Genomic DNA, 53,865 nt, shown 5'->3' on the forward strand with positions numbered 1-53,865 from the left:
GTCGACAACGCATACGGCGACCGAAACCTCGTCTGCACATGCCCCCCAATGGACGCATACCAAGACGCCGCGGAATAACATCAAAAAACCCCGCCGAATTTCGGCGGGGTTTTTCGCCAATCGGAAACTCCTGTTCTGATTTGAGCCCTTTTTGGATGTCGTTTTCACTCAACGAAGCGTCTTTTCCGCTTGCTGCGGGCGCGAAGGACCCATAGCCCTGTGCGTGGGACACCCCTCCCCAACGAGGGGCGTGTATCTGGAAGGGTAATACACATGACGATCGAACAACCGGCGACGCGGCCGGCAAATCCGCGTTTTTCTTCGGGCCCCTGCGCCAAACCCCCCACATTTGATCTGACCAAACTGGCCGATGCCGCCCTGGGGCGTTCGCACCGTGCCGCTGTTGGCAAGGACAAGCTGAAGGCGGCGATCGAGGGCACGCGCGAGATCTTGGGTATTCCAGCTGATTACAGGATCGGCATTGTTCCTGCGTCTGACACGGGCGCGGTCGAAATGGCGCTGTGGTCGTTGCTGGGCGAACGCAAGGTCGAGATGCTGGCGTGGGAGAGCTTTGGGTCCGGTTGGGTGACCGACGTAGTCAAGCAGCTGAAGATCGACGCCGAGGTGAAGACCGCCGACTACGGACAGATCGTGGATCTGACATCGGTCGATTTCGCCAATGACGTCGTCTTCACTTGGAATGGCACCACCTCGGGCGTGCGCGTGCCGAACGGTGACTGGATTGCCGATGATCGTCAGGGTCTGACGATCTGTGATGCGACCTCGGCTGCCTTTGCGATGGACCTGCCCTGGGACAAGCTGGATGTGACCACTTTCAGCTGGCAGAAAGTTCTGGGGGGTGAGGCTGCGCATGGGATGCTGATCCTGTCGCCCCGTGCTGTTGAGCGCCTGGAGAGCTACACGCCGGCGTGGCCGTTGCCCAAGATTTTCCGCCTGACCAAGGGTGGCAAGCTGATCGAAGGCATCTTCACGGGGGCGACGATCAACACGCCGTCAATGCTGGCGGTTGAGGATTATCTGTTTGCACTGGATTGGGCCCGCTCGGTCGGTGGTCTGAAGGGCCTTGTTGCCCGTGCGAACGCCAATGCCGGTGCCGTGCATGCGTTCTGCGACCAGAACGACTGGATCGAAAACCTGGCCGAAGACGCTGCGACGCGGTCGAACACATCCGTCTGTCTGAAATTCACAGATGCCCGTATTCAGGACGGCGCAAGCTTTGCCAAGGCCGTGGCCAAACGGCTGGAAGCCGAAAATGTCGCGCTGGATATCGGGGCCTATCGTGACGCGCCTGCGGGCTTGCGGATCTGGTGCGGCGGTACGGTCGAAACCTCGGATATCGAAGCGATGCTGCCTTGGCTGGCATGGGCCTTTGCGGCCGAAATCGCGGCGCAAACAGAAGCCGCCTGATCGCATCCCATCTTCACCGGGCCGCATCGGCCCGGACTTCTCATTGCATTCAAGGACCACAGACATGGCTCCCAAAGTACTCGTTTCTGACAAACTCAGCGAAACTGCCGTTCAGATTTTCCGTGATCGCGGCATCGACGTGGATTTCATGCCCGATCTGGGCAAGGACAAGGACAAATTGGCCGAGGTGATCGGCCAGTATGACGGTCTTGCCATCCGCTCGGCCACCAAGGTCACGCCGACCATTCTGGAAAAAGCCGACAAGCTGAAGGTGATCGGCCGGGCCGGAATCGGCACTGACAACATCGACAAGGAAGCGGCGTCGAAAAAAGGTGTGATCGTGATGAACACGCCATTCGGCAACATGATCACCACCGCCGAACACGCCATTGCGATGATGTTTGCCGTGGCGCGACAGATCCCCGAGGCCTCGACTTCGACCCATGCGGGCAAGTGGGAAAAGTCCAAGTTCATGGGGATCGAGCTGACGAACAAGACGCTCGGTGTCATTGGTGCGGGTAACATCGGCGGCATCGTGTGCGAGCGCGCGCTTGGCCTGAAGATGAAAGTCATCGCCTATGATCCCTATCTGGGCGAAGAAAAAGCCGCCAAGATGGGCGTCGAAAAGGTTGAACTGGACGAGTTGCTGTCCCGCGCCGACTTCATCACCCTGCACGTACCGCTGACGGATCAGACCCGCAATATTCTGAGCCGCGAGAACCTCGCCAAAACCAAGAAGGGCGTGCGCATCATCAACTGCGCTCGTGGTGGTCTGGTTGATGAGGAGGCTTTGGCAGAGGCGTTGCAATCCGGTCACGTTGCCGGTGCCGCGTTCGACGTGTTCAGTGAAGAACCCGCCAAGGACAACCCCTTGTTCAACCTGCCCAACGTGGTCTGCACGCCACATCTTGGTGCAGCAACAACTGAAGCGCAGGAGAACGTGGCGCTGCAAGTGGCCGAGCAGATCTCGAACTATCTGCTGACAGGTGCGGTCGAGAACGCTTTGAACATGCCCAGTGTGACGGCGGAAGAAGCCAAGGTGATGGGGCCGTGGATCAAGCTGGCCGGCCATCTCGGCAGCTTCATCGGCCAGATGACCGATGAGCCGGTCAAGGCGATCAATATCCTGTACGATGGTGTTGCCGCTGAAATGAACCTGGCGGCGTTGAACTGCGCCGTGGTCGCCGGGATCATGAAAAAGTTCAACCCCGAGGTGAACATGGTGTCGGCCCCGGTTGTCGCCAAAGAGCGTGGGATCAAGATATCGACCACCAATCAGGACAAATCGGGTGCCTTCGAAGGCTATATCAAAGTCACCGTTGTGACCGACAAGCGCGAACGTTCCATTGGCGGCACCGTGTTCAGCGACGGCAAACCGCGTTTCATCCAGATCAAGGGTATCAATATCGATGCCGAGGTCGGTGCCCATATGCTCTACACCACCAACGAAGACGTGCCGGGCATCATCGGTGCTCTGGGGCGGACCATGGGTGAGAACAACGTCAACATCGCGAACTTTACCCTGGGTCGTTCCGAGGCTGGCGGTGAAGCGATTGCGTTGCTCTATGTTGACGAACCGGTTCCGGCTGAGGCACGCGCCAAGCTGGCGGAAACGGGTCTGTTCACACAGATCAAGCCGTTGGAGTTTGATGTCACCTGACATGGTCTGTTGAGTTTGAGAAACAGTGCAGGACCCGGATGATCGAATACCCGGGTCCTGTGTTTTCTCAGGCCGTAATATGCGGCACAAGCGAGCTGACCCTACCGTCGGAGGATCTATGACACAGCCTGTCTACGTTATTGGTGATCTGCACGGGCAGGTGGCCGAGCTGGAACGCGCGCTGTCTCTGATCAAGGGCGATGGCGGCCCGGATGCCCAGATCGTGTTTCTGGGGGATTACGTGGATCGCGGACCGGACAGTCGCGGGCTGGTCGAGCGGCTGATTGCCGGGCGCGATGCGGGCCTGAACTGGATCACTCTGCTGGGCAATCACGATCGCATGTTCGCCTGGTTCATGGAGGATACGCCGCGTCACGATCCACATTTGCTTGTAGGATATCACTGGCTGCATGAAAGGCTGGGTGGGGTCGAGACCCTGCGCAGCTATGGTGTTGAATTCGAAGGCCAGATTCGTCTGGAAGACCTGCATCGGATGGCGCAGGCGGCGGTGCCGAAATCGCACCGGACCTTTCTGCGCGATCTGGTTCTGATGCATCAGACGCCCGAGCTTGCCTTTGTTCACGCAGGCATTCGCCCGGGCGTGCCGCTCAACGAGCAGCGCGCCAACGATCTGGTCTGGATCAGGCAGGATTTCCATGCCCATCCGGGCCCGCATCCCAAGCTGATCGTGCATGGCCATACCCCGGTGGAGCAGGCAACGCATTATGGCAATCGCGTCAATCTGGACACAGGTGCAGGATACGGACGCCCGGTGGGTGTTGCGGTGTTCGAAGGGCAGACCTGCTGGGAATTGACCGATCAGGGCCGCTTACCGTTGACCCCCTAGATCACCTCGCCCGGCCGAGAAATTTGGAGATTGAAGATGTATGTCGCCACTTTGCTGACCAATCCGGCAGCGCCTTCGCTGGACAGCGCATTGACTGAGTCCTTGCGCAATGCGTGGGGTGGCGGGGACATCCTCTGGCTCAACCCGGATGAGGCGGCAGAGTTCGAGTTGAACGCCATCCCCGACAATCGCTGGGACGTTTGGGCAGACCTGCAAGGGATGGGGGTGGACCTGATCGTGCAACCTGCGCAAGGACGGCGCAAACAGATGCTGCTGGCCGATATGGACAGCACGATGATCCAGCAGGAATGCATCGACGAGTTGGCGGATGAGGCCGGCGTTGGCGACCGGGTCAAGGACATAACGGCCCGCGCCATGAACGGAGAGCTTGATTTCGAAGGTGCCCTGATCGAGCGGGTTGGTTTGCTGAAGCATCTGGATGAAAGCGTCATCGGCAAAGTTTTGCGGGAACGGATCACCCTGATGCCCGGAGGCAGGGAATTGCTGGCGACGATGCGGGCCAACGGGGCCTATACAGCGTTGGTATCCGGTGGCTTTACGGCCTTTACCGCGCGGGTGGCAGAGCTGTTGGGATTCGATGAAAACCGTGCCAACACTTTGCTGGCGGAAGATGGCAAGCTGACCGGAGACGTCGCGCGTCCTATTCTGGGGCGTCAGGCCAAGATCGAAGCGCTCGAGCAGATTACGGCCCGGCTTGGCCTGTCGGAAAGTGACGCGATCGCCGTGGGTGACGGGGCCAACGACCTTGGAATGCTTGGTCGCGCCGGAACCGGGGTTGCCCTTCACGCCAAGCCGTCGGTGGCCGCGAAATGCGACGTGCGGGTGAATCACGGCGACCTGACGGCGCTGCTTTACCTGCAAGGCTATTGCAGCGCCGATTTTGTAGGCGGCTGATCAGGACTATCCATTATTTAACATTTATGTTAAATAATGGATATGAGCACACTTCTGACCACGTTTTCCGCTTTGTCCGATGCCACCCGGTTCTCGATTGTCGAGCAATTGATGGAGCAGGGTGAGCTGCCTGCCGGTGATCTGATCGAAGGGCGCGGCATGTCCGGCGCCGCGATTTCACGCCACCTCAAGGTGCTGCGCGAGGCCGGGTTGGTGCAGCAGCGTGTGCAAGGCACACAGCGGATGTATTCCATCCGATCCGAAGGGTTGCGGGCGATTGCCGACTGGACGATTTCCAAGCGGCAATTCTGGGAAGGCAGCCTCGACCGTCTGAGCGATATTATCGAAAGGGAGAATTCATGGCCGACCTGAAACTGGAACGGGAATTCCCCGTCAGTCCCGAAGAACTGTTTGCGTGGATCAGTGATGGTTCCAAGCTGTTGCAATGGTGGGGCCCCGAGGGGATGCACGTGCCGGACCACAACCTGGATTTCTCACGCACCGGCCCTTGGTATTCGGTGATGGAGAATGGCGAGGGCCAGCAATACAAGGTCTCGGGCCACGTCACGCATGTCGACCCGCCGAATTCGGTGGGTTTTACATGGGGTTGGCATGACGATCGGGATCAACGCGGTGCCGAAAGCCATGTGACCCTTTCCGTTGCCGCAACCGAAAACGGCGCCCGCCTTGTGCTGGACCACCGGGAACTGGCCGATGCCGAAGCAGCCGCGAACCACAATCAGGGTTGGACGTCTTCGCTGCGCAAACTCGAAGCACTTTGCAAATAGATATTCATCAGGGAGGAGTGATATGCCCCAATTTTTGTTTGTCTATCATGGGGGTCACACCCCGACCGACCCCGCCGAGATCGAGGCGACCATGGCCGCCTGGGGGGCTTGGTTTCAAAACATGGGCGACGCCCTCGATATCCCCGGAAACCCGGTTGGGCAGTCTTACACCGTCAGCAACAATGGCGTGGTCGATAACGGCGGCGCGAACCCGGCCTCGGGCTTCACGGTGATCAAGGCTGACAATATCGACGCTGCGACCGAGATGGCCAAGGGCTGCCCGATGGTCGTCAACGGCACAGGCTCGGTTGAAGTGGCCGAAATCCACGAAATCGAGATGTGAGGACCTTAGTCGGGGAAACCCGTCGCAGGTTTGATCACGCCGCATTCCAGCCCGCGACGGCTGTATTGCGTGGCGTTCATGAATTTGCGGGTGGCCGGGTGATCGGCCTCCAGCACGCCAAGGCTTACCAGTATCGCGGCAATTGCGCATTCACTGGCGCGGGTGGTGCCATCGGTGATCTTCAGCGCAACGCCCATGCGTTTTTCCGGGATGATGGCCACGAACACGGCCTCGGCCCCGGTCTTGATGGCCACACGTCCGTTCATCGCGCGCATCAGTTCGGTGCAGGCCCGGGTCTCACCGGCAACAAGTTCCGGGTGTTTCACCATCGCGGCCACCAGCTGAGCTGCCGCGTCACTGGAGCGATCAGACCTGTCCGAGGCGCTGGCAAACCATGCCATCGACCGCGCCAGACCCGCCAGAGATGTGGCGAAATTCGGGGCCGAACAACCATCGATGCCATATGCCGGGCTGGTCTCGCCCGTCGTTTCTTCGATGGCAGACAGACAGGCCTGTTGTACCGGGTGATCAATCTCAAGATACTCCGGACCTGCGCCCATATGCTGGCCCAGAGTCAGAAAGCCACAATGCTTGCCGGAACAATTGTTGTGGATCTGGCAAGGCGTATCGTCCGCCAGGATCAGCCGGTCCCGTGCGGCCGTGTCGGCGGGCTCTTGTGGGCCGCACCTCAGATCGTGCTCGTTCAACCCCAGATGGTCCAGCCACGCCGTCACGCGATCCGTGTGGATCGCCGCACCGTTATGCGAGGCGCAGGCCAATGCCAGGTGTTCGCTGGTCAGCCCGTATTTCGCCGCCGCCCCTGATGTGACCAACGGAAGTGCTTGGATCATCTTGGCGGATGACCGCGGGTATATGACGGATTGCGGGTCACCCCAACTGCGCACGATCTGGCCCGTGTCATCGCAAACAACCGCATGACCCAGATGCAGACTTTCCAGCAGTGCACCGCGCCAAAGTTCTGTCATGGGTACGGGCTGCGTCATCTGGACCTCCGAAATTTATGCGCAAAATTCTGCCAATCGCCCTTTCGCCTGTGGCGAAACCTGCGTTAGTGTGTGTATGTCGGCAAACATCGGAAGACGCAAACGAATAGACGAACCGGCAGGGTTCGCAGACGTGTCCGATGGGTATGAGGTAAGGGTCGAGCTAGGAGGCTGGACAAATGGGATCAATGCTCGTTCGCACGATAGCGGGCCTGTGTGTGGCAGGCATCGCCGCAACTTCTGCAATCGCCCAACAGGCGACAAGCACAAACCGTGTTGCTGCAAAAACGGATTGGAGCGTTTTTGTCGAAGACGATCCCACCGAATGCTGGAGCGTCTCGGCACCCAAGGAAACCGTGAACACCCGTGGTGGGCGCGTGGTTTCCGTACGGCGCAGCGACATCCTTCTGTTTGTGTTCTTTCGTCCGAATGCCGAGGTGAAAGGCCAATTGACCTTTACCGGCGGCTACCCGTTTGCCGCGGGTTCGACGGTGAACCTGAACGTGGACGGGACCGAGTTCGAACTGTTCACGGAAGGCGAATGGGCCTGGGCCGCATCGGATGCGGATGATGCCAAGATCATCACCGCCCTGAAGCGCGGAACCGAGGCTGTTCTGACCGCCCGGTCCGAGCGCGGGACGCAGACGAAAGACACCTTTTCGCTGCTGGGTTTTACCGCAGCGATTGAAGACGCTGAGAAGCGCTGCACCAACTGATCTTATCGCGCCGATTGTTCAAAAGGCCCCGCCTGGTTGCGGGGCTTTTGACGTATGGTCATCTGCCAGTTTTGATCCGTGTCAAAGTTTCTCATCCGGCAATGTGAACTAAGTGGTTCAGCCACTGAGAGAGGACATCGTGATGAAACAGAAAACTTGGATCACTCTGGTTCTGGCCGCATCGGTCGCAGTACTGAGCGCTTGCGAAAAGACCGCGGATTCCTATCCGATATCGGGCGAGCAATGTGGCCCGGAAGATCCGGTCAAGGAGCTGGATGCCGAGGATTGCTTCATTCCGCCGGCAGGGGTGTAAACGCCGCACGCCCAAAACCTGCCCGGGCCTTGCCTTTGCGCCAAGGTTCGCTTCAACTGCGTGAGCAGACAGGTGAGGGGTGAGCCATGCGTTGGGTTTGGGCAGTATTTCTTCTTCCGGTACCGGGACTCGCAGACCCTGCGTTGGAATGTTCCGGTGCCGGATCACAGGTTGAAATCGGTGCCTGTGTCGGGCAGGCCGAGGCCAATGTCGCGGCCGCAATGACCGAGGCCTTAGGATTTGCAGCAGATGCGGCCAGAGATCTGGACGACGTCACCGGACGGGCCTTGGCCCTGCCGGCGCTCGAGGCATCCCAAGAGGCTTGGAAAGCCTACCGCGACGCACAATGCGAGGCGGTTGGTGCGTCCTATGGCGGCGGATCGGGCACGGGCATAGCGGTCTCCTCGTGCCGGGTCGAGCTGGGCCGGGCCCGGGTGGCCGAGCTGCTTCGGTTCGTGAACTGACACCTGGGCTGCACGAATCCTTTTGATCTTTGGCGGCGTTCCTATATAGAGGCGCATCCCAAGCCCGATTCCTTTGAGATACGCCAATGTCGCCCAAAGCGCCGATCACCCAAGACGTCATGACCATCCCGCGCAAACTGCCCGACGGGAAGGTAAACCTTGTCGGTCTTTCGCGCGACAGGTTGCGCGAGACCTTGATTGAACACGGCACGCCCGAGAAACAGGCCAAGATGCGCACAGGCCAGATCTGGCAATGGATCTATCAATGGGGTGTGCGCGACTTTGCCCAGATGACAAATCTCGCCAAAGCCTATCGTGCACAACTGGCCGAGCATTTCGTGATCGAAATCCCCGAGGTGGTGACGCGTCAGGTGTCCGAGGATGGCACCCGCAAATACCTGTGCCGCATCGCCGGCGGGCATGAGGTCGAGGTGGTCTATATCCCCGAGGAAGATCGCGGAACCCTGTGCATCTCGTCTCAGGTGGGCTGCACGCTGACCTGTTCGTTCTGCCATACCGGAACCCAAAAACTTGTACGAAACCTGACATCCGCCGAAATCGTCGGCCAGATCATGATGGCGCGCGACGATCTTGAGGAATGGCCAACCCCCGGCGCACCCAAGGACGAAACCCGCCTGCTGTCGAACATCGTTCTGATGGGCATGGGTGAGCCACTTTACAACTTCGAAAACGTCCGCGACGCGATGAAGATCGCCATGGACCCCGAGGGGATTTCCCTGTCGCGCCGGCGGATTACCCTGTCGACCTCGGGCGTGGTGCCCGAAATCGCGCGCACGGCCGAGGAAATCGGGTGCTTGCTGGCGATCTCGTTCCACGCCACCACTGACGAGGTGCGCGACATTCTGGTGCCAATCAACAAACGTTGGAACATCGAGGAACTGCTGACAGCTTTGGCCAGCTATCCCAATGCTTCGAACTCTGAACGGATCACGTTTGAATATGTGATGCTGGATGGTGTGAATGACAGTGACGAAGATGCGCATCGTCTGATCGATCACATCAAGCGCCACAACATTCCGGCCAAGATCAACCTGATCCCGTTCAACGAATGGCCCGGTGCACCGTACAAGCGCAGCTCGAACAACCGTATCCGCGCTTTCGCCAACATCATCTATCAGGCCGGCTATGCCTCGCCGATCCGCAAGACGCGCGGTGAGGACATCATGGCAGCTTGTGGTCAGTTGAAGTCGGCAACCGAGCGGGCGCGCAAATCACGCAAACAAATCGAGGCCGAAACGGGCCTGAACCAATAGGGTTCGGTCGATCTCGGCTTGGCTTGATCGGATCGCGCCTTAAGTGTTTTCTGGCTCTGTCTGCACGTCACAAGTGTTTTGTGCAAACTTAATGTTTCAGATGCTGAAACCACATGCATAATTTGCTATATTTCCAGTGCCCGTCTCTGAATTTGCCACTTCAATTCGACACACAAGGCGGTGAGGTGTTCGGGTCAGAGATGGCAAGTTTTTGCGATTCCGCTAGACTGTTCCAAGTGGTGCAGAATGCGCTCGGGTGAACTGATTTTCAGGTGGGCCACGATTATGAATGCAGGTTCTTTTTCGATCATCCGTTTTGGTGCCGCTGCGCTTGCTATCCTCTCGGGTTCAGGCTTGGCCTTCGCTGACGGCCAGAACGCTCATATCGCGATCGAAAACCCTGCCGAGCTGAGCAAACAAGAGGCTTTGGAACACTACCGATCGCTCAATCGCCGCATGGCGCGTGGCTACGCCGTGGCACAATTGAACCTGATCCTAAACTACCAAAGCTGGCCGCTTTTCAATGATGCGCCCTATATTTCGGCAACCCATGGGCAGCGGTATGTGAACAGCTATGCCAATCGCATGGCGCATAACTACGGGACGTTGCAGGAAGGTGAAGAACTTCCCATGGGGTCGGTTCTTGCCAAGGACAGCATGACCGTGACGGATGAAGGTCACGTACATCCCGGTGCCATGTTCATAATGGAGAAACTGACAGAAGGTGCCAGCCCGGACACGGCGGATTGGCGTTACATCATGGTCTTGCCGGACGGCTCGGTGTTTGGGGACACTATGGGCGACCGCGCCGGCGCCGTGGCGTATTGCCATGTCTGTCACGAACAGGTGGCAGATCGGGACTATACGTTTTACGTGCCGGAAGACTATCGGACGCGCGATTGAGCCAAATCAGGCATTTTCGCCCGGCAGCTTCAATTCCGTCGCCTCGCGGCGGCTGAGCTGCTCGCCTTGTTTGCGCTTTGACAGAACTTCACGGGCCAGCGCGTATTTGTCGTCCTGCCAGAAGATCAGGCAGCCGTTGCAGCCCTTGCCGCAGCAGCCTTCGGTGCCGATGCGGTTGGTCTTGAACCGGCGTTCGTTGCCGTCTTCGCCGATCTTCTCGACCAGTTCGTCGCGGCGGCGCGCATAGGCCGCGGGATTGTCGCGGCCCGAGGTTTCCAATCCCTGCACCAGCTTGTCGAACCGAATGCGGCTCCAGTGTTCGTCGGTCAGGGCGCGTTCCTTGCGCAGAACGGAATAGGCGGGGAACCGGGTGCGCAGGTCGTCGGTATCCTCGTGGTCGAACAGGGTGAAGGGCAGGCGGATCACTGTTTTGGTGCTGCCATGCACCACGTCCATCCGCGCACCATCGGATGCGCGTTCGAAATCATAAACCCGCAGCAGAACCGTCTCACGCGAGATCGGCGAGACGAAATCCAGCACATCGCCCGGTTCCAGCTTGTTCTTTACCTCGACCAGAAACGCATCCTCGGTCACTTCGGTGACGATCCCGGCATATTCCCACTGCGCGATGGACGCCGTGTGCTCGTAATCATGGGCGTAGTTGGTCAGACGCCCCTCGTGGAAGGCCAGCGTATAGCCGCGGTTTCCCACGGTCTCCAGCTCGCGCATATAGGGTTTCGGGTCCCAGTTCTCGGGGTCGGCATAGTAATCGTCGATGGCCATGCGATAAGCACGCGCGACGATGGCGGCATAATATTCCGACTTGCCGCGCCCCTCGACCTTGAGGCTGTCCACGCCGATCTTCAGGTATTCGTCCAGCTTGGGCATGATGCACAGATCGCGCGAATTGAGGATGTACGAGCCACGATCGTCCTCTTCGATGGGCATCAGATCACCGGGGCGGCAGCCTTCTTCCAGCAGGAATTCGAACAGGTCGGCGTTTTCCTCGGTGATCCGCAATTCCTGATGGGTGCCATCCTTCAGGCGCAGCTTCAGCGCATAGTTCCAGCGGCAGGAATTGGCGCAATTGCCCTGGTTGGCGCCGCGCTCGGCCATGAAGTTCGACAGCAGGCAGCGGCCCGAATAGGTCATGCACATGGCACCATGGACGAAGGCCTCGAGCTTGATGTCGGGGCATTTTTCACGGATTTCCACCAGTTCGGGGTAGGAAACCTCGCGCGCCAGCACCACCAGTTCGGCGCCCTGGTCCTGCCAGAACTTCACCGACAGCCACGAACAGATATTGGCCTGGGTCGAGATATGCAGCGGCAGGTCCGGCGCGCGGTCGCGGACGTACTGGAACACGCCGGGGTCGGCGATGATCAACCCGTCCGGCTGCACTTTGCGGACCGTGTCGATATATTCGTCCAGCTTCGGGATGTCCTTGTTGTGCGAAAACAGGTTCAGCGTCAGATAGGCGCGCCGGCCATGGCTGTGGCAGAACTCGACCCCTTCGATCACCTCTTCCAGCGAGAACTCGGATTTTGTGCGCAGCGACATATCGGGCGTGCCCAGATACACCGCATCCGCCCCGTAGAGGACAGCGAGTTTCAGCTTGCGCAGATTGCCCGCAGGCATCAGCAATTCAGATCTGGACTGGGTCATGGCGCCACCTGTCAAAGGATCAAGCCGGCCTTCTAATCCAAATGTTCCGAGTCCAAAACCCCGTTATCTGCGACGGAATCGCGCTGTACCGATGACCTTGACCAGTTGCTGCCGCACAGGTTCGGGTTGCGCCTCGATCGCGTTCAGAACTTCGCGCAGTTCGGCCCGCAGCCCGTGCAACTGGTCGATCAGTGAGATCATCATCGACAGTGCATCGGCCTCCATGTCGTACTGTTCGTGCAACTCGCAGGCCAGTTCCAGACGGGCGACGTCGATATTTTGATAAACCAGCCCTTGATCCGACTGTTCCGGAATCACGATTTCCGCCGCGAGGTATTCGGTCAGGCGGTCCGAGGTCAGGCGGGTGACCGTTTCGATCAGTTCCTTTTCGGTCAGGGTCATAGCTGCATTCCTTTCCGCGGATCATAGCGGTGCTTTTGACGCCAGGTTTCCATGAACTGCTTCAGTTCATCATCGATCTTGTCCGGTGTCGCAATGGTCAGCTCAATCAGCTGGTCCCCACGGGCGGACGAGCCGCGCTTTTTCACGCCTTTGCCGCGCAACCGGAGCGTTTTGCCGCTGCTGGTGCCCGCTGGTACGTTGACATTCACACCGCCGTCAATGGTGGGGGCCGGGACTTTTCCGCCCAGAATGGCCTCGTCGATTGTGATCGGCAGCGTGATATGGATGTCGTCGCCCTGACGTTCAAAAACCGGGTGCTTGGCGACCGAAACCGTCACCAGAGCGTCACCCGGAGGGCCTTCGCCATATCCCGGCGCGCCTTTGCCGCGCAACCGGATGGTCTGGCCGTCGGTGATACCGGCCGGGATTTTGACCTCGATCCGGTCCCCATCCGGCAAGGTCAATTTCTGACTGGCGCCGAACACGGAGTCCAGAAAGCTGATTTGCAGGGTGTAGTTCAGATTGTGACCCGGAGCGTGAAACTCGTGGCTGCGCTGACCGCCAAAACCGCCGCGACCGCGCATGAACTCGGCGAAGATGTCTGACATGTCGTCGGGATCCGCCTGACGCCCCCGATAGGGGTTTCCAGCGGCCTCGGCATACTCTCGGTAATACTGCTGTTGCGGGCGCTCTTGACCCGAGGCGTCTATTTCCCCGTTGTCAAAACGCGCACGTGTTTCAGGGTCTTTCAATAGATCATAGGCTGCGGCAGCGGCCTTGAACTTGGCCTCGGCCGCGTCATCGCCCGGTTTCAGATCCGGATGGCAATCCTTGGCAATGCGCCGGTAGGCTTTCTTGATCTCGGCTGCGCTGGCGTCCTTCGAGACACCAAGAACGGTGTAGGGGTCGTCGCTCATATCACTCTCTCAGGTCAGGGACAGGTTTGATCAGGATGAAGGTGTTCTACCATGCGATTTCAACGGGTAAAACGAAAGAGGCGATTGAATTGTTTCGTAAAATCCCGCAGACCTGATAATATCTGCATGTTTGTACCTATTGATTGACGGAGATCGCCGCATGACGCGCAGAATAAAATCCGCCCTGGCTTTGCTGGCCGGGAATGCCATTGGGTTGTTGCTTGCCTCTCTGATCTTGTCTGGATTTGCGATCAAGCCGATCTCGTTCATCGTAGTGGTGATTGTCTTCACCGTTGTGCAGGTTGTGGCCGAACCCCTGATCCTGAAACTGGGCGAAAAGAAAGCGCCCGCCCTGAAGGGCGGTATCGCCTTGATCGTGACTTTCGTGGGCCTTTTCGTGACCGACCTGATTGCCGCCGGGCTGACCGTTGGCGGGGTTTCGAACCTGCTGGCTGCGACGCTGCTGGTCTGGCTGGGGGCGTTGATCGCCAGCGTGGTACTGCCGATCTACGTGTTCAAAGAGCTGCGTGAACCCAAAAAGTAATCACACAGCGTTCAGGCTGGTTTCGATAGCGTGCCACAGTTCGTCCACTGGTTCGCATCCGACGGACAGGCGGATGAAGGCCGGATCAACGTCGTCGCCCCAGCGCGCGCGCCGCTCGGCCGAGCTGTGGACGCCTCCGAATGACGTGGCCGGGCGCAGAAGCGGGCAATTGTTGATGAAGGCTTCGGCTTTGTCTTCGCTGTCCAGCGTCAGGGATAACAGAAATCCGAACCGCGTGGCCTGTTCTTGCGCCAGTTTGTGCGACGGGTCATCGGCCAGCCCGGGATAGCGCACCCGTTTCACTGCGGGATGTGCTGCCAGGTGTTCGGCCAATACTTCAGCCGAGCTGCACATCCGGTCGAACCGAACGTCCAGCGTTTCAAGGCCGCGATGCAGCAGCCATGCTTCATGTGGCCCCGGAATCGAGCCAGAGACTTTCCGCCATTCCTCGACCCGTTCCATGATGTCGCTGTCGCGGCTGGCCACATGACCCATCAGCATGTCGGAATGCCCGCCCATCGCCTTGGTATCGGACGAGACAACCACATCGATGCCCAGATCCAGAGGGCGCTGACCCAGCGGCGTCATCGTCGTATTGTCGGCAATGGTTACGCCCCCGGCAGCACGCACCTGATCCGCGACCGTTGTCAGATCGATCATGTCCAGCCCGGGATTCGAGGGGCTTTCTACAAAGACCACATCGAACCCGTCAAAACCGCCGTCGTTAAAAGCGGTGGTGGGGCGTTCTTCAACGATCACACCCAGCCGCGACAGGAAACGATCGGCCAAAAGGCGCGTCACGTAATAGCCGTCGGAGGGGATCAGCAGGCGTGACCCGGCCTTTACGGTGGCAAACAGCGCCGCGGAAATCGCCGCCATGCCCGAGGGAAAGCTGAGGCACGGTGCGTCTTCCAAATGCGACAGAACATGTTCCAGATGCACCCAGGTCGGGTTGTCCACCCGGCCGTAACTCGCCTGTCCGTCCGGGGCGCCCGGCAGGTGGTACATGCTGCTTTGGGTCAGCGGCAGCGCCACAGCTTCGCCTTTGCTCAGGGCATTTCCGCGCAGATGCAGCATCTCTCCGGTCTTGGGGGCCATGGTTCAGCGCCCCGGAATTTCGTCGCGGGGCGGGGCGGGCTCCCAGTTTTCGATGATCTCGACCGCTTCCTGCGCCGTGTTCACAAAGCGGAACAGGTCAAGATCCTCGTCCGAGATGGTGCCGGCATCGGCCAGTGCTTTCCAGTTTATGACTTTTTCCCAGAATTCGTGACCAAACAGCAGGAAAGGCACGCGCTCCATCCGGCCGGTCTGAATCAGGGTCAGGGATTCGAACAACTCATCCATTGTCCCGAAGCCGCCGGGGAAGATTGTGATGGCGCGGGCCCGCATCAGGAAATGCATCTTGCGGATAGCAAAATAGTGAAAGTTGAAACTGAGATCCGGTGTCACATAAAGGTTCGGGGCCTGCTCGTGCGGCAGAACGATATTCAACCCGATAGAGCATCCGCCCGCGTCCTGTGCACCACGGTTACCTGCCTCCATCACACCGGGGCCACCGCCCGTCACGATCACGTTTTCGCGGCAGCCGGTCTCGTTCGATTTCACGGTCATCAGCCGCGCGAACTCGCGCGCCTCGTCATAATAGGCCGACAGACCAGCCAGCGTTTCCGTTCGTGCGGTGTGTTTCTGCGATGGTTCAGGGATGCGCGCGCCGCCGAACATCACGATGGTCGAGGTGATCTCGCGCTCGCTCATGATCATCTCGGGTTTCAACAGTTCCAGTTGCAGACGCACCGGGCGCAGTTCGTCCCGGCACAGGAATTCGTCATCGGCAAAGGCAAGGCGATAGGCGGACGATCGCGTTTGCGGCGTGTCCGGCACTTCGCTCGCTGTCGAGCGATCTGTCTGCGCATCGCGAAACGGATTGTGGCGGTCTTCTCTCATGGGTGATCGATCCCTGCTTGCGTGTTTTCCAAACAGCTATAGGGTTCGCGGGCAGAGTGCCAGTCACGGAAAGACAAGAATGAATTGGAAGAACGAAATATCAGCGGCGCAGGATCGTATCGACGGACATACGCAGGTGACGCCGGTGATCGAGAGCCGAATACCGGGCTATCCCGTTGAGCTGAAGCTGGAGCACATGCAGCACACGGGCAGTTTCAAGGCGCGCGGCGCGTTCAATACGTTGCTGAGCCTCGACGTACCCGATGCAGGGGTCGTGGCTGCATCCGGCGGCAATCATGGTGCAGCGGCGGCCTTTGCGGCGCAGGCGCTTGGTTATCCGGCCAAGATTTTCGTGCCTGAACTGGCGGGTCCGTCCAAGATCGCATTGATCCGGCAGACCGGCGCGGATCTGAGCGTTGTGTCCGGCGAATACGCCAATGCGCTGACACTGGCGCAGGCGCATGAAGCTGAAACCGGAGCGATGCAGATACACGCCTATGATGCGCCGGCGACTGTGGCGGGGCAGGGGACCTGCTTTGCGGAATGGGATGCGCAGGGCTTGCAGGCAGACACGGTTCTGGTCGCTGTGGGCGGCGGTGGGCTGATCGCCGGGGCGTTGGCGTGGTTCGACGGCGCGCGCAAAGTCGTCGCGGTGGAGCCCGAAACCTCGTGCGCGCTGAATGCGGCGTTGCAGGCCGGTGAGCCGGTGGATGTCTCGGTATCCGGGATTGCAGCGAACGCCCTGGGCGCGCGCCGGATCGGGCAGATCTGTTTTGATCTCGCGCAGGGGATGACTTCGGTCCTTGTGTCGGATGACGCCATCGCGGCAGCTCAGAAGATGTTGTGGCAGGCGCATCGTATTCTGGTGGAACCGGCGGGTGCTACGGCGTTGGCAGCCTTGACCTCGGGCGTGTATCGGCCCGAACCGGGCGAGCGTGTGGCCGTTCTGGTGTGCGGTGCGAATATTGCGCCGGACCCGCTTGCGGGGTGAATTATCTGGTTGTGGATGGGCGTTGCGGATTTTATCTATAATTCATGACGGCCACGATTTCCGACACGATTTACCAGAACCTCAGCCAGCAGATCATCACCGGAGAGCTGAGCGCCGGGGAAAAGCTGCGGCAGGATCATATTGCCCGCGCCTTCGACACCAGCCATGTTCCTGTGCGGGAAGCCCTGTTGCGGCTTGAGGCGCATGGATTGGCCCGGCATGAACCGCGCCGGGGCATGCGGGTCACGGCACTGGACCCGGCAGAGGTGCGAGAGGTCATCGAAATGCGCGTGGCGCTGGAAACACTGGCGTTGCAGCAATCGGTGCAGAACATGTCTCCGGTCGCATTGGAAAAGATCGATCGCGCACGCATCGCCTGTGACGAGGCGCAGACGATGCCCCAATGGGAGGCTCTGAACAGAGCGTTCCATCGCTGCATTCTGACGCCTTGCGGGTTGCCCCGGCTTTTGCATGCAATTGACGACCTGCATATCGCCAGCGCACGCCATTTGTTTGCGCACTGGCGGTCGAAATGGGTGCAGCAGACAGACAAGGACCACGCGGCGCTTGTTCAGGCGCTCAGGCGGAAGGACCTGAGCACGGCAAAAGGTATTCTGACCCGACATATACGCCGCGCCAGCTGATTACGGGCCTGTCAGCCGCAAAACGGCCCGTGTTCGTCGCATTGCGCCATGGGCCTGGCTTGCGTATAGGCCAAACCAACATGAACAGATTCTGTAGGGAGACGCCCCATGTCCAACGCGCAACTGGAAGCCGCCATCGAAGCCGCCTGGGAGGCGCGCGACACGATCACACCCGCCACGGCAGGTGAACAACGCGAAGCGATCGAAGACACGCTGAACGCGCTGGACAGCGGGTCGCTGCGTGTTGCTGAAAAGCTGGAAAACGGTGACTGGCATGTGAACCAGTGGGCGAAGAAAGCGGTTCTGCTGGGCTTTCGCATCAAGGACATGGAAATCCAGACTGGCGGTCCGCAAGACGGCGGCTGGTGGGACAAGGTGGACAGCAAGTTCGCCGGTTGGGGTGAAGAACAATGGCGCTCGGCCGGGTTCCGCGCGGTTCCCAACTGCGTTGTGCGCAAGTCGGCCTATATCGCGCCGGGCGTGGTGCTGATGCCATCGTTCGTCAACCTTGGCGCCTATGTGGATGAAGGCACCATGGTCGATACCTGGGCGACCGTTGGTTCATGCGCGCAGATCGGCAAAAACGTCCACCTGTCGGGCGGTGTTGGCATCGGCGGCGTGCTGGAGCCGATGCAGGCCGGCCCGACCATCATCGAGGACAACTGCTTTATCGGCGCGCGCTCCGAGGTGGTCGAGGGCTGCATCGTCCGCGAAGGCTCGGTTCTGGGGATGGGCGTGTTCATTGGCAAATCCACCAAGATCGTGGATCGCGAAACCGGCGAAGTGACATATGGCGAAGTCCCACCCTATTCCGTGGTCGTCGCGGGTTCGATGCCGTCAAAGAACAATATCAACCTGTATTGTGCGGTGATCGTGAAGCGGGTGGATGAAAAGACCCGGTCGAAAACCGGCATCAACGAATTGCTGCGGGACTGATTTTCCCGGTTGTACAGAAAGGCCGGAGCAGACCCGCTCCGGCCTTTCGATTATTTTGGGGTGTCGTTCAAGGTGAGGCCGAACCCCGACCAAAACCTGTCCTGAGCATGAGGCTCATCTCAGAGGATCACCCTTTGTGGGTCAGCGGTTTTCACCCTGCATAGCGTCAACTTCTGAGTTTTCAGCGTTGGTTTCCGCGCCTTCGTTGTCGCCACCGCCTTCGCTGTCGCCTTCGCTTTCGTTATCGCCGCCGCTTTCGCTGTCGCCTTCGCTTTCGTTATCGCCACCGCCTTCGCTGTCGCCGCCGCCTTCGTTATCGCCTTCGCTTTCGCTGTCGCCGCCGCTTTCGCTGTCGCCTTCGCTTTCGTTATCGCCGCCGCCTTCGCTGTCGCCGCCGCCGTCCTGAGCGTACGCCGCACCCGGCGTCACAAACGACAGCACAGCGACAGCAGGTGCTCCGGAAAGCGCAATCACACTTGCAGTCGTCATCATTAACTTGGACAGAACACTCATTTTAATTCTCCTGTAAAAAATGACTTTCGCAGTGGCTCCAGCGTAGAGATGGCCTGTCTTCATCGTTGCAAAAGGCGGGAAGCGCGTCGAACTCAGCAGAAAATGGCTAGAATCACGACTCAAATGTGGCAAAAATGTGCCCGATTCAACTTGGGGAATCGAATTCGAGCACTGCTCAATTTTTGGGCGAAAACGGGAAAAGGGTTTTGCTGAGTCGCATTCCTGCAAGTCCTCAGGGCCTAAAGGCCAGGCAGCGGGCTGCGGAAGATCCTAGCCTCAAAGCCTGGATCGATGGAAGCAGTTGACCCTTCAAAACACCGCGCGTAATGCATGGCCCATGGAAAAGCAAAAGAAGCCCTCGCGTCAGCAAGTCTATACCCTTCTGGTCCAGATCGGCCGCAAGGATGGAGACGGGCTACCGGACGGTGCGACCGGGGCGGCACTGATCTGTTATGCCAGTGGCGTGGACGAAGCCGAGGCCGTGCGCGAGACGGTGGCTATTCTGAAGCAGGCCGACACCGCGCCTTTGGATGTCACCGGCTACGGGACCCTGGCCGAGCGTGAGGCACAGGGACATGAGATCGAACCTGACGAACGTGCCCTGATGCAGCGCGCGCTGGATGAAAACGCCGTGATCGTCGCGCAGATGACACCGTTCTTCGGAGACGAGCCGCAGACCTAGTTCCGCGTACCGAACCACTTGCGATAGATTTCGTCATAAGTTCCGTCTTCACGCAACGAAAGCAGGGCCTGGTTGACATCCTCGACCAGAGGCGACCCTGTCGGGAAAGCGATACCGTAGTTTTCGCGCAGGAAGACGCCGCCTGTCATCGATGCAATCCGCCGGCCTTCATGGGCCGCATAGTAGGACAGGATCGGTGCATCGAAGACCACAGCGTCAAGTTGCTTGGCCTCGAACGCATCCAGCATCTGCTCCAGCCCGGGATAGCCGGTGAATTCAATCTCACGCCGGTTCAGAAAGCTTGCCGCGGTCGAGTCCGTGATTGTCCCGACACTCTTGCCATACAGGTCGTTCACCGAATTCACGCTGCCCGTGATCGCCTCCACGGTCATGACCGACGTGATGCGGGCCGTGAAAACGGACACGATGAACAGTGACGAAACAACCAGAACGACACCCAGAAGCCGGCCGAATGGCGTGCGCGGCATCCTCTCTTCGAAACCGCCGTTCACGACAAGGTTCAGCGCCCACCAGAACGAGGGAAACCAGGCTTCGTTCAGCTTGCGGTCGAAATAGGGTTGGGCGCGGCGCTCAAAGCTCCACATCAGCATGCCGCCGCCCAACAGAATGGCGAAGGCCAGGCCGATGGCGATGAACAACTCTTTTGAGAGCAACGCATGCAGCAGCGACGGCTGGCGCGCGGCTTCCGATGGCACCATGATTTGCAGGCCCGCCTCAAAGATCGGCTGGGTGAAGTCCATTTGCGTTTCCCGCTGCGCGGTGATCGAGATATTGGCAACTGCAAGATCCGCAGATCCATCCCGGACCGCGCCCAGCATCTCCGAAAAGGAATCGACCCGATTGACGGAATAGTCCCAGTTCAGCGCCTCTGCCAGCGCCGCGAGCAGATCCATCGAAAAGCCGGTTTCCGCACCGTCCTCGACATAGGAAAACGGGGGGCGGGTCACTGTCGTAACCGTGAGAGACTGCGCCATGCTCTGCTGCGCGAGGACGGCGAAAGTCAGGCAGATCAGTGCGAAGAATGCGCGCTTCATATTCATTCACCTGTTTCGCGGCCCTGTAGCGCGATTGTGCGGCGGGCGGCAAGATGGTCGCCGGGTAAACCGTCATGATTTGTCTGGGTGTCGCTTTGATACCAGCTCGGTTGGGTGAAAGGATATTTTTGCGAATTGGGGTTGGAAAACCGGCCAATTCGTTGAATCTGTGCGCGAACCCGCGAAAGACACTGTTCCAGAGGCCATTGCATGACCGACCCCGTCCAATTGACAGCCGATCTGATCCGTTGCCCATCGGTCACACCTGCCGAGGGCGGCGCGCTGGTTCTGCTGGGGTCGGTGCTGGCGGATGCGGGGTTTGAATGCACGCGTGTCGACCGTGGTGGCGTCAGCAACCTGTTCGCACGGTGGGGCCAGAAAGGCCATCCGCGCAGTTTCGGGTTCAACGGCCATACGGATGTTGTGCCAGTCGGCGATGAGGCCGCGTGGACGATGCCGCCTTTCGGGGCCGAAATACGCGATGGTGTGATGTATGGGCGTGGGGCAACGGATATGAAATCCGGTGTTGCGGCATTTGCGGCTGCGGCGATTGATTTCGTGCGCGACACCCCTCCGGACGGAGCCATCATCCTAACCATAACCGGCGACGAGGAAGGCGACGCGCTGGATGGCACGACCGCCTTGCTGGATTACATGAACGGCGCGGATGAACATATGTCAGTCTGCCTGGTGGGTGAGCCCACCTGCCCGAACAAGATGGGTGAAATGATGAAGATCGGCCGTCGGGGGTCGATGACTGCGTGGTTTACGATCACAGGTGTTCAGGGCCATTCAGCCTATCCGCATCGCGCCAATAACCCTTTGCCAGCCATGGCGCGGCTGATGGATCGGTTGGCGGGGCACGAACTGGATCAGGGCACGGACCACTTCGATGCTTCGACATTGGCCGTGGTGACAATCGACACCGGGAATGCGGCCACCAACGTTATCCCGGCGCAGTGCAAGGGAACGGTGAATATTCGATTCAATGATCTGCATTCCGGGGCCAGCCTGAGTGACTGGCTGAAGTCGGAAGCGGATCAGGTGGCCGCTCAGTTCGGCGTTGAAATAGATGTCGCAATCAAAATTTCCGGCGAAAGCTTTCTGACCCCGCCGGGGCCATTGTCGGATCTGGTGGCCGGGGCGGTGAAGGCAGAAACAGGCGCAACGCCCGAGCTTTCGACGACCGGCGGTACGTCGGATGCGCGTTTCATCAAGAACCACTGCCCGGTTGTCGAGTTCGGTCTGGTCGGGCGCACGATGCATCAGGTCGACGAGTGTGTCGAGGTGGCCCAGATTGAGCAGCTCAAGTCTATCTATACCCGTATCCTGACTGACTATTTCGCCTGATCCATGCAGCGCACATTGGTGATCATGGTGAAGGAACCTCGTCCGGGCCGCGTCAAAACGCGGCTTGGTCGAGATATCGGCATGGTCGGCGCAGCGTGGTGGTTTCGGCACCAGACCCGGTCCTTGATCCGGAGGCTTCGCGATCCCCGCTGGCGTATCGTTTTGGCCGTCTCACCGGATCAGCAGGGTCTGAACAGCCGGGTATGGCCTGCGGACCTGCCACGCGCGGCGCAGGGGCGTGGGGATCTGGGGGATCGCATGGCGCGGATGCTGCGCGGTATGCCCAAAGGGCCGGTTTGCCTGATCGGCGCGGATATTCCGGGCATTTCGCGCCCCCATATTGCCCGTGCTTTCGATGCATTGGGGCGTTCTCAAATGGTGTTTGGGCCTGCCCCCGATGGTGGCTATTGGCTGGTCGGAGCGCAACGGTATGCGGCCTTGCCGGCAAGTCTGTTCCGGGACGTGCGCTGGTCGACGGAACACGCATTGGCTGACACGCTTGCTTCGATCCCCGGCTGTCGGGTGTCATTGCTTGATCTGTTGCGCGATGTGGATACGGTTGCCGATCTTGAACCCTGAAGTTTTTTGGTCATGACGCGGTCGCAAACGCGTGCTAGGCCGGACGTATGACTCGCATTCCTACCAAGCAGGAGGTCCTCGACTGGATCTCGGCGAACCCCACCCTGACCTCGAAACGCGATATCGCCAAAGCCTTTGGCATCAAGGGCGCGGATCGGATTGATCTGAAACGTATCCTCAAGGAGCTTGAGGCCGAAGGCCATCTTGAGAAGCGCAAGCGCAGTTACCGCGACCCGGATCGCCTGCCGCCGGTCAGTGTGTTGCAGGTGAAAGCTCCGAACAAGGATGGAGACCTGTTTGCGCGGCCGCTGGAATGGCATGGCGAGGGGGTCGAGCCCATAGTTCTGATCATCGCCCGCGCCAGCGACCCGGCGCTGGGCGAGGGTGACCGCATTCTGGCCCGACTGACGGCCGTGCATGAGGAAGACCACAATTACGAAGCCCGCCTGATCCGTCGTATCGGGACGAACCCTCGTAAAATCGTGGGTATCTTCCGAAAAGGGGCTGAAGGCGGGCGGATCGTGCCGATCGACAAGGCCGGATCGACCGAATGGCTGGTGGCCGAAGGCGCCGCGCTGGGCGCCAGGGATGGCGAACTGGTTGAGGCCGAACAAGCCGGGCCGAAAAACCGCATGGGGCTGCCCCGCGCGCGCATCGTTGAACGGTTGGGCGACCCGACTGCGCCCAAGGCCGTTTCGTTGATCGCGATCCATCAGCACGGTATCCCGGATGATTTCCCCGACAAGGTGATTGCCGAGGCCGACAAGGCCAAGCCCGTTGGCCTGAAAGGCCGCGAGGACCTGCGGGATTTGCCGTTGTTGACCATCGATCCTTCGGACGCGCGCGATCATGACGACGCCTGCTATGCCCATGCTGATGACGACCCGAAAAACCCGGGCGGTCATGTGATCTGGGTCGCGATTGCAGATGTCGCCGCCTATGTGCGCCCAGGCACCGCGCTGGACCGCGAGGCGCGCAAGCGTGGCAATTCCAGCTATTTCCCCGACCGTGTCGTGCCGATGTTGCCGGACCGTCTGTCGGGTGATCTCTGCTCGCTGCACGAAGGCGTGCCGCGCGCCTGTATCGCGGTGCGGATGCGCATCGATGCAAACGGCAACAAGATCGACCACCGCTTTGTGCGCGGTCTGATGCGCTCGGCCGCGTCCCTGAACTATGCCGAAGTGCAGGAGGCCATCGACGGCACCCCCAATGACCGGACCGGCCCGCTGCTGGACAGCGTTCTGAAGCCGCTCTATGCGGCCTATGGCGCCTTGAAGACGGCGCGCAACGAACGCCAGCCGCTGGAGCTGGACCTGCCGGAACGCAAGATCGTGCTGAACGACAAGGGCGAGGTCGAAAGCGTCGCGTTCCGCGAGCGGTTGGACGCGCACCGGCTGATCGAGGAATTCATGATCCTGGCCAACGTGTCCGCGGCCGAGACGCTGATCGCCAAGCGCAGCCCGTTGTTGTTCCGGGTGCACGAAGAACCCGCGCCCGAAAAACTGGAAAACCTGCGCGAAACGGCACAGGCCGCCGGGCTGAATCTGGCCAAGGGGCAGGTGCTGCAAACCCGTCACCTGAACGCGCTGCTGAATGCCGCCGCCGGCACCGAGGATGCCGAGCTGATCAATCTCAGCACCTTGCGGTCGATGGCGCAGGCCTATTACAGCCCGGAAAACTTCGGCCATTTCGGGCTGGCGCTGCGCAACTACGCGCATTTCACCTCGCCCATCCGGCGCTATGCCGACCTGATCGTGCACCGGGCGCTGATTTCGGCCCATGGCTGGGGCAAGGACGGGCTGACCGAGGACGAAATTGCCCGGCTTGAAGAAACGGCCACGCATATTTCGGATACAGAACGCCGCTCGATGATGGCCGAGCGTGATACGACCGACCGCTATCTGGCGGCCTATCTCAGCGAACGTGTGGGCAACGAATTCACCGGGCGGATCAGTGGCATTGCCCGGTTCGGGGCCTTCGTGAAGATGGACGAAACGGGCGCGGATGGCCTGGTGCCGGTGCGATCTTTGGGGCGCGAATTCTTCCATTTTGATCGAGAGGCCGGAACGCTGATGGGCTCGGAATCCGGGCTGATCATCGCCATCGGCCAGCGGGTCACGGTGCGGCTGACCGAGGCGACACCTGTGACCGGCGGGTTGGAACTGGAACTGCTGTCCATCGACGATCAGGCCCTGCCGCGCGGGCGCGGACCCGCCAAGCGGTCGACGCGACGCAAGGCAGCCAGCACCAAGCGCAAGAAGGACAAGATCAAGCGCAAGGTCGAACGCAAGCGCCGTCAAAGGTGATAGGTCAGCGCCCGGGCAATCAGCCAGCCATGCCGGGTTTCATCTATCTGGCCCGGGTCATCGAACAGAATGGCCCGGTTCCCGTCGATCCTGTCTTCGCCCGGGAAGGCCGTGGTGAAATCACCGATCAATCGGCTTTGGCAGTGTACGAACAGCGCGAAATCCGCGGATTTATGAGCCCCCAGCCGGATCGTTGATCCTTTGGGGGCTAGATAGGCGGGCTGGCCCCAGCGCAGCTCTTCCCGCAATGGATTGGCAGCGGGCAGAGTGTCTGCCGTTTCAAAGATCAGATCGCGAAGCGCCAAAGCCCCCGCGCGTGCGTGCGGGGGCATGGCTTCAAAGGCCGATGCGACCGAAGGGTCATCAAACGGTTTCATGCAATCGGTATCGCCTGTTCCATCCGGTTCACGTAACTGTTCAACAGGTTATCCTGTTTGATCCTGCGGGTCAGTGGGGTATCGGCAGGTGTTGCGCGCATGGCGGCGAGCATCGGGCCGACGCTCATGTCTGCTGATGTCGGTTGATCCGCCAGAAGGAAGCGGGATCGCCACAGATAGGCCGAGATCGCCTCGAGATCGCGTTCGAGCCGGTCCATGCGCTCGGGCAACGAGAACCGTCCGATCCCTTGTGACGTGATCCCCTTCAGAACGGATTTTCGGATCGCATTGGACACCGGCTTACGGATCAGGGCCGGAATTCCGGTGAAGAAGGTTTCGCGAAGGATTGGCCAGACCTCATCATTGCCCCAGCGGTCCAGAACGATGTGGAAATACAGATGCTCTTCGGCCATGCGCACCAGCGCGCGGGATTGCGCTTTTTCCACGTCCGAAAGCCCCTGATCGAACGCGGCCCCCTTCTGTTCCAGCCAATCGCGGATCAGATCGCTGTCCGGTATCAACCGCTCTGGCGTGCGCAGGACGGGCAGTTTTTGATGCGGCATCTTGCGCGGGTCAAGCATGTCTGAACGCTGCCAGGCCTGGCCGGAGTGTTGAAGCATCAAGGCTGTCTTGACGCAGAACGGGCTGGCGCTGAACAGCCCGAAGGCAGAAGGATAGGTGAGAAGGGTCAGCATCGTGCGGCTCCGTGTTTTTTCGACGTGCCAGATAAGTAAACCGACCTAATGACAGTTTTTGTCATCAGGGTTAGGCTAGGGTTCATCATGTCCCGCACCGCCCGATTGTTCCAACTGATGCAAGCCCTGCGTTCTGGCCCATCGCCCAGAACGTCTGAACAGTTGGCACAGGATCTGGGTGTTTCTGCCAGAACAATTCACAGGGATATTGACGCGCTGCGTGGTCTGGGGGCCGTTATCGACGGTGAAGCGGGGTTTGGGTTCACTCTGATCGAAGATGCCACGCTGCCGCCATTGGGTTTCACTGATGACGAGCTTGAGGCCCTTGTTCTTGGCCTTCGTGAAGTACAGGTGATTGGTGATCCTGCCTTGTCAGTGGCAGCCAGCGCCGCCCTGCGGAAATTGCAGGGGCGATTGCCACAGCGTCAGTCCCATCGGCTGAACCACGCGGTTCTGGCGGCAACGCGGTTCAATCGCCCGCCCGCGCCGACCATCGACGTGGCCGTTTTGCGGCAGGCGACGTGGGACGAACGCGCGGTCGAGTTCTCGTACACGGACGCAAAAGGCGATGCCACACGAAGACGGGTGAACCCGCTGAGCATCGTCTACATGGATCGATCAAATGTGTTGCTCGGCTGGTGCCACCTGAGACGGGATTTTCGCGTCTTCCGGTTGGATCGCATGCAGGACATGTCTGTGACAGATCAAAGCTTTAGACCGAACCGCGTGCCCATGCTGCGCGAGGTTTTGGCGCAAATCCGCGCAAAGCGCGACGCACAGGAGCACGATGAGGATGCCTGAGACTTTGTGATTCACCGATTTTGCGCTACCCTGAGGTTGAGCAGTAATCAGGAAAAATCGGAATGCATAAATGCGTAGGCGGCGTCATGACCGTCGCATTGTGGGCATCCATAGTGCAGGCGGAAACATCAGAAAACACGAAATGGCCAGACAGTGCAGTGACCGGCGAAACGATCCGGCTGGCCTCGGCGGATGTGACGGTTTCGATCCGTCCGGTCCCGCGCCCGGCGGTTGAGGCATTGCGGGTGTCCGCGGCCGTGACCGCACGGTTTCAGGCCTGGCTCGGCGCGTTTCAGGAGCGCGCGCAGCAGCAGGGCATAACGGAAAGAACGTTGAACAGGGTGTTCTCGGACATGACCTTTGACGAGGGCATCCTGAAAAAAGACCGCAATCAGGCGGAATTCTCGAAACCGATCTGGGAGTATCTGGATTCCGCAGTCTCGGACTCGCGCGTTTCCAATGGTCGTGCCGCCATGCAGCAACATCGGCAGGTGTTGAAGCAAATCGAGGCTGAATATGGCGTTGAAAAGGAAGTGGTCACGGCAATCTGGGGGCTGGAGACATCTTTCGGCTCTTATCGTGGCAGCAACCGGACGCTGAGTTCCCTGGCGACGCTGGCCTTTGATGCACGGCGGGCGCAGTTCTTTGAAACGCAGTTGATTGCCGCCCTGAGAATCGTGCAGGCAGGGGATGTCAGTGCCGGAAACATGCTGGGCAGCTGGGCAGGTGCGATGGGGCACACGCAGTTCATGCCGACATCGTATCTGGATCACGCAGTTGATTTTGATGGCGATGGTCGGCGTGACATCTGGTCGGACGACCCGACGGATGCGCTGGCCTCGGCCGCGTCCTATCTGGCGCGGCACGGATGGAAAAAGGGGCAGCCCTGGGGCGTAGAGGTGCGCTTGCCCGAAGGGTTCGACTATGCCACCGCCAAACGGGACTACACCCTGCTGCCGTCAGATTGGGCGGCGCGTGGCGTGGTGGGGCGTGACGGCAAACCGATCCCGGATCACGGGCAAGCCGCAATCCTTTTGCCCGCCGGGGGGCAGGGCGTGGCGCTGATGGTTTTCGACAATTTCAGCGTGATCGAGGCCTATAACGGGGCCGATGCCTATGTGATCGGTATCGGACATCTGTCCGACCGGCTTGCGGGTGGTGAACCGTTTCAGTCCGACTGGCCCCGAGATGAGCGGGCGCTGAGCTTCACCGAGAAAAAAGAGTTGCAGACCCGGCTGACCCAGGCCGGGTTTGATACGAAGGGTATAGATGGGCGCACCGGGCCGAACACCATCAATGCGGTCCGCGCTTACCAACTGGCGCGGGGCTTGGTGCCGGACGGCTATCCAACTGCGAAACTTTTGGAGCGGCTGCGGTGAACAAAAAGAGGCGACCCAAACGGGCCGCCCCTTGATCGAAGTCATTATTGATCTCAGGATGCGGCTTTCATCAGCCCCTGAGCGATGATTTCCGCCTGTGCTTCGTCCAGCGACTTGTGGATGCGCACGAACATTTCGTCGATATCCGCCGGGGTCAGGATCAGCGGCGGCGAGATGATCATACGGTCGCCCACATGGCGCATGATCAGATTGTTGGCAAAACAGCGGTCGCGGCAGATATAGCCGACCGTGCCGGGCTCGGACGCGAACTTGGCCCGGCTGGCTTTGTCGGGTGTCAGAGCGATGGAGGCCATCATTCCAACGATCTTCGCCTCGCCCACCAGCGGGTGATCGGCCAGCGCCTCCCATTTCTGTTTCAGATAGGGGGCGGCAACGTCGCGCACGTGCTCGACGATCTTCTCTTCTTCCAAAATGCGCAGGTTCTCAAGCGCCACAGCAGCGGCGACGGGGTGGCCGGAATAGGTGTACCCGTGATTGAATTCGGTGCCGCCAATGACTTCGGCAATCTCGTCATTCACGATGGACCCGCCGATCGGCGCATAGCCCGAGCTGAGCCCCTTGGCGATGGTCATGATATGCGGTTTGATGCCCACGGTTTGTGATCCGAACCAGTTGCCGGTACGGCCGAACCCACAGATCACTTCGTCGGCAATCAACAGGATATCGTATTTGTCGCAGATGCGCTGAATCTCCGGCCAGTAGGTATCGGGCGCAACGATCACGCCGCCTGCACCCTGAACCGGCTCGGCGATGAAGGCCGCGACGCGGTCTTCGCCCAGCTCCTGTATGGCCTCTTCCAGCTCGCGCGCGCGGGCCAGGCCGAATTCTTCGGGTGACATGTCACCGCCTTCCGCCCACCAGTTCGGTTGGTTGATGTGGTGAATGTTCGGGATCGGAATGCCGCCCTGCGCGTGCATGCCTGCCATACCGCCCAGCGAAGCCGACCCGACGGAAGACCCGTGATACGCGTTTTTCCTGCTGATGATGATATTCTTGTCCGGCTGCCCCTTCTCGGCCCAATAGGTGCGTACAAGGCGGATGTTGGTATCGTTGGCCTCGGACCCACCAGCTGCGAAGAAGACATGGTTCAGATCACCCGGTGCCAGCTCGGCGATCTTGGCGGCCAGTGCGATTGCCGGCACATGGGTCGTCTTGAAGAAGGTGTTGTAGTAGGGCAGTTCGCGCATCTGACGCGCCGCGACATCGGCCAGCTCATCACGGCCATAACCGATATTGACGCACCAAAGACCTGCCATTGCGTCCAGAATTTCCTCACCTTCGCTGTCGGTCAGGTAAACCCCGCTGGCGCGTGTAATCACGCGTGCCCCTTCCTGCCCCAGCGCACCATTGGCCGAGAAAGGATGGATGTGATGCGCCGCATCCAGCGCCTGCAATTCGGCGGTCGGCATATGGTTGGTTATGGTGGACATCGGAGAATCTCCTACAAGAACGCAGTTGCGGTTCACAATATGATCAAATTCATCGCTGTCAATCGAATCGGGTTGAGTCAGGTGGAAGTCAGGGCCTCCGCGATCAATTCCATGCCTTGCTCAATGTCCTGTGCCGTTGCTTTTGCGGCTTTTTCGGCGTCTCGGTTGCGCAAAGCGGCAATGATATCCTTGTGCCGATCCGGCAGGCTTTGAGTCCCGAATCGACCACATACGACACGCAGCGACGGACCGAACCGCAACCATAGCCTTTCGGCCAGATCGCTGAGAATCGGTGCGTTTGCGTGTGAGTACAAGGTTTCGTGGAACGCCTGGTTCAGACGCAGATATCCGCCTACATCCCCGTCAGCAATCATACGGTCCAGATGCATGTCGAGTCGCTCCAGATGATCTATATCTTCCGTTTGCAAATTCGACGTTGCGCGCCTTGAAAGCTCTGATTCTATTGCGGTTCTGGCAAAGATCATTTCCTGGATGTCGCCCGGGGACAGCAGCGGCACACTTACACGCCGATTGCCTTGGAACACCAATGCCCCGTCCGAGATCAAGCGGCGGATGGCTTCGCGCACCGGTGTCATGCCAACACCCAGCGAATCAGTCAGGCCCTGGATCGTGACAGGCTGGCCGGGAACCAATTCGCCGAACAGGATCTGTGATCTGAGCGTTTGATAAACCTGCTCATGCGCGGGCTGCTTCCCTTTGTCGATTGTCGACGCAGATGCCTTATTTTTGATCAAATCCAATTGGTTCTTCCCATTTCGACTAACCCTGACTTGTCAGGTGACAGACCTCGTGAAACCATACGCCGGATCGAGGAAAAACGCAAAACTTGATCAAATCCAAAAAAACGGGAAAATAGCCGTACACTTGCAGGGAGAAGAATATGACAATCAAAACGCTGACCATGACAGCGGTCATCGCATTGGGGACTTCGGCGGCCTTCGCCGAAGAGGTGCGTGTTTACAACTGGTCCGACTACATCGACGAAGAATTGCTGAGCAAATTCGAGGAAGAAACCGGCCTGACACTGATTTACGATGTGTTCGACAGCAATGAGGTTCTGGAAACCAAGATGCTGGCCGGTGGTTCGGGATACGATGTGGTGGTGCCGTCGGGCACATTCCTGCAACGCCAGATTCAGGCGGGCGCATTTCAGGAACTTGACATGACCAAGTTGCCGAATGCGGTAAATCTGTGGGACGTGATTCAGGAGCGTACCGCAGGGTATGATCCGAACAATGCCTACTCGATCAACTACATGTGGGGAACGACGGGCATCGGTGTGAACGTCGACAAGGTCAGGGAAGTCTTGGGTGACGACGTGGCCTTGAACAGCATGGATTTGGTTCTGAAGCCGGAGAATATGGAAAAGCTGGCCTCGTGTGGCGTTCATTTCCTTGATGCGCCAGCCGAAATGATACCGATGACCTTGCAGTACATCGGTGAAGACCCCGACAGCCACGACCCGGAAGTGATCAAGAAGGTCGAAGATGTTCTGACAAGCGTTCGCCCCTACATCCAGAAGTTTCACAGTTCGGAATACATCAACGCGCTGGCCAATGGCGATATTTGCGTAGCCGTGGGTTGGTCCGGTGATATTCTGCAAGCGCGGGACCGCGCGGTCGAAGCCGACAACGGTGTGAACATCGAATACCACCCGTTCGCAGAAGGGTCATTGATGTGGTTCGACCAGATGGCGATTCCTGCCGACGCGCCGAATCCGGATGGTGCGCACAAATTCCTGAATTTCATTCTGGATGCCAACAACATGGCTGCTGCGTCCAACTATGTGTACTACGCCAACGGCAACAAGGCGTCTCAGGAGTTTCTTGAGGAAGACGTGATCGGCGATCCGGCAATTTATCCGGATGAAGCCACGATGCAGAACCTGTACATCACGACTCCGTACCCCGCGAAAACACAGCGGGTCGTGACCCGTCTTTGGACCAAGATCAAGTCAGGCACCTGATCCGGTCAAAAGCGCGGGGCGGTCTGGCGATCGCCCCGCCGCACTATTGTCCTAACTGACCATGCGGGGGGCTGCTTTGAGTTCTGACGTTTTTGCGCCGTGGAATGACCCACAGGCGAAACCCTTGATCCAGTTCCAGAACGTGACCAAGCGCTTTGGCGAATTCACCGCGATCGACAACCTGTCGCTGGATATCTTCGAACGCGAGTTTTTTGCCCTGCTCGGCCCTTCTGGGTGCGGCAAGACAACGATGATGCGTATGCTGGCCGGGTTCGAGACTCCGACCGAAGGCCATATCCTGCTGGGCGGGCAGGATATCGACCCCATCCCGCCTAACAAGCGGGCCGTGAACATGATGTTCCAGTCCTATGCCCTGTTCCCGCATCTGAGTGTCTGGGAAAACATCGCTTTCGGTCTGCGCCGAGACAACATGCCCAAGCACGATCTGGAAGATCGGGTCGAAGAGATGCTGCGCCTGACCCGGCTGGAACAGTTCGCCCGTCGCAAACCGCATCAGATCTCGGGTGGTCAGAGGCAGCGCGTCGCGCTGGCGCGCTCGTTGGCCAAAGCGCCCAAGCTTCTGCTGCTGGATGAACCGCTGGGCGCGTTGGACAAGAAGCTGCGTCAGGATACCCAGTTCGAATTGATGGATATCCAGGAAAAGACCGGCACCACCTTTGTCATCGTCACTCATGATCAGGAAGAGGCGATGACAGTCGCCACCCGCGTCGCGGTGATGGATCAAGGCCAGTTAAAGCAAGTGGCCACCCCGGATCGCATCTATGAAAACCCTGAATCTGTTTATGTCGCTGACTTCATCGGAGATGTGAACATCATCGAAGGTCGCGCGACACGATCCGGAGAGGACGCCTACCAGATCGTATGGGCCGAAGGTCAGGCCCCGTTTTCGGCGTCTTCGCCTGCTGTTTTCTCAGACGGTCAGTCCTGCCATCTGGCGATCCGCCCCGAGAAAGTGACAATCTCTGCCGAACGACCCGTCGATGCGGTCAACGCCGTGCAGGGCAAGGTTCACGACATTGCCTATCTGGGCAATCTGTCCACCTATCACGTTGAATTGGCAAACGGCACGATCATCAAGGCGCAGACGGCCAACACCCGCCGCATCTCGCGCCGTTCGTTCACCTGGGAAGACCCGGTCTGGCTGTCCTGGACAGCCACGGCTGCGGTTCTGCTGGCCAACTGATGCGCCGCGCCGTTCTGATCGCCATTCCTTACGTCTGGCTGTTGGCCCTGTTTCTGGTGCCGTTCTTCATCGTTCTGAAGATTTCGCTGTCGGATACCGCACTTGCCATCCCGCCTTATACGCCAACTTTGGACCTGTCAGCCGGTTGGGCGGGGATAAAGGAGTTTTTCAGCCAGCTTGATCTTGAGAATTATGTCTGGCTGACCGAGGACGATCTGTATTGGAAAGCCTACCTGTCCAGCGTCAAGATCGCTTTTATTTCGACCTTCCTGACACTGCTGGTGGGCTACCCTATTGCCTATGGTATGGCCCGGGCACCTCAGGAATGGCGACCGACACTGATGATGCTGGTCATCCTGCCCTTCTGGACCTCGTTCCTGATCCGGGTTTACGCGTGGATGGGTATTCTGTCGAACGAAGGGTACCTCAACCAGATCTTGCTGTGGACCGGTATCATCTCGACCCCGCTGACGATCCTCAACACGTCAACTGCCGTCTATATCGGCATCGTCTACACTTATCTGCCTTTCATGATCCTGCCGATCTATTCGGCGTTGGAGCGTATGGACGGATCGCTGATCGAGGCGGCGGAGGACCTGGGGTGTTCGCGTTTGCAGGCCTTCTGGCTGGTGACCATCCCGCTGTCCAAGCCAGGCATCATCGCAGGGTGTTTCCTGGTGATGATCCCCGTGATCGGTGAGTTCGTGATCCCATCCCTTCTGGGTGGTTCCGGTACGCTGATGATCGGCAAGGTTCTGTGGGAAGAGTTCTTTTCGAACCGTGACTGGCCGGTGGCAAGTGCGGTGGCCATCGTGCTGCTGCTGATCCTCGTCATTCCCATCGTGCTGTTCCAGCGCAACCAGCAGAAACAGGCGGAGGCAGAGGGATGAACAGATTGAGCTGGTTCAACACGGTTTCGCTGACGCTGGGCTTTGCGTTTCTGTACATCCCGATGATCATCCTGATCGTCTTCAGCTTCAATGAAAGCAAGCTGGTCACGGTCTGGGCCGGGTTCTCGACGAAATGGTACGGAGAGCTGCTTCGGAACGAAGCGTTCCTGGATGCCGCCTGGGTCACGATCCGCGTCGCGGTCTTTTCGTCGACGCTGGCGACAATTCTGGGAACGGCCGCCGCTTATGTACTGGTCCGCAGCGGACGCTTTTTGGGCCGGACACTGTTTTCCGGCATGATCTATGCGCCGCTGGTCATGCCCGAAGTGATCACCGGCCTGTCGCTGCTGCTGTTGTTTATCGGCATCGGCCTGGATCGGGGTATTCTGACCATCGTTCTGGCACACACGACTTTCTCGATGTGTTTCGTTTCGGTTGTCGTATCCTCGCGCCTCATAACTTTTGATCGCTCGCTGGAAGAGGCTGCGCTGGACCTTGGATGCTCGCCCGCGCAAGCCTTCCGTCTTGTCACCCTTCCGATCATCGCACCTGCGGTAATCTCGGGTTGGTTGCTGGCCTTCACCTTGTCACTTGATGATCTGGTGATTGCATCCTTCACTTCGGGGCCGTCGGCAACGACATTGCCGATCAAGATATTCTCGGCCGTGCGTCTTGGCGTCAGCCCGGAAATCAACGCGTTGTCGACGATCATGATCGCTGTGGTGACGGTCGGGGTAATCACGGCCTCGCTTGTGACCAAACGCGCGATGGTGCGGCAGCAGCAGGACGAAATGGCTGCCGCGCGCACCGAATGAAGCGGATTTTTCCAGACTACGCCTATGGCAGCGACCCTCGCGACGGCTGTTGGTGGGACGAAACGGTTGCCAGCCCGGATTGGCCAGAGTTCCAGGGTGACATGCATGTGGATGTGGCCATCATTGGGGGCGGATTTACAGGCGTTTCGGCTGCCCTGCATTTGGCTGAAAACGCTTCGGTTGCGGTGTTCGAAGCCGGCGCACCGGGGTGGGGAGCCTCGGGCCGAAATGGCGGGTTTTGCTGTCTTGGCGGCTCAAAACTTGGCTACGAATCCATGCAGCGCCGGTTTGGCCGCGATGCTGCTTTGGACTATGCGAAGGCGGAACAGGAAGCGGTTCAACTGGTCGCTGATCTGTTGGTACAGCATCAGATCGATGCGGATACCCACTCCAACGGGGAAACCCAGCTTGCGCATTCCAGGCGGGCGATGGACATGCTGCGCCGCAATGCAGACGAGGCGGGAACCCTGCACGAAGCCAGAGACCTGCCTGCGAAGGGCATGGGTGGCGCGTTTCATGGTGGATACACTTCCCCGGTCGGTTTCGGGTTGAATCCTCGCAAATATCTGTTCGGGATTGCCCGAGCCGCCGAAGCAATGGGCGCGCATCTGTTCCGGAATTCCCCGGTTCTGAGCGTAGAAAAAACGGCGTCCGGCTTTGTGTTGCAAACGCAGAGCGGGTCAGTCAAAGCGCAGGCGGTCTTGGTGTGTACCAACGGATATTCCAGCGAGGATATCCCGGCCTGGATGTCCGGACGATACATGCCTGCACAGTCGACTGTCATGGTAACGCGACCCCTTGGCAGATCCGAGCAGATGGCACAAGGATGGACTACGGATCAGATGTGTTATGATACGCGCAATCTGTTGCACTATTTCCGCCTGATGCCAGACGGGCGCTTTCTGTTCGGGATGAGAGGCGGCCTGCGGTCATCGGCCGGGGCTGAAGCGGCCATTCGGCGAAAGGTCCAGCAAGATTTCAAACATATGTTTCCTGCCTGGTCGACGGTCGAGGTCACTCATATCTGGTCCGGTTTGGTGTGCCTGTCACGGGCCCTGACACCTTTTGTCGGCCCCGTTCCGGATCAACCGGGAATGTTTGCCGGGTTTGCATATCACGGCAATGGCGTCGCCATGGGCACGTATTGCGGTCGAGCACTGGCACGCTTGGTTCTGGGGCAGGACGCCAGGCTGCCGGCGGTGATGACACAAACACCGGGTCGGTTTCCTTTGGGTCGCTGGCGCCGCGTGCTCATGCCGCCAGCCTATGCCATGCTGGCGCTGGCCGACCTGCGATGAGGCGCGGCGTTACAGAATTACGGTTTCCAAGTTCAACCCTGTCACGTAATCGGGCGCACCATTTTCAACGCGCCAGAGGCAATACGCCGCCATGCGCCACGCATACCATGGCCTGAGCTGTAGATAGCGCGCGACGATTTCCGGTCTGCCGTAGGCCGAAAGAAACTGGTCTTCCTCTTTCTTCGACAGTGGTGAACCTCGGTAAAGCTGCTGCATTGCAGGCGACAAAAAAAGCGCAAGGTCTTCGCAGGGATCGCCCAGGGCCGGGCATTGCCAGTCAATCAAGGTCAGACCGCCGGTCGCCACCAGGATATTGCCTGCCACGGGGTCGCCATGGATCAGGCACGTCCGTTCCGTAGGTGCGACCGGATTCGTAGGTTGCAAATCGGCGAGTTTGTCGCGCCCGTGTGACGTACAGCCTTGCAGAATTCTGTTTCCATGAGCGCGCAAGTCTGCGCTGCCGTTGCAACCGACTGGCGCCTGGACGGCAATGGGCAGGGTATGAAGCTTGCGCAGCAAGGCGCCAACCTGGGCTGAATCCTGCCGCCAGGGTGCTCCGGGGGCGTGGTCGTAGAACACCCAGCGGGCTTCTTTGTATTGCCCTGTGGCCCGCAGCCTTGGCACGAAACCCGTGGCGCCAAGCGCCTTCAGGCATTGGGCCTCCAACTCTGCATCATTGCGAAACAAAGGATTGCGCAATGCTGTGCTGTAGAGTTTCAGGACCTTGTCGTTGTCGCGGCCCTTGACCTTCCATACCCTGTTGGTGCGCCCGCCGTACAAGGTTTCGAACCGAGGATGCGCGTTGACCAATCCTTGCGCGTAGAGATGGTCAACCAGATCTCGAGGGGGGGCAGGCAGGTCGGGCAGAGGTTCCATCACTTCTTATGGCGAGTCGATTTGCCAAGCTTTGGCCCGTCCCGCCCGACAGATCAAGCACCAGTTCGGACTGCGGTGACCTGAGTTGCGGGAATCACCTGACCGCCCTGCAATGTCAGCAAAACAGTATCGTCGCCAACCTGTGCTTCGACGACGCGACCGTAGGCGGCGACAGGTTTCTCGGAGAGCAACTCATCGCCTTTGTAGCTTTCCAGGGTTGCAGTGTAGTTGCCTGATGCCAATGGATTTCCAGAAGAATCCACGCCCGCCCAAACAAACTCTTCAGTTGTCGTGGGTACAGTGACTTTATCGATCACCGTACCGTCACTGTCGCGGACCACCAATTTGGTTGCGTCCGCATCAGGGTCGGCCTGAGCAAACAGTGTTACGGGCTGGCCGTCAAAGTGAAAGGCTGATGTCGAACGGACGTCCATGCCCACCCAACTTGCAAGCTCGTTCAGTTTCGTACCGCCCAATGCGTTGGCCAGGGTGGACAAGAGGTCATTGGTCTGGACTTGTTGCTCGACCATCGAGAACTGCGCCAACTGAGACGCATACTCGGTCGAATCCATCGGCTCCAACGGATCCTGATTCTTTGCCTGCGCCGTTAGCATCAGCAAGAACGTCTCAAAGTCCGACGTAATCGCGGACTTTTGTGATGCCCCGGCCTTTTGTTGATCCGCAACGGGCTGCGTGGTGTTGACAGGCGCAATCATTGGTCAAAACCTCATGTCGATGCCCCGGCCCGAGGCCAGATTCTGTGGATGGGAAGTTGTGTGATCGATCCGTTCCTGCGGCGCAGCTTCTGAATGTGAGGGGGATTGGGTGTCAGCGTCATTTGCGTCCTTTTGATCTGCGCCAGAACCCCAGGAGGTTCCCAGATCAAAGCTCAGATCCCCATACCCCAGTTTCTGAAACTCTTCTGTCAGAACGGACAAATGACGCCGCATTAACTCGAGGGTTTCCGGGCGCTCGGTCGCAATGGTGATTTGCAGGCCGTCCTCCCGGCCGTTCAAAACAATCGACACACGCCCAAGCTCTTCCGGATTCAACGCTATTTCGGTTGCTCCTGATCCGGTGCGTGTCTGGACCGCTGCCGACAGCTGACCAGCGATCGCCCGGGCGATTTCTGCTCGGGCGGCAGTAGACGGAGCCGTGAGTTGAGGCGCGGAGTCGCGCGAGGTCAGCGGCAGAGGTTCCTCTCTGGTGGCAGGCAGGGCCTCAACCTCGACAACGGGTGGAACCGGTTCGGCTTCAACGGCAGTTGCCATCAGCTGAAGCTGCGCCACCGAGGGCGCCCGGTCAGGCGCTGACGGTTTGGGCGTCAGAATGTTCACTTCGGGCAACGGTTTCTTTTCAGGGCCCAGCGGGAGTGGGACGGCCCCCGTTTGTTCGACCGTGCCTTTGGGCTTTGCAAGCTGATCAGACATCTGGCCGATTTCGGTCATGGCTGCCACTTGCACAGGTTGGGGCGCCGGACCCTGCGCCTTCTGCGAGAGCGACGGAACCGGGGAAGGCGTGCCGCCTTGTTTGGGCAAACCTATGGATGCCAATACCTGTGGTTGATCCGGTATTTCGGAGGGGGTTTGATTTGCCTCCGCAACCTGAATCGGCATCATCGTTACCTCGTCCAAGCCGGGGGTTTCGAGGAATGCAGAAGGGGTTTTCTGTTCGCCGGTGCGTTCTGAAATCTGGGTGGGATGGGCCGTTGCAGATGCCTCGGCCGTTGTCTCCGGCACAGGCTCAGGCTCTGCTTCGACATTTTTCAGCTCGGTACTGATGGCAGCGTTTTCGCCTTCAGGGTGGCCGGTGGCACCAACCTCTTGCCCGAGGACATCCTGAAAGCTCTCCGATCCGGTGTTTTGGCCCGGAGCCTTACGAGATGTGACGGCTTTCTCGGGTGTGGTCGGCGTTGCGTTCGCCAGCGTTAGGGGGTTGGGCATTTTGCTCCGGCTCCGTGTGATTGGTCGGAACACTGCCTGTAGGAAGTTACGTTTATTTTAACCGCTTTCACCTTTGATCGAGAAAGTTCAAAGCAAATTCGGAGAATGCCATGAAGGTTTCCACCCTTCCTCACGTATCTCAATCACAGTCACCCCAGACCCGGCTGAAAAACGCCGCCATAGAGCTGGAGGCGGCGTTTCTGGCGGAAATGCTGAAATCTGCCGGGTTGGGAAAAACCCGCCAGTCCTTTGGCGGTGGCGCCGGTGAGGATCAGTTTTCTTCGATGCTTGTTCAACATCAGGCGCAGCAACTGGCCCGGTCTGGTGGCGTGGGCCTTTCCGAAATTCTGTTCAAGTCACTGATGGAGAAAACCGATGACGTCTAAAGTCGATAATGCGTTGATCAAGTCTTTGGAAGAAGTCCTGGATTTGGAACGTGCCGCACTTGTGCAGGGGGATCTGGACCGTTTGTCCAGCATGGTGCCTGAAAAAGAAAAGCTGATCGGGGCAATCAATGATCTTCAGGTGCTGGAAAGCGAGGCACTGATTCGCGTTCAACAGAAAGCCGAGCGCAATCAGGCGCTGCTGAACAGCGCGGCTGAGGGCATCCGGGCAGTCGCCAGCCGAATGGCTGAATTGCGGCGCGTTCGGCAGGAATTCAGCACCTATGGTGCGGACGGACAGCGAAGTGAATTTGCGGTGCGCAGCGTGGCAAAGCTGGAAAAGCGGGCATAGGCAGAAGTTTGATTCAAATCCGAAATTTCTGGGTTACGCGTTTTAGCACTCCGTTAGGGGATCGGGTTCAAAAGTGGTGTTGCACCTGAGATCAACAGGTGGCGCGAACGGCCACGCGGCGCGTCGCACAGGTCAGAAAGACACCAATGCCCGCAAATAGTGCGGGGTGAACATGGGCAAAACGGCCCGAACGGAAAAGGATGAAAGCTATGTCCAGCATTCTGACAAACAATGGCGCGATGGTTGCGCTGCAAACGCTCAAGTCGGTTAACAAGAACCTGGCCTCCACCCAGAACGCGATCTCGACCGGCAAGGATGTCGCAACGGCCAAGGACAACTCGGCAGTATGGGCGATTTCCAAAGTGATGGAGTCGGACGTCAAAGGTTTCAACGCCATCAAGGACAGTCTCGCGCTTGGTGAATCGACTGTCGCCGTTGCACGGAATGCCGCGGAAACCGTCACTGATCTGCTGACCCAGATGAAAGGCAAGATCGTCGCCGCGCAGGAAGACAACGTTGACCGCGGCAAAATCAATGATGATGTGACTGCGCTGAAAGGTCAGATCGCGTCCGTTGTCAGTGCGGCGCAGTTCAATGGTTTGAACCTGGTTGACGGCTCTGCCGGTTCCGCTTCGATCCTTGCGTCGCTGGACCGCGACAGTACCGGCGCCGTAACCTCGTCGTCGATCACCGTTGCAGGGCAGAACCTGTCAACCGGCGGTTATGTCACCAAGCAGGTTTTTGACGGTTCGACCGGCGCATCGACAGGCAACGATCGCGTTGGCGCAACCATCGACAACGGCGCGACTGCCGCAACCGCGCTGGTCACCGACGAATCCAGCGGTGTGTTTGCCGCCGGTGACAAGGTTGTCGTCGCGATCAACGATCAGGTCGTGTCCTATACCGTGTCTGCCGAAGACGCCGCCGCGACAACAACCGGTGATCTGGTTGCCGTTGGATTGAAATCGAAGATTGAAGAGCTTGGGATTACCGGTCTGACCGTGGATTATGACTCGGGCACAGCCGGAACCCTGTCCATCACCAACGGTACGGGCTCTGACATTTCGTTCTCGGCTCAGTTCGTGAATGCCGGTGCAGGTGGTCTGGGCGCGCTGGCCGGTATTGATGTCTCGACCGGTGCGGGTGCGACCGCAGCCCTGGCCGCCGTTGAATCGCTGATCGATACTTCGATCGATGCGTCGGCTGCTTTCGGTTCCTCTCAAAGCCGGATCGAAACTCAGAAAGAGTTCATCTCGAACCTGTCCGACTCGTTCAAGTCAGGTATCGGGTCGCTGGTCGACGCGGACATGGAAGAGACTTCGGCGCGGCTACAGGCGCTTCAGGTTCAGCAACAGTTGGCGACACAGTCGCTTTCGATCGCCAATCAGGCACCGCAGTCGATTCTGTCGCTGTTCCGTTAATTTGCATAATCGGTTGGGGCGCGGATTTCGCGCCCCATCAATGACTGCCTGATGACGGCCCTTTGGAAGGATTTCAAGTGACACCGCAAACCCTAGCCCATCAAACCTATGCGCAAACAGCCGCGCCGACTCGGACGCCTCGAGACACGGAGTACGAAGCGATTTCAAGGATCACACGGCGTCTGAAGGCAGCAACAGCACAAAAGGCAACGGATTTTTCGGGCTTTGTTCAGGCCGTGCACGAAAACCGGCGGCTATGGGGGGTGCTCGCAACCGGCGTTGCCGATTCCGAGAATGCCCTGCCCAACGATCTGAGAGCCAGGATCTTCTACCTTGCCGAATTCACCGAACAACACAGCAGCCGCGTTCTAGGAGACGGCGCAACCGTTGAACCCCTGGTGGAAATCAACACGGCTGTATTGCGCGGATTGCGCCAGATGAGGGCAACTTGATGAGCGGACTGGTCCTAAAGCTTGCCCCGAAAGAAAGGGTTCTGATCAACGGGGTCGTGATTGAGAACGGCGATCGTCGCGGCCGGTTTTCGATCATGACGCCACAGGCGAATGTTCTTCGACTGCGGGACGCGATTCATCCGGATGAGGTGAATACGCCGGTGCGCCGCGTCTGCTATGCTGCGCAGCTTGTATTGTCGGGTGACATCGAACCTGGCCAGGCACGTCAGCAACTGTTGCGCCGCGTGGAAGAGCTGAGCCAGGTTTTTACGGATGCAGATAGCCGTCGGGTTTTGGCCGAAGCCACGGATGCCCTGGTTGCAGAGCATTATTACAAGTGCCTCAAATCGCTTCGCTCGCTTCTGCCGCGCGAAGAGCGGCTGATGGCTTATCAGCAATGACATTCCAGCCCGTCATCCCAAGCGGTGGAATCGTGGGCTGGCGGTTCTTGCAACGTACGTATGAAAGCCAGCTCCAGAGTTTTTCGTCGTCAGCTGCGAATGAAAGAGAGACACAGTATTTTCTGGACAACATCGGAAAAATCCAATCCGCCGAACAGCTGGTGTCGGATCGCAGGTTGTTGCAGGTCGCATTGGGTGCGTTCGGACTGGAAGGAGATTTGGACAACCGGTTTTTCATACGCAAAATCCTCGAGGATGGGACACAGGCGGATGACGCGTTGTCCAATCGATTGGCCGACAAGCGATACCGGGAGTTTTCTGACGCCTTTGGGTTTGGTCCCGGTGCTGTCCGAAAAACCGCGCTGACGTCCGACATGGGGCAAATCGCCCAGGCCAATTTGACGGCACGGTTTGAAATTGCCGTTGGCGAGTCGGATGAAACGATGCGCATTTCGCTCTATGCACAACGAGAACTTTCGGATCTCGCCAACAGGGCCTCAAGCGCAGACACAAAGTGGTTCGATCTGATGGGGTTGCCCCCTTTGCGCAGCATGATGGAAACGGCACTTGGACTGCCGTCATCCTTTGCGCAGCTGGACATTGACAAGCAGTTGGTCGAGTTCAAGGCCAGGTTGCACAAACTGACCGGCTCGGAGGACTTGGCACAGTTTTCGAACCCAAAGTCCATCGAGAAACTGACCGACACATATTTGGCCAGAAGTCAGATTGCGCAACTTCAGAACACGATCTCGCCAGCGCAGACCGCGTTGATCCTGTTGGGAGCCGTTTGAGCAGAGCGCCTCCGGGTCGAAGTGATCGATGAAGCATGATCGCACAGGCGTAACGTTGATCAAGGCAATGCGGGTTTCTTCAGAACTGCAAATGAAAGGCCTTAACCGTTCAGAATCTCATCGGCTGCGGTTCGTAAAGCATATGATCTGACGGGCCGGGACACATTGTGCAGATTGACGTCGCCCAGCGGCACGGCGTTGGAACAGGCCGGTTCGATGTCTTCTGAAACGACAATGCGGTGCCCTTGCGTCTTGCCGAATTCTCCCAGGCGCGCTGCGATGTTCGCGGCCTGACCGATAACCGTGAAGTCAAGGCGTTCACGAGACCCCACATTGCCGTAGGTGACACGCCCATAAGCGACGCCGATCGAACAGTCGCAATGCACGTCCGTGCCTTCTTTGCGCAGTTCACCCAAAGTTTCGACGATTTTGATCGCCGAGCGCTGGGCATTGGCGCGGGCTGTACTGGCATCTTCGTCCGTTGCCGGGAAAACGGCCAGCACAGCGTCGCCAATGAATTTCAGAACTTCTCCGTTATTGTCGTGAACAATACCCGAGACTGTTTCAAAGAACTCGTTCAGGAGACTGATATATTCCCCCCGGCCCAGCTTTTCTTCCAGGCTTGTTGAATTGCGGAGATCGCAGAACATGATTGCGGCGTCGATCTCATCCCCGTCACCCCGCCTGATTTCGCCACCCAGCACACGCGCGCCGGTGCGCTTGCCAACATAGGTTTCCAGCAGGACCTGCGCGTTTTCGCGCTGCATGAACACTTCGTAGAAACGGGCAATGACAGAGGAACATTCAAATACAAGGCCCAGGTTTTCGGTCGTGAACCCGTCCGGGTGATCGCAGGTCAGCGTCAGAACATTGGTGCGCCCGTCGGAAAACGGCAAGGGCATGGCCACGTAATCCGTTGCGCCCTTGGCCCGCAGATCTTCCATGATCGGAAAGCTGTTATGCGGGTTTTCATCGTTCAATCTTTGCCGCACGCCACCCAGACCGTTCGAGACATGTCGCAAAGGGCTGTTGATGAACGCCGGGTGGTCATAGATTTCGTATGTCGGGGCCCGGGTCAGAATCTCGTCTTCATCTTTTTCCCAGATATAGTGCTTTCCCGCGATAAGCGGGTGCAGAGACCAGGCCAGAATGCTCAGCCTTTGTATCGCGATGCCATGCTCCAGCATCTTCTCGGCCAGCGCTTTGGTAAAGCTCTCGGGTGTTGTTGCAGTCGAAGCACCACGCATCAACCAGTCAATCAGCGGGCCGCTGATATTGCCGTCTTCAGGTTCGCGAAGGCGGTTTTCGCCCAGATCGATTTTCGTATAGGCGCCGGGCATAAACCCTATGCAGCCTTGTATGGCCGCGCTTTCAGGCAGGGCTTCTTCATAGGCCCAGACAGAATTGGCCAGATTTTCCGAACCCAGATTGATGTCGTGGTAAGTGGCAGTGCCTTTGAACGGGCAGAATGTTTGCAGATCTGTTTCTTCGCTCAGATCAACACAGACATCCGCGCGGGGCACATAGATCGTGGGGGGCAGGCGCGTTTCATACATCACCTTGGCATCTGTACTTTCAGCCAAAAGCACATCGTTTCGGTAAATGGCAATTCTGCCATTCAGCGATTCAACCGATATTCCATACCCATTGATCTTTGGTGCGGCGTGGACGTTCACATGCGACCTCCCTTGCCTGGGGTTGTTCTAGAATGGGGCTTTGCATCGCACATTCCAAGAGGCGGCGAAGGGAAAAGTGCCAACGCATATGGTCACACGGCAAGGCTCAGACCATCTGTATGACGTCTTTTTCGATGGACAGCATATAGCCTTTTTTGGCGATGTTCTTGACCAGAAGTTCACTGACCATCTGGTTGCCAAGCGCATCCCGCAACCGTTTGATCCGCGTCGCGCCCGCAGCTTCGTCGCAATCGGCTGCATTGCGGCCGGAAATCATCGCCTCGATCTGGGCCCCGGACAATACCTCGTCATCCAGTCGCGATTCAGCCAGAACCGAGAGGGTTTCCATGGCGGCGGGCGTGAGTTTGAAATCCATGTTGTTGAGGTAGACGGTGTTTTCCTCGCGGCTGATCAGCAACGAGGTCACCTGAATGCCGGTGCGTTCGATCTGCGCCATGCGTCGGTTCAGCAGTACCAGCATCACCAGAAAGACCAATGCCGAGGCCATCATCGCACAGGCAAAAACCAGCAGCACATAGATCACCATCCGATAGCTGGACAGGGTGTCGGCGAAGGCGGTGCCAGACTGGGCCAGAATTTCAAGCAACCGGATTTCGGTTTGCGAGGTCAGATCGGCCTCGATGAACAATCGCTCGACCCGCGCGTTGAATGCATTGGCGTCCGGCAGGGTCCAGAACAGGAAAACGGCGGCAGTGATCAGGATGGCGACAATGGCTGCGATGCCCAGCACAACCAGCCTGACACCAGACCGGCGCGCATCAGAAACGGAGATAGAATTGTCCGGCATTGCCCTTCCTCTGATCCAACCCTTCCGGCCCGAAAACGGACTGCACTTCAAGCAAGGTCCAGCCTGACGCGCTCAGGCGCCGGGCGATTTCTGCCTGGGCCTGGCCCTTGTCGCAGTTCGAGACCTGAATGACCCCATAATGCAAACGCAGCGGGTTGTCTTTCTTGGCCTTGTAATCCGCATAGCAATCCGCGGCAGACGCAGCAGTGCCAAGCGATATCAGGACCGCAAAGGTCAGAGAAGAGAGGATCTGTTTCATAGGCCGCATCCTGCGCATGAGTTGTCGCGATATTCAATAACCCAAGGGGTTTGCGGGTTCTGATATCCGATAACACCGGGCCGTTATTGCTTGTCTGAACCGGTCGCCCCCAGTGTCAGGGCAATCACGACGCGCTCCGTCACACGGTCGCCCAAACACTATGAAGGACACGCATCATGCACAGGAAATTCATTGCTTTCATTGTTGCGACCGCGGTTGCAATAACCGGGGTTTCTGCTTCTCAGGCGCGGGCTGCGGATGCAAAGGACATTCTTGGCGGGCTGGCGGCCATCGCGATCATCGGGGCCGGGGTTCACTATTACAACAAGGAAAAGAAAAAGGATCGGGCGGCTCGCCATCAGACATATACCCCGGCACCTTACACGCCGCAGCCGGTGCGCCCTCTGCCGCCGCGCGTGGCGCGATACGATCTGCCGCAGCGCTGCCTGCGCACATTCAACGGGTATTCACAGGATCATCCGCTGCTTGGGCCTAAATGCCTCAAGAAGCACTACAAACATGCCAATAGCCTGCCGCAAGAGTGCAAAGTCGGTTTCTGGAATGGCCAAAAGGTCAAGCGGGCATACGAACCCGCGTGCCTGCGCCAGAAAGGATACCGTGTCGTTTACCAGTAACAACGGTTGAGCAGGAGCGGCGCCAATGACGCGCCGTATGAGAGAGGGCGGTGTGGGCTGCCCTCTCTTTTTTTCTTGCGGCGCTGTGTGAAACGCGGTTTTCCAAAGGCATGACAAAACCAGACTTCGAACTTGAGCAGGCGCTGCTGGACCGGGGCCATTATCGCATCGCGGGTGTGGATGAGGTCGGGCGCGGCCCTTTGGCGGGACCAGTTGTCGCCGCGGCCGTGATCCTGAACCCACAGGCCATCCCCGAAGGGTTGAATGATTCCAAGAAGCTGACGGCCAGACGTCGGGCCGCGCTGGATGCCGAGATCCGGCACAGCGCCGAGTTTGCCGTGGCCGAAGCCTCGGTCGCCGAGATTGACGAGATCAACATCCTCAGGGCATCGCATCTGGCGATGCTGCGCGCGGTCGAGGCTCTGTCGCCGGCCCCTGATTTCCTGCTGATCGACGGGAACATGATTCCACGCGGCCTGAAAATCCCGTCGCAGGCCATCGTGAAGGGGGATGCCCGATCGGTGTCGATTGCAGCCGCCTCGATCCTTGCGAAAAACTGGCGCGATCAGGTGATGGTGGATTTGGCGCAACAGCATCCGGGATATGGATGGGAAACCAACGCCGGTTATCCGTCAAAACAACACAAGGAAGCACTGCAAAATCTTGGCGTGACCCCACACCATAGACGTTCGTTCAAGCCGGTGCACAATATCTTGTATCAAGAGTAAATCGTAAGCCGCTGATTCAAAAAAGAAATTGACGCCGATTCGTCTTTGACTCATCCTTGTCTCAACCAAATGAGCGCAAAAGCGCCGTGGACACTTGAGGCAGTGATATGACGACAACCACCAAAAAGGGCGCAATAGCGCCCCCTTTAAACACGATTCTATCCGGGGACTGCATCGACGTGATGAACAGTCTTCCCGACGCATCCGTTGACCTGATTTTTGCGGATCCGCCCTATAATTTGCAGTTGAAAGGCCAACTGCATCGCCCGGATAACAGCCAGGTGGATGCGGTGGACGATCACTGGGATCAGTTTTCAAGCTTTGGTGCCTATGACGAATTCACCCGCGCGTGGTTGAAGGCGGCGCGCCGTCTGCTCAAGCCAAATGGCGCGATCTGGGTGATTGGCTCTTACCACAACATCTTCCGTGTGGGTTCGGCCTTGCAAGATGCAGGCTACTGGATTTTGAATGACGTTGTCTGGCGCAAATCCAATCCGATGCCCAACTTCCGCGGCAAGCGTTTTACCAACGCGCATGAGACGATGATCTGGGCGTCCAAGCGCGAAGGGGCCAAATACACCTTCAACTATGAGGCGCTGAAGGCCCTGAACGAAGGCGTGCAAATGCGCAGCGACTGGGTGCTGCCGATCTGCACCGGGCATGAACGTCTGAAGGATGAAAACGGCGACAAGGCGCACCCGACGCAAAAGCCCGAGTCTCTGCTGCACCGGGTTCTGATCGGGTCGACCAATCCCGGTGACGTGGTGCTTGATCCGTTCTTCGGCACCGGCACCACGGGTGCGGTAGCCAAGATGCTGGGCCGCGAATTCATTGGTATCGAACGCGAGGAAAGCTATCGCAAGGTGGCCGAGAAACGCATCGCCAAGGTGCGCAAGTTCGACCGTGAGGCTCTGGAAGTCAGCGCCAGCAAACGTGCCGAGCCGCGTGTTCCGTTCGGGCAGCTGGTCGAGCGCGGCATGCTGCGCCCGGGCGAAGAGCTCTATTCCATGAACCAGCGCCACAAGGCCAAGGTTCGCGCCGATGGTACGCTGGTCGGCGACAACGTCAAAGGCTCGATTCATCAGGTGGGCGCTCATCTGGAAAATGCGCCGTCCTGCAATGGCTGGACCTATTGGTGCTTCAAGCGTGACGGCAAAACGGTTCCGATCGACGTCCTGCGTCAGCAGATCCGGGCCGAGATGAACTGATTTCAAGAACACCGCCGGTGCCTGTGGCCTGACACAAGGCACTACGCCTTGCCCCGCCGATCCTACGGCGGGGTCTTTTGTTTTTGGACCAACAGTGATTGCATGAAGATGACCCTGACACTGCAAGAAAGATCACGGCCATGACCGAGACAACCGCGCAGCCCCGCCGCAGTCTGTTTTTCACGGAACCTGACACTTTCGATCTGGACAACAAATACACCGAGGCCGCGTTGGAGCGGCACAAGCGCGAAGGGCTTGAACTGGCTGTACGCGCGCGCTGGGTGGCCATGGCCCTGACCGGGGCTCTGCTTATTTTTCTGAACCCGCAATGGGATGTGCTGTGGTATCATTTCATCCTGCTGCTGATCTGCGCCAATGGATGGCTGATCCGCAGCGCGGGCCGGGTGGGGCAATCCCGGGTCGAGCTTCTTTTGATCTTTGTTGATCTGTTGATCATGACCCTGGGGATGATCGTACCCAATCCGTTCAGCGATGATGTCCGGCCGCTGGCCATGCAATATCGGTTTGACAACTTTCAGTATTTTTTCGTCATTCTGGCGGCTGGAACACTGGCCTATTCCTGGCGTACGGTGATTGCCATCGGTTCGTGGACGGCAATGATGTGGACGATCGGCTGGATCGTCGCCTGGTGGGTGGCCACGCCTATTCCGGAGATCAGCGAAAAGGTTGCAGAGGCCTTGCAGGGCTATCCGGATGTTGCCGAGCTGCTGGATCCCAACAGTTTCATGGTCCCTCAACGTATACAGCAGGTGATCGTGTTCATGATGGTTGCAGTAACGCTGGGCATCTCGATGCGGCGACTCAATCAATTGTTGATGAACAACGCGGGGCTGGAACGGGAACGGGCCAATCTGTCACGGTATTTCTCGCCCAATGTGGTAGATGAGTTGAGCCAGAACGATGAACCGCTGAAACAAGTCCGCAAAGCGGATGTGGCCGTTCTGTTCATCGATATCGTCGGGTTCACCAAATACGCCGCCGGGCGGGACCCCTATGAAGTGATCGAGGTGCTGCGCGGGTTCCATGCCCGTATGGAAACCGAAGTATTCCGGCACCACGGGACATTGGACAAGTATCTGGGCGACGGTTTGATGGCGACCTTCGGCACGCCGGTGCCAACGCCTCTGGACGCGAGCAATGCCCTGGAATGCGCCCGTGCGATGGTAGGCGCGATCGACCGTTGGAATCTGGAACGCCGCAGGGTTGGAGAGCCTGAAATCCATGTCGGCGTTGGGGTGCATTACGGCTCGGTCGTACTTGGGGATATCGGTGCCAACCGGTTGGAATTCGCGGTGATTGGCGATGCGGTCAATGTGGCTGCCAAGCTTGAAGCGCTGACGCGTGATTTCAAGGCGCGTGTCATTGTCAGTGATGCCGTGCGCCTGCGGGTTGCGGAAGAAAACCCGTCGATGTCGGAGGCCATGGACGGTTTTGTTGCCTGTCGCGACCAATCCGTTCGAGGGGTCGAGGCGCCGATGGATGTCTGGGTGATGAAAAGCTGAGGGCCTCCCGCCCGTCAGAACAGCATCGCAGATGCAGTGCTGACAGTTGGGCCAAGCAGCGCGCCTGTGCGCGCTGCGGTCACGCTTTGGGCATGGGGTTCAGAGATTTGTTGTAGGGGTGCCAGTCGGTGATCTCGGGATAATAGTGGCGTCGCCACGCGCGAACGCGCGGGTTCATGACCCGCCGCCACAGCGGAGGGATCATCGCGGCCACGGTCATGACGGGATAGCCATAAGGCAATTGCGGAGCTGTGTCCGATGCGTGATGTTGCAGCAGCGGAAACCGGCGGTTGGGTTTGTAATGGTGGTCCGAATGGCGCTGAAGATTGATCAGCAACCAGTTCGACGCTTTCTGCGAGGCATTCCACGAATGGCGTGGCAATACATGCTCGTACCGTCCGTCGCCCAGGTGTTTTCGGGTCAGGCCGTAATGCTCCACGTAGTTGACCAGCTCGAGCTGCCAGATCGCGACGCCAGCCTGTAGCACAAACAGCGCCACGCCGGACCATCCTCCGATCAGGCCAGCCAGTGCCAGCATCCCACCTTGCAGCGCCCAGTACCGCCAGAAAGGGTTTGAGCGATCTGTCCATGGTCGGTCTTTGCGGGCCAGCTTGTCGCGCTCGGCGCTGAAGGCCGAAACCCAGCATTGCCACAGAACCCGGGGATAGAAGCGATGAAACCCTTCGTTGTAGCGCGCCGTCACCGGATCGCGCGGGGTTCCAACATGGCGGTGATGGACCAACAAATGCTCGGACCGAAAATGAGAATACAGCACCATGGCAAGAAGAATGTCACCCAACCAGCGTTCCAAGCGGCTTTTCTGGTGCATCAACTCGTGGCTGTAGTTGATCCCAATCGTGCCCGAAATGACGCCCATGCCAAAGAACAGGCCGATTTTCTCTAGCGTTGACAGATGGGTGTTGTGGGTTGCGTACCAGATCAGACCAAAAAGGGTGACGAACTGGATCGGGACCCAGAGTTTTGTCAGCAATATGTACCATTGCAGCGCCGTGTCCGGCGTCTCGGGGTCGGCGTTTTGAGTGTTGAGCCCGGTGATCCGGTCCAGCACTGCAAAAGCCCACCAGGTTGCGGCAGGAACCAGCAGCAGTGACCATCCACCGGTAGCAGCTGAAAACCAGACCAGCGGGATCAGCAGCAGCGACACCCAGAAAGGGGATGCAGATTGCCAGCGGGACAATGTGCCAGTTGCGATCATCTTTTCTGCTCCGACTTTTTGGACATACCCTAGACATGGCCCGAAGACTTGCACAGCGGACTTATTGTCCTTTCCAAAGGTCATAGGCCTTACGCATCACGGTTGGCAGGTCGCCGGGCCTGAAGCTGTGTTTGTCGACGACCGTCAGATGTTCGGGTACGTCGTGATCAGCGGCATACGTGGTCCAGATCCGCAAAATCAGGTGGAAATGTGTAAATGTATGGCGCACTTCGCCCGGCAACATCTTCCAATTCGCAGGGAACGGGGCACGTTCGGTCGGGGCATCGTTCCACTCTGATCCGGGCCAGCCCAGCATTCCGCCCAGCAGGCCTTTGTCAGGTCGGCGTTCCAGCACCATGGCACCGTCTGCCATACGCGCGACATACACGTGCCCATAGCGGGTTGGCTTGGGTTTTTTGGGTGTTTTTCGTGGCAGGTCGGCTTGGGTGCCTGCGACGCGGCTCTGACAGGGATCACGCAGGGGGCAGATGCCACATGTCGGCGACTTCGGCGTGCAGATGGTGGCCCCCAAATCCATGACCGCCTGCGCGTAATCGCCGGGGCGTGTGGCCGGGGTCAGGGCCGACGCCTTTTCCTTCAGCAGGGGTTTGGAGCCGGGTAACGGGTCGTGAATGTCGTGGAGCCGGGCCATGACACGCTCGACGTTTCCGTCCAGCACGGTTTCGGGCTGATCGAATGCAATGGCCGAGATCGCAGCCGCAGTATAGGGGCCAATACCGGGTAGCTTCAGCAGGGCGTCAAAGCTGTCGGGAAACCGGCCATCGCAGTCCTGCGTGACAGCGCGCGCGCATTTCAACAGATTGCGGGCGCGGGCGTAATAGCCAAGCCCGGCCCATTCCCCCATGACCTGTTCGTCCGGTGCGGCGGCCAGGGCCTGAACTGTGGGCCAACGGGTGGTGAAACGCAGGAAATAGTCACGAACGGCGGCAACTGTTGTTTGCTGTAGCATCACTTCGGACAACCAGACCCGATAGGGATCGGGGCGTATGCCGGCGGCGCGATCCGCCGGACCCGTACGCCATGGCATTTCGCGGGCGTGGCGGTCGTACCACTCCAGCAACGCATCACTGACGGTCAATTCAGCAGAGTCACGCAAGTTTTATCCATCTCCCTGTCGGGTTTCTCTGGCACCCGGTGCCCTGCTCAGTACAATAGAGGTGTAGGAGCTGGAAACCAGATGCAACGCAGACGTTCTTCGACCCGTGGGTTCAAACGCACCGCGTCCGTGCTGAACGATCAGATCAGGCGCGCCGGGGAAAGCCGGGGGTTTGCCGTGTCGCGGCTTTTGACCCATTGGGCCGAGATCGTCGGCCAGGAAATCGCCGCCATCGCACGCCCGGTCAAAGTGGGTTATGGCAAGGGCGGTTTTGGTGCGACCCTGACCGTTCTGACCACCGGGCCACAAGCTCCGATGCTGGAAATGCAGAAGGAACAGCTGCGCGGGAAGGTGAATGCGGTCTATGGCTACAACGCCATCAGCCGCGTCCGCATTACCCAGACCGCTCCGACCGGATTTGCCGAGGGGCAGGCCAGTTTCGACCACAAGCTGAAGCAAACCAAACCCCAGATTGCGCCTGACATTGCCGCCGAGGCTGACAAAGTGTCACGCAATGTAAATGATGAAGATTTGCGCGCGGCCCTTGAACGTCTCGGGCGCAACGTTTTATCCAAACAGAAACGCTGAGAAAGGGCTGAGAATGAGCCGTATTGCAACCGTAATCTGTGCGGCTGTCGCCGTAGCCGCTGGCGGCTATTGGCTGACACAGTCGAACACCAACGTCACCCTTCCGCTGGTCAGTGCTGCCGAAGCGCAGGAGGCAGACCTGGATACGTCGACGATCGTCGATATGGTCCAGGGCGCCGAAGATGCGCCGGTCGAGATCATCGAATATGCATCCTATACCTGCCCGCATTGTGCGAGTTTCCATCAGGGTGCTTACAAGCAACTCAAGAAAGACTTCATCGACACCGGCAAGGTCAAGTTTACCTACCGCGAAGTCTATTTTGACCGCTACGGCCTTTGGGCATCGATGGTGGCCCGCTGCGCCGGCCCGGAAAAGTTCTTCGGTATCACCGACCTGATCTACGAAGGGCAAGCCGAATGGTCACGTGCTGGTGGTCCGGCCGAGATCGTGGACGAGCTGCGCAAGATCGGTCGTCTGGCCGGTATCGATGGCGACCAGCTCGAGGCTTGCCTGCAAGATGGCACCAAGGCGCGGACATTGGCCGCGTGGTATCAGGAAAACGCCGAACGTGATGGCATCCAGGCGACTCCGTCGTTCCTTGTGAATGGCAAGAAAGTCGACAACCAGTCCTACGCGGACTTCAAAAAGCTGATCGAAGACGAATTGGGTGGCTAACCACCCTTTTCCGGTTGGCCCTGTCTGGGCCGACCGGACCTATTTTGGTGCAGGTGCTGCGTTCAGCAGCATGTCGCGGACCTTGTCAGTTTCACCGACTTGCAAACGAACCGGCAGAGTGATCACTTTGCTCCGAAACGCCGGAGGCAGGCGTACGGCGTCTTTTTCGGTTGTGATCATCTGAGCACCCAGCTGGCGCGCCTCGTTTTCCAGTCGGGTCATCAGGGCCTGAGTCAGGGGTTGGTGATCGTCCAGAGCTTCGGCGCGGACCAGGTCTACGCCCAGCTGCCGCAGGGTTCTGAAGAACTTCTCGGGGTGGCCGATACCGGCAAATGCCAAAGCGCGTGTCCCGGTCCAGTCCATGCCGGTTTGCAGGGGTTCGATTGCACCGGTGACATGGGGAACGGACAACTTGTCGCCCCACTGACCGGTGAAAGCCTGTTGTGCAGCCTCATCGCCCAGAGACAACACAAGGTCGGCCCGTTTCAACCCGATGTCGACCGGTTCCCGCAGCGGACCGGCAGGCAGGCACAAGCCGTTTCCGAACCCGCGTTGAGCATCGACAACAATGATCGAGAAATCCTTGGCCACCGAGGGGTTCTGAAAACCGTCATCCAGAACGATTACCGTGGCACCCGCAGCCGCGGCGGCCCGCGCGCCCGCCGCCCTGTCCTTCGCAACCCAGACTTCGGCAAACATCGCCAGAAGCAGCGGCTCGTCCCCAACTTCGGC

The 53,865-nt window shown here is 58.8% G+C and carries 60 protein-coding genes (1 of these 60 only partly in view); 39 read left to right on the plus strand and 21 right to left on the minus strand.

Annotated features, from left to right (window positions below):
* Positions 1–273: 273 nt before the first annotated feature.
* The 7 genes from AC2FF8_RS16840 to AC2FF8_RS16870 all read left to right on the plus strand — a co-directional run bounded on the left by AC2FF8_RS16840 (position 274) and on the right by AC2FF8_RS16870 (position 5,981).
* A complete protein-coding gene (locus AC2FF8_RS16840) occupies positions 274–1,428 on the plus strand; it encodes a phosphoserine transaminase (protein WP_170345524.1) in 1,155 nt (384 codons plus the stop codon).
* A gap of 64 nt (positions 1,429–1,492) precedes the next feature.
* A complete protein-coding gene (gene serA / locus AC2FF8_RS16845) occupies positions 1,493–3,088 on the plus strand; it encodes a phosphoglycerate dehydrogenase (RefSeq protein ID WP_170345525.1) in 1,596 nt (531 codons plus the stop codon).
* 118 nt (positions 3,089–3,206) lie between these two features.
* Complete coding sequence (locus tag AC2FF8_RS16850; RefSeq protein WP_496880275.1) at positions 3,207–3,935, plus strand: metallophosphoesterase family protein; 729 nt, start codon at positions 3,207–3,209, stop codon at positions 3,933–3,935.
* A gap of 36 nt (positions 3,936–3,971) precedes the next feature.
* Positions 3,972–4,850, plus strand: coding sequence for a phosphoserine phosphatase SerB (gene serB, locus AC2FF8_RS16855; protein ID WP_496880276.1), 879 nt, complete (start codon positions 3,972–3,974; stop codon positions 4,848–4,850).
* A gap of 42 nt (positions 4,851–4,892) precedes the next feature.
* Positions 4,893–5,222 carry an ArsR/SmtB family transcription factor gene (locus tag AC2FF8_RS16860; protein WP_117872947.1) on the plus strand — a complete coding sequence of 110 codons (330 nt, stop codon included), beginning with the start codon at positions 4,893–4,895 and terminating at the stop codon, positions 5,220–5,222.
* Entirely contained in the window at positions 5,210–5,638 is a 429-nt protein-coding gene (locus tag AC2FF8_RS16865) for an SRPBCC family protein (protein ID WP_425080149.1), read from the plus strand. Before AC2FF8_RS16860 ends, AC2FF8_RS16865 begins: the two co-directional genes overlap by 13 nt.
* A gap of 22 nt (positions 5,639–5,660) precedes the next feature.
* A complete protein-coding gene (locus AC2FF8_RS16870; RefSeq protein ID WP_170345529.1) occupies positions 5,661–5,981 on the plus strand; it encodes a YciI family protein in 321 nt (106 codons plus the stop codon).
* Between the two features lie 5 nt (positions 5,982–5,986).
* Here AC2FF8_RS16870 and AC2FF8_RS16875 read toward each other — a convergent pair whose 3' ends face one another.
* A complete protein-coding gene (locus AC2FF8_RS16875) occupies positions 5,987–6,985 on the minus strand; it encodes an asparaginase (protein WP_170345530.1) in 999 nt (332 codons plus the stop codon).
* A gap of 179 nt (positions 6,986–7,164) precedes the next feature.
* On the opposite strand from AC2FF8_RS16875, the gene AC2FF8_RS16880 reads away from it, so the two are divergent.
* The 5 genes from AC2FF8_RS16880 (at position 7,165) to AC2FF8_RS16900 (ending at position 10,655) form a co-directional block, all read left to right on the plus strand.
* Complete coding sequence (locus AC2FF8_RS16880; RefSeq protein ID WP_257599466.1) at positions 7,165–7,701, plus strand: invasion associated locus B family protein; 537 nt, start codon at positions 7,165–7,167, stop codon at positions 7,699–7,701.
* Between the two features lie 142 nt (positions 7,702–7,843).
* A complete protein-coding gene (locus AC2FF8_RS16885) occupies positions 7,844–8,014 on the plus strand; it encodes a hypothetical protein (protein ID WP_170345532.1) in 171 nt (56 codons plus the stop codon).
* An 86-nt stretch (positions 8,015–8,100) separates the two neighbouring features.
* Positions 8,101–8,478: a lysozyme inhibitor LprI family protein gene (locus AC2FF8_RS16890; RefSeq protein WP_496873795.1), complete on the plus strand. Its 378-nt coding sequence runs from the start codon at positions 8,101–8,103 to the stop codon at positions 8,476–8,478.
* Between the two features lie 86 nt (positions 8,479–8,564).
* A complete protein-coding gene (gene rlmN / locus AC2FF8_RS16895) occupies positions 8,565–9,752 on the plus strand; it encodes a dual-specificity RNA methyltransferase RlmN (RefSeq protein ID WP_257599464.1) in 1,188 nt (395 codons plus the stop codon).
* A 285-nt stretch (positions 9,753–10,037) separates the two neighbouring features.
* The gene (locus tag AC2FF8_RS16900; protein WP_257599463.1) at positions 10,038–10,655 is read left to right on the plus strand and encodes a cytochrome P460 family protein; all 618 of its coding nucleotides are present in this window, start codon (positions 10,038–10,040) and stop codon (positions 10,653–10,655) included.
* A gap of 6 nt (positions 10,656–10,661) precedes the next feature.
* Here the strand turns inward: AC2FF8_RS16900 and AC2FF8_RS16905 are convergent, their stop codons facing one another.
* The 3 genes from AC2FF8_RS16905 to AC2FF8_RS16915 all read right to left on the minus strand — a co-directional run bounded on the left by AC2FF8_RS16905 (position 10,662) and on the right by AC2FF8_RS16915 (position 13,639).
* Entirely contained in the window at positions 10,662–12,320 is a 1,659-nt protein-coding gene (locus AC2FF8_RS16905; RefSeq protein WP_496880277.1) for a U32 family peptidase, read from the minus strand.
* Positions 12,321–12,383: 63 nt separating this feature from the next.
* Positions 12,384–12,722 (minus strand): hypothetical protein, encoded by a 339-nt coding sequence (locus AC2FF8_RS16910; RefSeq protein ID WP_170345537.1) that lies wholly within the window; start codon positions 12,720–12,722, stop codon positions 12,384–12,386.
* Positions 12,719–13,639 carry a DnaJ C-terminal domain-containing protein gene (locus tag AC2FF8_RS16915; protein ID WP_496880278.1) on the minus strand — a complete coding sequence of 307 codons (921 nt, stop codon included), beginning with the start codon at positions 13,637–13,639 and terminating at the stop codon, positions 12,719–12,721. Before AC2FF8_RS16915 ends, AC2FF8_RS16910 begins: the two co-directional genes overlap by 4 nt.
* A 160-nt stretch (positions 13,640–13,799) precedes the next feature.
* Here AC2FF8_RS16915 and AC2FF8_RS16920 point away from each other — a divergent pair, with 160 nt between their 5' ends.
* The gene (locus AC2FF8_RS16920) at positions 13,800–14,183 is read left to right on the plus strand and encodes a hypothetical protein (RefSeq protein WP_170345539.1); all 384 of its coding nucleotides are present in this window, start codon (positions 13,800–13,802) and stop codon (positions 14,181–14,183) included.
* Here AC2FF8_RS16920 and AC2FF8_RS16925 read toward each other — a convergent pair whose 3' ends face one another.
* Both AC2FF8_RS16925 and AC2FF8_RS16930 read right to left on the minus strand, forming a co-directional pair.
* Positions 14,184–15,281 (minus strand): cystathionine gamma-lyase, encoded by a 1,098-nt coding sequence (locus AC2FF8_RS16925; RefSeq protein WP_496880279.1) that lies wholly within the window; start codon positions 15,279–15,281, stop codon positions 14,184–14,186.
* A gap of 3 nt (positions 15,282–15,284) precedes the next feature.
* Positions 15,285–16,127 carry an LOG family protein gene (locus AC2FF8_RS16930; RefSeq protein WP_496880280.1) on the minus strand — a complete coding sequence of 281 codons (843 nt, stop codon included), beginning with the start codon at positions 16,125–16,127 and terminating at the stop codon, positions 15,285–15,287.
* A 79-nt stretch (positions 16,128–16,206) separates the two neighbouring features.
* On the opposite strand from AC2FF8_RS16930, the gene AC2FF8_RS16935 reads away from it, so the two are divergent.
* The 3 genes from AC2FF8_RS16935 to dapD all read left to right on the plus strand — a co-directional run bounded on the left by AC2FF8_RS16935 (position 16,207) and on the right by dapD (position 18,698).
* Entirely contained in the window at positions 16,207–17,118 is a 912-nt protein-coding gene (locus tag AC2FF8_RS16935) for a threonine/serine dehydratase (RefSeq protein WP_496880281.1), read from the plus strand.
* A 44-nt stretch (positions 17,119–17,162) separates the two neighbouring features.
* Positions 17,163–17,762, plus strand: coding sequence for a GntR family transcriptional regulator (locus AC2FF8_RS16940; protein WP_152459316.1), 600 nt, complete (start codon positions 17,163–17,165; stop codon positions 17,760–17,762).
* Between the two features lie 108 nt (positions 17,763–17,870).
* A complete protein-coding gene (gene dapD, locus AC2FF8_RS16945) occupies positions 17,871–18,698 on the plus strand; it encodes a 2,3,4,5-tetrahydropyridine-2,6-dicarboxylate N-succinyltransferase (protein WP_425080138.1) in 828 nt (275 codons plus the stop codon).
* 141 nt (positions 18,699–18,839) lie between these two features.
* On the opposite strand, the gene AC2FF8_RS16950 is transcribed toward dapD, so the two are convergent.
* Positions 18,840–19,439 (minus strand): hypothetical protein, encoded by a 600-nt coding sequence (locus AC2FF8_RS16950; RefSeq protein ID WP_496880282.1) that lies wholly within the window; start codon positions 19,437–19,439, stop codon positions 18,840–18,842.
* Between the two features lie 109 nt (positions 19,440–19,548).
* On the opposite strand from AC2FF8_RS16950, the gene AC2FF8_RS16955 reads away from it, so the two are divergent.
* Positions 19,549–19,893: a DUF8846 family protein gene (locus AC2FF8_RS16955; protein ID WP_152459314.1), complete on the plus strand. Its 345-nt coding sequence runs from the start codon at positions 19,549–19,551 to the stop codon at positions 19,891–19,893.
* On the opposite strand, the gene AC2FF8_RS16960 is transcribed toward AC2FF8_RS16955, so the two are convergent.
* On the minus strand, positions 19,890–20,948 hold the full coding sequence (locus AC2FF8_RS16960; RefSeq protein ID WP_170345545.1) for a transporter substrate-binding domain-containing protein: 1,059 nt from the start codon (positions 20,946–20,948) through the stop codon (positions 19,890–19,892). The two genes, AC2FF8_RS16955 and AC2FF8_RS16960, sit on opposite strands and share 4 nt — an antisense overlap.
* A gap of 210 nt (positions 20,949–21,158) precedes the next feature.
* Between AC2FF8_RS16960 and dapE the strand changes: the two genes are divergently transcribed.
* From dapE to rnr, 3 genes are read left to right on the plus strand one after another with little or no spacing between them, the layout of a single operon-like run.
* Positions 21,159–22,298, plus strand: coding sequence for a succinyl-diaminopimelate desuccinylase (gene dapE, locus AC2FF8_RS16965; RefSeq protein ID WP_496880283.1), 1,140 nt, complete (start codon positions 21,159–21,161; stop codon positions 22,296–22,298).
* A 3-nt stretch (positions 22,299–22,301) separates the two neighbouring features.
* Complete coding sequence (locus AC2FF8_RS16970) at positions 22,302–22,877, plus strand: TIGR04282 family arsenosugar biosynthesis glycosyltransferase (protein WP_496880284.1); 576 nt, start codon at positions 22,302–22,304, stop codon at positions 22,875–22,877.
* 47 nt (positions 22,878–22,924) lie between these two features.
* Positions 22,925–25,183, plus strand: coding sequence for a ribonuclease R (gene rnr, locus AC2FF8_RS16975; protein WP_257599452.1), 2,259 nt, complete (start codon positions 22,925–22,927; stop codon positions 25,181–25,183).
* Here rnr and AC2FF8_RS16980 read toward each other — a convergent pair.
* Both AC2FF8_RS16980 and AC2FF8_RS16985 read right to left on the minus strand, forming a co-directional pair.
* Positions 25,174–25,560 (minus strand): DUF1801 domain-containing protein, encoded by a 387-nt coding sequence (locus tag AC2FF8_RS16980; RefSeq protein WP_496880285.1) that lies wholly within the window; start codon positions 25,558–25,560, stop codon positions 25,174–25,176. The two genes, rnr and AC2FF8_RS16980, sit on opposite strands and share 10 nt — an antisense overlap.
* Positions 25,557–26,255 carry a glutathione S-transferase family protein gene (locus tag AC2FF8_RS16985; RefSeq protein WP_496880286.1) on the minus strand — a complete coding sequence of 233 codons (699 nt, stop codon included), beginning with the start codon at positions 26,253–26,255 and terminating at the stop codon, positions 25,557–25,559. Before AC2FF8_RS16985 ends, AC2FF8_RS16980 begins: the two co-directional genes overlap by 4 nt.
* Positions 26,256–26,342: 87 nt before the next feature.
* Between AC2FF8_RS16985 and AC2FF8_RS16990 the strand changes: the two genes are divergently transcribed.
* Positions 26,343–27,056 (plus strand): helix-turn-helix transcriptional regulator, encoded by a 714-nt coding sequence (locus AC2FF8_RS16990; protein ID WP_496880287.1) that lies wholly within the window; start codon positions 26,343–26,345, stop codon positions 27,054–27,056.
* Between the two features lie 62 nt (positions 27,057–27,118).
* Entirely contained in the window at positions 27,119–28,435 is a 1,317-nt protein-coding gene (locus tag AC2FF8_RS16995; RefSeq protein ID WP_496880288.1) for a lytic murein transglycosylase, read from the plus strand.
* A 53-nt stretch (positions 28,436–28,488) separates the two neighbouring features.
* Here the strand turns inward: AC2FF8_RS16995 and AC2FF8_RS17000 are convergent, their stop codons facing one another.
* Positions 28,489–29,886, minus strand: coding sequence for an aspartate aminotransferase family protein (locus AC2FF8_RS17000; RefSeq protein ID WP_170345552.1), 1,398 nt, complete (start codon positions 29,884–29,886; stop codon positions 28,489–28,491).
* A 77-nt stretch (positions 29,887–29,963) separates the two neighbouring features.
* A complete protein-coding gene (locus tag AC2FF8_RS17005) occupies positions 29,964–30,647 on the minus strand; it encodes a GntR family transcriptional regulator (RefSeq protein ID WP_480685916.1) in 684 nt (227 codons plus the stop codon).
* Between the two features lie 140 nt (positions 30,648–30,787).
* Between AC2FF8_RS17005 and AC2FF8_RS17010 the strand changes: the two genes are divergently transcribed.
* The 5 genes from AC2FF8_RS17010 (at position 30,788) to AC2FF8_RS17030 (ending at position 36,080) form a co-directional block, all read left to right on the plus strand.
* Entirely contained in the window at positions 30,788–31,873 is a 1,086-nt protein-coding gene (locus AC2FF8_RS17010) for a polyamine ABC transporter substrate-binding protein (RefSeq protein WP_480685917.1), read from the plus strand.
* Positions 31,874–31,934: 61 nt separating this feature from the next.
* Positions 31,935–33,077 carry an ABC transporter ATP-binding protein gene (locus AC2FF8_RS17015; protein ID WP_496880289.1) on the plus strand — a complete coding sequence of 381 codons (1,143 nt, stop codon included), beginning with the start codon at positions 31,935–31,937 and terminating at the stop codon, positions 33,075–33,077.
* Positions 33,077–33,967 carry an ABC transporter permease subunit gene (locus tag AC2FF8_RS17020; protein ID WP_171666705.1) on the plus strand — a complete coding sequence of 297 codons (891 nt, stop codon included), beginning with the start codon at positions 33,077–33,079 and terminating at the stop codon, positions 33,965–33,967. Before AC2FF8_RS17015 ends, AC2FF8_RS17020 begins: the two co-directional genes overlap by 1 nt.
* Positions 33,964–34,782: an ABC transporter permease gene (locus AC2FF8_RS17025; RefSeq protein WP_496880290.1), complete on the plus strand. Its 819-nt coding sequence runs from the start codon at positions 33,964–33,966 to the stop codon at positions 34,780–34,782. The genes AC2FF8_RS17020 and AC2FF8_RS17025 overlap by 4 nt, the downstream gene beginning before the upstream one ends.
* Positions 34,779–36,080, plus strand: a complete 1,302-nt coding sequence (locus AC2FF8_RS17030; protein ID WP_496880291.1) for an NAD(P)/FAD-dependent oxidoreductase — start codon at positions 34,779–34,781, stop codon at positions 36,078–36,080. Before AC2FF8_RS17025 ends, AC2FF8_RS17030 begins: the two co-directional genes overlap by 4 nt.
* Positions 36,081–36,089: 9 nt before the next feature.
* Here the strand turns inward: AC2FF8_RS17030 and AC2FF8_RS17035 are convergent, their stop codons facing one another.
* The 3 genes from AC2FF8_RS17035 to fliK are packed head-to-tail and all read right to left on the minus strand — an operon-like array spanning position 36,090 to position 38,899.
* Complete coding sequence (locus AC2FF8_RS17035) at positions 36,090–36,956, minus strand: phosphotransferase (RefSeq protein WP_496880292.1); 867 nt, start codon at positions 36,954–36,956, stop codon at positions 36,090–36,092.
* Positions 36,957–37,009: 53 nt separating this feature from the next.
* Positions 37,010–37,672: a flagellar hook capping FlgD N-terminal domain-containing protein gene (locus AC2FF8_RS17040; protein ID WP_496880293.1), complete on the minus strand. Its 663-nt coding sequence runs from the start codon at positions 37,670–37,672 to the stop codon at positions 37,010–37,012.
* A 3-nt stretch (positions 37,673–37,675) separates the two neighbouring features.
* Positions 37,676–38,899 (minus strand): flagellar hook-length control protein FliK, encoded by a 1,224-nt coding sequence (gene fliK, locus AC2FF8_RS17045; protein ID WP_496880294.1) that lies wholly within the window; start codon positions 38,897–38,899, stop codon positions 37,676–37,678.
* A 110-nt stretch (positions 38,900–39,009) separates the two neighbouring features.
* On the opposite strand from fliK, the gene AC2FF8_RS17050 reads away from it, so the two are divergent.
* The 6 genes from AC2FF8_RS17050 (at position 39,010) to AC2FF8_RS17075 (ending at position 42,699) form a co-directional block, all read left to right on the plus strand.
* A complete protein-coding gene (locus AC2FF8_RS17050; protein ID WP_171230574.1) occupies positions 39,010–39,285 on the plus strand; it encodes a rod-binding protein in 276 nt (91 codons plus the stop codon).
* A complete protein-coding gene (locus AC2FF8_RS17055) occupies positions 39,275–39,634 on the plus strand; it encodes a flagellar biosynthesis protein FlgN (RefSeq protein ID WP_170345563.1) in 360 nt (119 codons plus the stop codon). Before AC2FF8_RS17050 ends, AC2FF8_RS17055 begins: the two co-directional genes overlap by 11 nt.
* Before the next feature lie 209 nt (positions 39,635–39,843).
* Positions 39,844–41,055, plus strand: coding sequence for a flagellin N-terminal helical domain-containing protein (locus AC2FF8_RS17060; RefSeq protein ID WP_170345564.1), 1,212 nt, complete (start codon positions 39,844–39,846; stop codon positions 41,053–41,055).
* A 77-nt stretch (positions 41,056–41,132) separates the two neighbouring features.
* The gene (gene flaF / locus AC2FF8_RS17065) at positions 41,133–41,507 is read left to right on the plus strand and encodes a flagellar biosynthesis regulator FlaF (protein WP_170345565.1); all 375 of its coding nucleotides are present in this window, start codon (positions 41,133–41,135) and stop codon (positions 41,505–41,507) included.
* Positions 41,507–41,908, plus strand: coding sequence for a flagellar biosynthesis repressor FlbT (flbT, locus tag AC2FF8_RS17070; protein ID WP_152459291.1), 402 nt, complete (start codon positions 41,507–41,509; stop codon positions 41,906–41,908). The genes flaF and flbT overlap by 1 nt, the downstream gene beginning before the upstream one ends.
* Positions 41,905–42,699 carry a DUF1217 domain-containing protein gene (locus AC2FF8_RS17075; protein WP_170345566.1) on the plus strand — a complete coding sequence of 265 codons (795 nt, stop codon included), beginning with the start codon at positions 41,905–41,907 and terminating at the stop codon, positions 42,697–42,699. The genes flbT and AC2FF8_RS17075 overlap by 4 nt, the downstream gene beginning before the upstream one ends.
* A 101-nt stretch (positions 42,700–42,800) precedes the next feature.
* On the opposite strand, the gene AC2FF8_RS17080 is transcribed toward AC2FF8_RS17075, so the two are convergent.
* The 3 genes from AC2FF8_RS17080 to AC2FF8_RS17090 form a co-directional block, all read right to left on the minus strand.
* Positions 42,801–44,375: a DUF427 domain-containing protein gene (locus tag AC2FF8_RS17080; protein WP_496880295.1), complete on the minus strand. Its 1,575-nt coding sequence runs from the start codon at positions 44,373–44,375 to the stop codon at positions 42,801–42,803.
* 106 nt (positions 44,376–44,481) lie between these two features.
* The gene (locus AC2FF8_RS17085) at positions 44,482–45,183 is read right to left on the minus strand and encodes a winged helix-turn-helix domain-containing protein (protein WP_496880296.1); all 702 of its coding nucleotides are present in this window, start codon (positions 45,181–45,183) and stop codon (positions 44,482–44,484) included.
* Positions 45,155–45,442 (minus strand): hypothetical protein, encoded by a 288-nt coding sequence (locus AC2FF8_RS17090; protein ID WP_496880297.1) that lies wholly within the window; start codon positions 45,440–45,442, stop codon positions 45,155–45,157. Before AC2FF8_RS17090 ends, AC2FF8_RS17085 begins: the two co-directional genes overlap by 29 nt.
* 176 nt (positions 45,443–45,618) lie before the next feature.
* Between AC2FF8_RS17090 and AC2FF8_RS17095 the strand changes: the two genes are divergently transcribed.
* The 4 genes from AC2FF8_RS17095 (at position 45,619) to AC2FF8_RS17110 (ending at position 49,536) form a co-directional block, all read left to right on the plus strand.
* The gene (locus AC2FF8_RS17095; protein ID WP_257599439.1) at positions 45,619–46,077 is read left to right on the plus strand and encodes a hypothetical protein; all 459 of its coding nucleotides are present in this window, start codon (positions 45,619–45,621) and stop codon (positions 46,075–46,077) included.
* Positions 46,078–46,187: 110 nt separating this feature from the next.
* A complete protein-coding gene (rnhB, locus tag AC2FF8_RS17100; protein ID WP_170345571.1) occupies positions 46,188–46,805 on the plus strand; it encodes a ribonuclease HII in 618 nt (205 codons plus the stop codon).
* A 107-nt stretch (positions 46,806–46,912) separates the two neighbouring features.
* Positions 46,913–48,013 (plus strand): site-specific DNA-methyltransferase, encoded by a 1,101-nt coding sequence (locus AC2FF8_RS17105; protein WP_496880298.1) that lies wholly within the window; start codon positions 46,913–46,915, stop codon positions 48,011–48,013.
* A gap of 140 nt (positions 48,014–48,153) precedes the next feature.
* Entirely contained in the window at positions 48,154–49,536 is a 1,383-nt protein-coding gene (locus AC2FF8_RS17110; protein ID WP_425080116.1) for an adenylate/guanylate cyclase domain-containing protein, read from the plus strand.
* A gap of 79 nt (positions 49,537–49,615) precedes the next feature.
* Here the strand turns inward: AC2FF8_RS17110 and AC2FF8_RS17115 are convergent, their stop codons facing one another.
* The gene (locus AC2FF8_RS17115; RefSeq protein WP_170345574.1) at positions 49,616–50,752 is read right to left on the minus strand and encodes an alkane 1-monooxygenase; all 1,137 of its coding nucleotides are present in this window, start codon (positions 50,750–50,752) and stop codon (positions 49,616–49,618) included.
* A 61-nt stretch (positions 50,753–50,813) separates the two neighbouring features.
* Positions 50,814–51,869, minus strand: coding sequence for an A/G-specific adenine glycosylase (mutY, locus tag AC2FF8_RS17120; protein WP_496880299.1), 1,056 nt, complete (start codon positions 51,867–51,869; stop codon positions 50,814–50,816).
* Positions 51,870–51,950: 81 nt separating this feature from the next.
* Between mutY and AC2FF8_RS17125 the strand changes: the two genes are divergently transcribed.
* Together AC2FF8_RS17125 and AC2FF8_RS17130 are read left to right on the plus strand one after the other, a co-directional pair.
* The gene (locus AC2FF8_RS17125) at positions 51,951–52,457 is read left to right on the plus strand and encodes a DUF721 domain-containing protein (protein ID WP_496880300.1); all 507 of its coding nucleotides are present in this window, start codon (positions 51,951–51,953) and stop codon (positions 52,455–52,457) included.
* A gap of 13 nt (positions 52,458–52,470) precedes the next feature.
* Positions 52,471–53,133 (plus strand): DsbA family protein, encoded by a 663-nt coding sequence (locus AC2FF8_RS17130; protein WP_425080114.1) that lies wholly within the window; start codon positions 52,471–52,473, stop codon positions 53,131–53,133.
* Positions 53,134–53,172: 39 nt separating this feature from the next.
* On the opposite strand, the gene lpxK is transcribed toward AC2FF8_RS17130, so the two are convergent.
* A protein-coding gene (gene lpxK, locus AC2FF8_RS17135) for a tetraacyldisaccharide 4'-kinase (RefSeq protein WP_496880301.1) crosses the window boundary here: on the minus strand, positions 53,173–53,865 show its 3' portion. The gene runs 309 nt beyond the window's last position; the window shows 693 of its 1,002 coding nt (coding positions 310–1,002); its start codon lies beyond the right edge, outside the window — the gene reads right to left on this strand; the stop codon is at positions 53,173–53,175.

This window comes from Ruegeria sp. YTSA144 (assembly GCF_059610125.1).

What these genes read in the sequence shown, in the direction of transcription:
- AC2FF8_RS16985 (WP_496880286.1), bottom strand. Translation starts at nt 26,255, where the DNA reads ATGCTGACCCTTCTCACCTATCCTTCTGCCTTCGGGCTGTTCAGCGCC.
- AC2FF8_RS16970 (WP_496880284.1), top strand. Translation starts at nt 22,302, where the DNA reads ATGCAGCGCACATTGGTGATCATGGTGAAGGAACCTCGTCCGGGCCGC.
- AC2FF8_RS17030 (WP_496880291.1), top strand. Translation starts at nt 34,779, where the DNA reads ATGAAGCGGATTTTTCCAGACTACGCCTATGGCAGCGACCCTCGCGAC.
- rnr (WP_257599452.1), top strand. Translation starts at nt 22,925, where the DNA reads ATGACTCGCATTCCTACCAAGCAGGAGGTCCTCGACTGGATCTCGGCG.
- fliK (WP_496880294.1), bottom strand. Translation starts at nt 38,899, where the DNA reads ATGCCCAACCCCCTAACGCTGGCGAACGCAACGCCGACCACACCCGAG.
- AC2FF8_RS16920 (WP_170345539.1), top strand. Translation starts at nt 13,800, where the DNA reads ATGACGCGCAGAATAAAATCCGCCCTGGCTTTGCTGGCCGGGAATGCC.
- AC2FF8_RS17040 (WP_496880293.1), bottom strand. Translation starts at nt 37,672, where the DNA reads ATGATTGCGCCTGTCAACACCACGCAGCCCGTTGCGGATCAACAAAAG.
- serB (WP_496880276.1), top strand. Translation starts at nt 3,972, where the DNA reads ATGTATGTCGCCACTTTGCTGACCAATCCGGCAGCGCCTTCGCTGGAC.
- AC2FF8_RS17020 (WP_171666705.1), top strand. Translation starts at nt 33,077, where the DNA reads ATGCGCCGCGCCGTTCTGATCGCCATTCCTTACGTCTGGCTGTTGGCC.
- AC2FF8_RS17125 (WP_496880300.1), top strand. Translation starts at nt 51,951, where the DNA reads ATGCAACGCAGACGTTCTTCGACCCGTGGGTTCAAACGCACCGCGTCC.
- AC2FF8_RS17075 (WP_170345566.1), top strand. Translation starts at nt 41,905, where the DNA reads ATGACATTCCAGCCCGTCATCCCAAGCGGTGGAATCGTGGGCTGGCGG.
- AC2FF8_RS16875 (WP_170345530.1), bottom strand. Translation starts at nt 6,985, where the DNA reads ATGACGCAGCCCGTACCCATGACAGAACTTTGGCGCGGTGCACTGCTG.
- AC2FF8_RS16925 (WP_496880279.1), bottom strand. Translation starts at nt 15,281, where the DNA reads ATGGCCCCCAAGACCGGAGAGATGCTGCATCTGCGCGGAAATGCCCTG.
- AC2FF8_RS16865 (WP_425080149.1), top strand. Translation starts at nt 5,210, where the DNA reads ATGGCCGACCTGAAACTGGAACGGGAATTCCCCGTCAGTCCCGAAGAA.
- flbT (WP_152459291.1), top strand. Translation starts at nt 41,507, where the DNA reads ATGAGCGGACTGGTCCTAAAGCTTGCCCCGAAAGAAAGGGTTCTGATC.
- AC2FF8_RS16995 (WP_496880288.1), top strand. Translation starts at nt 27,119, where the DNA reads ATGCATAAATGCGTAGGCGGCGTCATGACCGTCGCATTGTGGGCATCC.
- AC2FF8_RS16890 (WP_496873795.1), top strand. Translation starts at nt 8,101, where the DNA reads ATGCGTTGGGTTTGGGCAGTATTTCTTCTTCCGGTACCGGGACTCGCA.
- AC2FF8_RS16915 (WP_496880278.1), bottom strand. Translation starts at nt 13,639, where the DNA reads ATGAGCGACGACCCCTACACCGTTCTTGGTGTCTCGAAGGACGCCAGC.
- rnhB (WP_170345571.1), top strand. Translation starts at nt 46,188, where the DNA reads ATGACAAAACCAGACTTCGAACTTGAGCAGGCGCTGCTGGACCGGGGC.
- AC2FF8_RS17060 (WP_170345564.1), top strand. Translation starts at nt 39,844, where the DNA reads ATGTCCAGCATTCTGACAAACAATGGCGCGATGGTTGCGCTGCAAACG.
- AC2FF8_RS16960 (WP_170345545.1), bottom strand. Translation starts at nt 20,948, where the DNA reads ATGAAGCGCGCATTCTTCGCACTGATCTGCCTGACTTTCGCCGTCCTC.
- AC2FF8_RS16850 (WP_496880275.1), top strand. Translation starts at nt 3,207, where the DNA reads ATGACACAGCCTGTCTACGTTATTGGTGATCTGCACGGGCAGGTGGCC.
- rlmN (WP_257599464.1), top strand. Translation starts at nt 8,565, where the DNA reads ATGTCGCCCAAAGCGCCGATCACCCAAGACGTCATGACCATCCCGCGC.
- AC2FF8_RS17025 (WP_496880290.1), top strand. Translation starts at nt 33,964, where the DNA reads ATGAACAGATTGAGCTGGTTCAACACGGTTTCGCTGACGCTGGGCTTT.
- AC2FF8_RS17110 (WP_425080116.1), top strand. Translation starts at nt 48,154, where the DNA reads ATGACCGAGACAACCGCGCAGCCCCGCCGCAGTCTGTTTTTCACGGAA.
- AC2FF8_RS16940 (WP_152459316.1), top strand. Translation starts at nt 17,163, where the DNA reads ATGACGGCCACGATTTCCGACACGATTTACCAGAACCTCAGCCAGCAG.
- AC2FF8_RS17035 (WP_496880292.1), bottom strand. Translation starts at nt 36,956, where the DNA reads ATGGAACCTCTGCCCGACCTGCCTGCCCCCCCTCGAGATCTGGTTGAC.
- AC2FF8_RS17000 (WP_170345552.1), bottom strand. Translation starts at nt 29,886, where the DNA reads ATGTCCACCATAACCAACCATATGCCGACCGCCGAATTGCAGGCGCTG.
- AC2FF8_RS17105 (WP_496880298.1), top strand. Translation starts at nt 46,913, where the DNA reads ATGACGACAACCACCAAAAAGGGCGCAATAGCGCCCCCTTTAAACACG.
- AC2FF8_RS17055 (WP_170345563.1), top strand. Translation starts at nt 39,275, where the DNA reads ATGACGTCTAAAGTCGATAATGCGTTGATCAAGTCTTTGGAAGAAGTC.
- AC2FF8_RS16885 (WP_170345532.1), top strand. Translation starts at nt 7,844, where the DNA reads ATGAAACAGAAAACTTGGATCACTCTGGTTCTGGCCGCATCGGTCGCA.
- AC2FF8_RS16840 (WP_170345524.1), top strand. Translation starts at nt 274, where the DNA reads ATGACGATCGAACAACCGGCGACGCGGCCGGCAAATCCGCGTTTTTCT.
- AC2FF8_RS17095 (WP_257599439.1), top strand. Translation starts at nt 45,619, where the DNA reads ATGCACAGGAAATTCATTGCTTTCATTGTTGCGACCGCGGTTGCAATA.
- dapD (WP_425080138.1), top strand. Translation starts at nt 17,871, where the DNA reads ATGTCCAACGCGCAACTGGAAGCCGCCATCGAAGCCGCCTGGGAGGCG.
- AC2FF8_RS16955 (WP_152459314.1), top strand. Translation starts at nt 19,549, where the DNA reads ATGGAAAAGCAAAAGAAGCCCTCGCGTCAGCAAGTCTATACCCTTCTG.
- AC2FF8_RS16990 (WP_496880287.1), top strand. Translation starts at nt 26,343, where the DNA reads ATGTCCCGCACCGCCCGATTGTTCCAACTGATGCAAGCCCTGCGTTCT.
- AC2FF8_RS17085 (WP_496880296.1), bottom strand. Translation starts at nt 45,183, where the DNA reads ATGCCGGACAATTCTATCTCCGTTTCTGATGCGCGCCGGTCTGGTGTC.
- AC2FF8_RS16905 (WP_496880277.1), bottom strand. Translation starts at nt 12,320, where the DNA reads ATGACCCAGTCCAGATCTGAATTGCTGATGCCTGCGGGCAATCTGCGC.
- AC2FF8_RS17050 (WP_171230574.1), top strand. Translation starts at nt 39,010, where the DNA reads ATGAAGGTTTCCACCCTTCCTCACGTATCTCAATCACAGTCACCCCAG.
- AC2FF8_RS16860 (WP_117872947.1), top strand. Translation starts at nt 4,893, where the DNA reads ATGAGCACACTTCTGACCACGTTTTCCGCTTTGTCCGATGCCACCCGG.
- AC2FF8_RS16900 (WP_257599463.1), top strand. Translation starts at nt 10,038, where the DNA reads ATGAATGCAGGTTCTTTTTCGATCATCCGTTTTGGTGCCGCTGCGCTT.
- AC2FF8_RS17115 (WP_170345574.1), bottom strand. Translation starts at nt 50,752, where the DNA reads ATGATCGCAACTGGCACATTGTCCCGCTGGCAATCTGCATCCCCTTTC.
- AC2FF8_RS16980 (WP_496880285.1), bottom strand. Translation starts at nt 25,560, where the DNA reads ATGAAACCGTTTGATGACCCTTCGGTCGCATCGGCCTTTGAAGCCATG.
- AC2FF8_RS16910 (WP_170345537.1), bottom strand. Translation starts at nt 12,722, where the DNA reads ATGACCCTGACCGAAAAGGAACTGATCGAAACGGTCACCCGCCTGACC.
- AC2FF8_RS16880 (WP_257599466.1), top strand. Translation starts at nt 7,165, where the DNA reads ATGGGATCAATGCTCGTTCGCACGATAGCGGGCCTGTGTGTGGCAGGC.
- AC2FF8_RS17130 (WP_425080114.1), top strand. Translation starts at nt 52,471, where the DNA reads ATGAGCCGTATTGCAACCGTAATCTGTGCGGCTGTCGCCGTAGCCGCT.
- serA (WP_170345525.1), top strand. Translation starts at nt 1,493, where the DNA reads ATGGCTCCCAAAGTACTCGTTTCTGACAAACTCAGCGAAACTGCCGTT.
- AC2FF8_RS16870 (WP_170345529.1), top strand. Translation starts at nt 5,661, where the DNA reads ATGCCCCAATTTTTGTTTGTCTATCATGGGGGTCACACCCCGACCGAC.
- dapE (WP_496880283.1), top strand. Translation starts at nt 21,159, where the DNA reads ATGACCGACCCCGTCCAATTGACAGCCGATCTGATCCGTTGCCCATCG.
- AC2FF8_RS17090 (WP_496880297.1), bottom strand. Translation starts at nt 45,442, where the DNA reads ATGAAACAGATCCTCTCTTCTCTGACCTTTGCGGTCCTGATATCGCTT.
- AC2FF8_RS16930 (WP_496880280.1), bottom strand. Translation starts at nt 16,127, where the DNA reads ATGAGAGAAGACCGCCACAATCCGTTTCGCGATGCGCAGACAGATCGC.
- AC2FF8_RS17010 (WP_480685917.1), top strand. Translation starts at nt 30,788, where the DNA reads ATGACAATCAAAACGCTGACCATGACAGCGGTCATCGCATTGGGGACT.
- AC2FF8_RS16935 (WP_496880281.1), top strand. Translation starts at nt 16,207, where the DNA reads ATGAATTGGAAGAACGAAATATCAGCGGCGCAGGATCGTATCGACGGA.
- AC2FF8_RS17015 (WP_496880289.1), top strand. Translation starts at nt 31,935, where the DNA reads ATGCGGGGGGCTGCTTTGAGTTCTGACGTTTTTGCGCCGTGGAATGAC.